Origin of the sequence: Alloalcanivorax sp. C16-2, assembly GCF_046507615.1 — a bacterium.
In the GTDB taxonomy this organism is placed as follows: Bacteria; Pseudomonadota; Gammaproteobacteria; order Pseudomonadales; family Alcanivoracaceae; genus Alloalcanivorax; species Alloalcanivorax marinus_A.
Genome location: NZ_JBKFTL010000003.1, coordinates 286,714 through 343,641, shown reverse-complemented (window position 1 = coordinate 343,641; position 56,928 = coordinate 286,714). Strand labels below are relative to the sequence as shown.

At 64.9% G+C, this 56,928-nt stretch carries 50 protein-coding genes and 4 tRNA genes (2 of these 54 cut by a window edge); 28 read left to right on the top strand and 26 right to left on the bottom strand.

Annotated features, from left to right (window positions below):
- On the top strand, positions 1-294 hold the 3' portion of the coding sequence (locus tag ACLD02_RS15185) for an MBL fold metallo-hydrolase (protein ID WP_410299086.1). It extends 540 nt beyond the left edge of the window; only the last 294 of its 834 coding nucleotides appear in the window; its start codon lies beyond the left edge, outside the window; the stop codon is at positions 292-294.
- A 27-nt stretch (positions 295-321) separates the two neighbouring features.
- Here the strand turns inward: ACLD02_RS15185 and corA are convergent, their stop codons facing one another.
- On the bottom strand, positions 322-1,272 hold the full coding sequence (corA, locus tag ACLD02_RS15180) for a magnesium/cobalt transporter CorA (protein ID WP_203099732.1): 951 nt from the start codon (positions 1,270-1,272) through the stop codon (positions 322-324).
- Positions 1,273-1,329: 57 nt separating this feature from the next.
- On the opposite strand from corA, the gene ACLD02_RS15175 reads away from it, so the two are divergent.
- Positions 1,330-1,953: an alpha-ketoglutarate-dependent dioxygenase AlkB family protein gene (locus tag ACLD02_RS15175; RefSeq protein WP_203099734.1), complete on the top strand. Its 624-nt coding sequence runs from the start codon at positions 1,330-1,332 to the stop codon at positions 1,951-1,953.
- A gap of 89 nt (positions 1,954-2,042) precedes the next feature.
- Here the strand turns inward: ACLD02_RS15175 and ACLD02_RS15170 are convergent, their stop codons facing one another.
- A complete protein-coding gene (locus ACLD02_RS15170) occupies positions 2,043-3,266 on the bottom strand; it encodes a nucleoside recognition domain-containing protein (protein ID WP_410299085.1) in 1,224 nt (407 codons plus the stop codon).
- 141 nt (positions 3,267-3,407) lie between these two features.
- On the opposite strand from ACLD02_RS15170, the gene ACLD02_RS15165 reads away from it, so the two are divergent.
- A complete protein-coding gene (locus ACLD02_RS15165) occupies positions 3,408-5,522 on the top strand; it encodes a carboxy terminal-processing peptidase (protein WP_410299084.1) in 2,115 nt (704 codons plus the stop codon).
- A gap of 35 nt (positions 5,523-5,557) precedes the next feature.
- Here ACLD02_RS15165 and ACLD02_RS15160 read toward each other — a convergent pair whose 3' ends face one another.
- Positions 5,558-6,700 carry an oxygenase MpaB family protein gene (locus tag ACLD02_RS15160; RefSeq protein WP_410299083.1) on the bottom strand — a complete coding sequence of 381 codons (1,143 nt, stop codon included), beginning with the start codon at positions 6,698-6,700 and terminating at the stop codon, positions 5,558-5,560.
- A gap of 73 nt (positions 6,701-6,773) precedes the next feature.
- A complete protein-coding gene (locus ACLD02_RS15155; protein WP_203099742.1) occupies positions 6,774-7,544 on the bottom strand; it encodes an alpha/beta fold hydrolase in 771 nt (256 codons plus the stop codon).
- Between the two features lie 97 nt (positions 7,545-7,641).
- On the opposite strand from ACLD02_RS15155, the gene ACLD02_RS15150 reads away from it, so the two are divergent.
- The 4 genes from ACLD02_RS15150 to ACLD02_RS15135 all read left to right on the top strand — a co-directional run bounded on the left by ACLD02_RS15150 (position 7,642) and on the right by ACLD02_RS15135 (position 12,140).
- A complete protein-coding gene (locus ACLD02_RS15150; RefSeq protein ID WP_203099744.1) occupies positions 7,642-9,072 on the top strand; it encodes an AarF/UbiB family protein in 1,431 nt (476 codons plus the stop codon).
- A gap of 183 nt (positions 9,073-9,255) precedes the next feature.
- Entirely contained in the window at positions 9,256-10,479 is a 1,224-nt protein-coding gene (locus ACLD02_RS15145; RefSeq protein ID WP_203100382.1) for a Re/Si-specific NAD(P)(+) transhydrogenase subunit alpha, read from the top strand.
- Complete coding sequence (locus ACLD02_RS15140; RefSeq protein ID WP_161385650.1) at positions 10,479-10,754, top strand: NAD(P) transhydrogenase subunit alpha; 276 nt, start codon at positions 10,479-10,481, stop codon at positions 10,752-10,754. Before ACLD02_RS15145 ends, ACLD02_RS15140 begins: the two co-directional genes overlap by 1 nt.
- 3 nt (positions 10,755-10,757) lie before the next feature.
- Positions 10,758-12,140, top strand: coding sequence for an NAD(P)(+) transhydrogenase (Re/Si-specific) subunit beta (locus ACLD02_RS15135; protein WP_238400751.1), 1,383 nt, complete (start codon positions 10,758-10,760; stop codon positions 12,138-12,140).
- 171 nt (positions 12,141-12,311) lie between these two features.
- Here the strand turns inward: ACLD02_RS15135 and thpR are convergent, their stop codons facing one another.
- Positions 12,312-12,821 (bottom strand): RNA 2',3'-cyclic phosphodiesterase, encoded by a 510-nt coding sequence (gene thpR / locus ACLD02_RS15130; protein ID WP_410299082.1) that lies wholly within the window; start codon positions 12,819-12,821, stop codon positions 12,312-12,314.
- Between the two features lie 125 nt (positions 12,822-12,946).
- Between thpR and ACLD02_RS15125 the strand changes: the two genes are divergently transcribed.
- The 5 genes from ACLD02_RS15125 (at position 12,947) to ACLD02_RS15105 (ending at position 18,862) form a co-directional block, all read left to right on the top strand.
- Complete coding sequence (locus tag ACLD02_RS15125) at positions 12,947-13,804, top strand: DMT family transporter (protein WP_338015147.1); 858 nt, start codon at positions 12,947-12,949, stop codon at positions 13,802-13,804.
- Positions 13,805-13,928: 124 nt separating this feature from the next.
- Positions 13,929-14,873 carry an alpha/beta fold hydrolase gene (locus ACLD02_RS15120; RefSeq protein ID WP_203099750.1) on the top strand — a complete coding sequence of 315 codons (945 nt, stop codon included), beginning with the start codon at positions 13,929-13,931 and terminating at the stop codon, positions 14,871-14,873.
- Positions 14,874-14,925: 52 nt separating this feature from the next.
- On the top strand, positions 14,926-15,591 hold the full coding sequence (locus ACLD02_RS15115) for a class I SAM-dependent methyltransferase (RefSeq protein ID WP_203099752.1): 666 nt from the start codon (positions 14,926-14,928) through the stop codon (positions 15,589-15,591).
- 183 nt (positions 15,592-15,774) lie between these two features.
- A complete protein-coding gene (gene lon, locus ACLD02_RS15110; RefSeq protein WP_203099754.1) occupies positions 15,775-18,156 on the top strand; it encodes an endopeptidase La in 2,382 nt (793 codons plus the stop codon).
- Positions 18,140-18,862, top strand: a complete 723-nt coding sequence (locus tag ACLD02_RS15105; RefSeq protein ID WP_410299081.1) for an RluA family pseudouridine synthase — start codon at positions 18,140-18,142, stop codon at positions 18,860-18,862. Before lon (ACLD02_RS15110) ends, ACLD02_RS15105 begins: the two co-directional genes overlap by 17 nt.
- 46 nt (positions 18,863-18,908) lie before the next feature.
- On the opposite strand, the gene ACLD02_RS15100 is transcribed toward ACLD02_RS15105, so the two are convergent.
- Positions 18,909-19,256, bottom strand: a complete 348-nt coding sequence (locus tag ACLD02_RS15100) for an SET domain-containing protein (RefSeq protein ID WP_338015148.1) — start codon at positions 19,254-19,256, stop codon at positions 18,909-18,911.
- A gap of 44 nt (positions 19,257-19,300) precedes the next feature.
- Here ACLD02_RS15100 and ACLD02_RS15095 point away from each other — a divergent pair, with 44 nt between their 5' ends.
- The 3 genes from ACLD02_RS15095 to ACLD02_RS15085 are packed head-to-tail and all read left to right on the top strand — an operon-like array spanning position 19,301 to position 23,176.
- The gene (locus ACLD02_RS15095) at positions 19,301-20,704 is read left to right on the top strand and encodes a haloalkane dehalogenase (RefSeq protein ID WP_410299080.1); all 1,404 of its coding nucleotides are present in this window, start codon (positions 19,301-19,303) and stop codon (positions 20,702-20,704) included.
- A gap of 4 nt (positions 20,705-20,708) precedes the next feature.
- Positions 20,709-22,373, top strand: a complete 1,665-nt coding sequence (locus ACLD02_RS15090; protein ID WP_410299079.1) for an ABC1 kinase family protein — start codon at positions 20,709-20,711, stop codon at positions 22,371-22,373.
- A 20-nt stretch (positions 22,374-22,393) separates the two neighbouring features.
- Positions 22,394-23,176: a M48 family metallopeptidase gene (locus tag ACLD02_RS15085; protein ID WP_203099760.1), complete on the top strand. Its 783-nt coding sequence runs from the start codon at positions 22,394-22,396 to the stop codon at positions 23,174-23,176.
- Positions 23,177-23,191: 15 nt separating this feature from the next.
- Here the strand turns inward: ACLD02_RS15085 and nfuA are convergent, their stop codons facing one another.
- The gene (gene nfuA / locus ACLD02_RS15080; RefSeq protein ID WP_410299078.1) at positions 23,192-23,785 is read right to left on the bottom strand and encodes a Fe-S biogenesis protein NfuA; all 594 of its coding nucleotides are present in this window, start codon (positions 23,783-23,785) and stop codon (positions 23,192-23,194) included.
- A 135-nt stretch (positions 23,786-23,920) separates the two neighbouring features.
- On the opposite strand from nfuA, the gene ACLD02_RS15075 reads away from it, so the two are divergent.
- From ACLD02_RS15075 to ACLD02_RS15060, 4 genes are all read left to right on the top strand, one after another.
- The gene (locus tag ACLD02_RS15075; RefSeq protein ID WP_410299077.1) at positions 23,921-25,240 is read left to right on the top strand and encodes an MATE family efflux transporter; all 1,320 of its coding nucleotides are present in this window, start codon (positions 23,921-23,923) and stop codon (positions 25,238-25,240) included.
- Positions 25,241-25,268: 28 nt separating this feature from the next.
- Entirely contained in the window at positions 25,269-25,499 is a 231-nt protein-coding gene (locus tag ACLD02_RS15070) for a DUF2970 domain-containing protein (RefSeq protein WP_203099764.1), read from the top strand.
- 164 nt (positions 25,500-25,663) lie between these two features.
- Positions 25,664-27,313, top strand: a complete 1,650-nt coding sequence (locus ACLD02_RS15065) for a nitrite/sulfite reductase (RefSeq protein WP_410299076.1) — start codon at positions 25,664-25,666, stop codon at positions 27,311-27,313.
- Positions 27,306-27,827: a DUF934 domain-containing protein gene (locus tag ACLD02_RS15060; protein WP_410299075.1), complete on the top strand. Its 522-nt coding sequence runs from the start codon at positions 27,306-27,308 to the stop codon at positions 27,825-27,827. Before ACLD02_RS15065 ends, ACLD02_RS15060 begins: the two co-directional genes overlap by 8 nt.
- Positions 27,828-27,950: 123 nt before the next feature.
- Here ACLD02_RS15060 and ACLD02_RS15055 read toward each other — a convergent pair whose 3' ends face one another.
- From ACLD02_RS15055 to ACLD02_RS15030, 6 genes are read right to left on the bottom strand one after another with little or no spacing between them, the layout of a single operon-like run.
- The gene (locus tag ACLD02_RS15055) at positions 27,951-28,994 is read right to left on the bottom strand and encodes a zinc transporter ZntB (RefSeq protein ID WP_410299074.1); all 1,044 of its coding nucleotides are present in this window, start codon (positions 28,992-28,994) and stop codon (positions 27,951-27,953) included.
- A gap of 15 nt (positions 28,995-29,009) precedes the next feature.
- Positions 29,010-30,002 carry a YhdH/YhfP family quinone oxidoreductase gene (locus tag ACLD02_RS15050; protein ID WP_203099772.1) on the bottom strand — a complete coding sequence of 331 codons (993 nt, stop codon included), beginning with the start codon at positions 30,000-30,002 and terminating at the stop codon, positions 29,010-29,012.
- 23 nt (positions 30,003-30,025) lie between these two features.
- Complete coding sequence (gene sohB, locus ACLD02_RS15045) at positions 30,026-31,078, bottom strand: protease SohB (RefSeq protein ID WP_203099774.1); 1,053 nt, start codon at positions 31,076-31,078, stop codon at positions 30,026-30,028.
- Positions 31,079-31,099: 21 nt separating this feature from the next.
- Entirely contained in the window at positions 31,100-31,750 is a 651-nt protein-coding gene (locus ACLD02_RS15040) for a hypothetical protein (protein WP_203099776.1), read from the bottom strand.
- The gene (nudC, locus tag ACLD02_RS15035) at positions 31,747-32,568 is read right to left on the bottom strand and encodes an NAD(+) diphosphatase (RefSeq protein ID WP_238400752.1); all 822 of its coding nucleotides are present in this window, start codon (positions 32,566-32,568) and stop codon (positions 31,747-31,749) included. Before nudC ends, ACLD02_RS15040 begins: the two co-directional genes overlap by 4 nt.
- Positions 32,561-34,240, bottom strand: a complete 1,680-nt coding sequence (locus ACLD02_RS15030) for a hypothetical protein (protein WP_203099778.1) — start codon at positions 34,238-34,240, stop codon at positions 32,561-32,563. Before ACLD02_RS15030 ends, nudC begins: the two co-directional genes overlap by 8 nt.
- 306 nt (positions 34,241-34,546) lie before the next feature.
- Here ACLD02_RS15030 and nhaB point away from each other — a divergent pair, with 306 nt between their 5' ends.
- Positions 34,547-36,142: a sodium/proton antiporter NhaB gene (nhaB, locus tag ACLD02_RS15025; RefSeq protein WP_410299073.1), complete on the top strand. Its 1,596-nt coding sequence runs from the start codon at positions 34,547-34,549 to the stop codon at positions 36,140-36,142.
- Between the two features lie 94 nt (positions 36,143-36,236).
- On the opposite strand, the gene dnaQ is transcribed toward nhaB, so the two are convergent.
- The 3 genes from dnaQ to ACLD02_RS15010 are packed head-to-tail and all read right to left on the bottom strand — an operon-like array spanning position 36,237 to position 38,251.
- A complete protein-coding gene (dnaQ, locus tag ACLD02_RS15020) occupies positions 36,237-36,953 on the bottom strand; it encodes a DNA polymerase III subunit epsilon (RefSeq protein WP_203099782.1) in 717 nt (238 codons plus the stop codon).
- Positions 36,950-37,393 carry a ribonuclease HI gene (gene rnhA, locus ACLD02_RS15015; RefSeq protein ID WP_203099784.1) on the bottom strand — a complete coding sequence of 148 codons (444 nt, stop codon included), beginning with the start codon at positions 37,391-37,393 and terminating at the stop codon, positions 36,950-36,952. The genes dnaQ and rnhA overlap by 4 nt, the downstream gene beginning before the upstream one ends.
- A 3-nt stretch (positions 37,394-37,396) precedes the next feature.
- Positions 37,397-38,251 (bottom strand): methyltransferase domain-containing protein, encoded by an 855-nt coding sequence (locus ACLD02_RS15010; RefSeq protein WP_203099786.1) that lies wholly within the window; start codon positions 38,249-38,251, stop codon positions 37,397-37,399.
- 61 nt (positions 38,252-38,312) lie between these two features.
- Between ACLD02_RS15010 and gloB the strand changes: the two genes are divergently transcribed.
- The 7 genes from gloB (at position 38,313) to ACLD02_RS14975 (ending at position 47,378) form a co-directional block, all read left to right on the top strand.
- A complete protein-coding gene (gene gloB, locus ACLD02_RS15005) occupies positions 38,313-39,086 on the top strand; it encodes a hydroxyacylglutathione hydrolase (RefSeq protein ID WP_203099788.1) in 774 nt (257 codons plus the stop codon).
- A 216-nt stretch (positions 39,087-39,302) separates the two neighbouring features.
- The gene (locus tag ACLD02_RS15000; RefSeq protein WP_410299072.1) at positions 39,303-40,868 is read left to right on the top strand and encodes a LysM peptidoglycan-binding domain-containing protein; all 1,566 of its coding nucleotides are present in this window, start codon (positions 39,303-39,305) and stop codon (positions 40,866-40,868) included.
- 105 nt (positions 40,869-40,973) lie between these two features.
- On the top strand, positions 40,974-42,770 hold the full coding sequence (locus tag ACLD02_RS14995; RefSeq protein ID WP_410299071.1) for an extracellular solute-binding protein: 1,797 nt from the start codon (positions 40,974-40,976) through the stop codon (positions 42,768-42,770).
- Positions 42,770-43,852, top strand: a complete 1,083-nt coding sequence (locus ACLD02_RS14990) for a microcin C ABC transporter permease YejB (protein ID WP_203099794.1) — start codon at positions 42,770-42,772, stop codon at positions 43,850-43,852. The genes ACLD02_RS14995 and ACLD02_RS14990 overlap by 1 nt, the downstream gene beginning before the upstream one ends.
- Positions 43,852-44,898 carry an ABC transporter permease gene (locus tag ACLD02_RS14985; protein ID WP_410299070.1) on the top strand — a complete coding sequence of 349 codons (1,047 nt, stop codon included), beginning with the start codon at positions 43,852-43,854 and terminating at the stop codon, positions 44,896-44,898. The genes ACLD02_RS14990 and ACLD02_RS14985 overlap by 1 nt, the downstream gene beginning before the upstream one ends.
- Complete coding sequence (locus ACLD02_RS14980) at positions 44,895-46,502, top strand: ABC transporter ATP-binding protein (RefSeq protein WP_203099797.1); 1,608 nt, start codon at positions 44,895-44,897, stop codon at positions 46,500-46,502. The genes ACLD02_RS14985 and ACLD02_RS14980 overlap by 4 nt, the downstream gene beginning before the upstream one ends.
- 72 nt (positions 46,503-46,574) lie before the next feature.
- Positions 46,575-47,378 carry an enoyl-ACP reductase gene (locus ACLD02_RS14975; RefSeq protein WP_203099800.1) on the top strand — a complete coding sequence of 268 codons (804 nt, stop codon included), beginning with the start codon at positions 46,575-46,577 and terminating at the stop codon, positions 47,376-47,378.
- Between the two features lie 75 nt (positions 47,379-47,453).
- Here ACLD02_RS14975 and ACLD02_RS14970 read toward each other — a convergent pair whose 3' ends face one another.
- From ACLD02_RS14970 to ACLD02_RS14925, 10 genes are all read right to left on the bottom strand, one after another.
- Positions 47,454-49,397, bottom strand: coding sequence for a SurA N-terminal domain-containing protein (locus ACLD02_RS14970; protein ID WP_203099802.1), 1,944 nt, complete (start codon positions 49,395-49,397; stop codon positions 47,454-47,456).
- A 151-nt stretch (positions 49,398-49,548) separates the two neighbouring features.
- Positions 49,549-49,625, bottom strand: a tRNA-Asp gene (locus tag ACLD02_RS14965).
- A 10-nt stretch (positions 49,626-49,635) separates the two neighbouring features.
- Positions 49,636-49,908, bottom strand: coding sequence for an HU family DNA-binding protein (locus ACLD02_RS14960; RefSeq protein WP_161384330.1), 273 nt, complete (start codon positions 49,906-49,908; stop codon positions 49,636-49,638).
- Positions 49,909-50,135: 227 nt separating this feature from the next.
- Positions 50,136-52,478 (bottom strand): endopeptidase La, encoded by a 2,343-nt coding sequence (gene lon / locus ACLD02_RS14955; protein ID WP_238400774.1) that lies wholly within the window; start codon positions 52,476-52,478, stop codon positions 50,136-50,138.
- Positions 52,479-52,567: 89 nt separating this feature from the next.
- Positions 52,568-53,848 (bottom strand): ATP-dependent Clp protease ATP-binding subunit ClpX, encoded by a 1,281-nt coding sequence (gene clpX / locus ACLD02_RS14950; RefSeq protein WP_203099806.1) that lies wholly within the window; start codon positions 53,846-53,848, stop codon positions 52,568-52,570.
- A 96-nt stretch (positions 53,849-53,944) separates the two neighbouring features.
- The gene (gene clpP / locus ACLD02_RS14945; protein WP_203099808.1) at positions 53,945-54,595 is read right to left on the bottom strand and encodes an ATP-dependent Clp endopeptidase proteolytic subunit ClpP; all 651 of its coding nucleotides are present in this window, start codon (positions 54,593-54,595) and stop codon (positions 53,945-53,947) included.
- A gap of 284 nt (positions 54,596-54,879) precedes the next feature.
- The gene (tig, locus tag ACLD02_RS14940; protein WP_410299069.1) at positions 54,880-56,190 is read right to left on the bottom strand and encodes a trigger factor; all 1,311 of its coding nucleotides are present in this window, start codon (positions 56,188-56,190) and stop codon (positions 54,880-54,882) included.
- A gap of 160 nt (positions 56,191-56,350) precedes the next feature.
- Positions 56,351-56,426: transfer RNA gene (locus ACLD02_RS14935), tRNA-His, on the bottom strand.
- 37 nt (positions 56,427-56,463) lie between these two features.
- Positions 56,464-56,540: transfer RNA gene (locus ACLD02_RS14930), tRNA-Arg, on the bottom strand.
- Positions 56,541-56,569: 29 nt separating this feature from the next.
- Positions 56,570-56,646 (bottom strand) — tRNA-Pro (locus ACLD02_RS14925).
- A gap of 176 nt (positions 56,647-56,822) precedes the next feature.
- Here ACLD02_RS14925 and folD point away from each other — a divergent pair.
- A protein-coding gene (gene folD / locus ACLD02_RS14920) for a bifunctional methylenetetrahydrofolate dehydrogenase/methenyltetrahydrofolate cyclohydrolase FolD (RefSeq protein ID WP_203099811.1) crosses the window boundary here: on the top strand, positions 56,823-56,928 show its start. 740 nt of this gene lie beyond the right edge of the window; the window shows 106 of its 846 coding nt (coding positions 1-106); the start codon lies at positions 56,823-56,825; the stop codon falls past the right edge of the window.

Sequence of the window (56,928 nt, the reverse complement as noted above, 5' to 3'; positions counted from 1 at the left end):
CTGGCGCTGCTGCGCGACTATCGCATCGATACCATGGCACCGGGCCACGGCGAACTGATTACCGAACCGATGACCACCGTGGACAAGACCCTGGCCCATCGCCGGGAGCGGGAACGAAAAGTGTTCGAAGCGCTGGATGCCACCCCGGTAACGGTGCAGGAGCTGGTCACCCGGGTCTACGCCGACGTGCCTGACTTTCTGCACGGCGTTGCCTGCCTGTCCCTGGAAGCCCATCTGATCAAGTTGCGCGACGAGGATCGCGTCAGCCACGAACAAGGCAAATGGTCGGTCTGAAAGGCGGTTGCAGCTTTCAACCTGCCCCTATAACCAACCCTTACGCTTGAAATACCAATAGGGCGCGATGCCGGACAGAATCATCAATCCGATCACCATCGGATAGCCGAACTTGAACTGCAGCTCCGGCATCACCTGGAAGTTCATACCGTAGATGCTGGCGATCATGGTCGGCGGCAGGAACACCACGGCGGCGATCGAGAAAATCTTGATGATCTGGTTCTGCTCGATGTTGATGAAGCCCTGGGTGGAATCCATCAGGAAGTTGATCTTCTCGAACAGGAAGGTGGCGTGGGACATCAGGGTATCCAGGTCGTGCTGGATTTCCGAACAGGTGCGGCGGCGGTCCTTGTCGGCGCGCACGTAACGCTGAATGAATGAAATCGAACGCTGGGTGTCCATCAAACACAGGCGCACCTTGCCATTGCTGTCCTCCAGGTGGGCCAGCTTCTCGATGCCGTCCTCCAGCTCCGCCTCCTCATCTTCCAGCACCAGGTAGCTGACGTCCTCCAGGTCCCGGTGAATGTCCTCCAGGGTGTCCGCCAGGTTCTCCGTTTTCTGCTCAAGGATATTGAGCAGGATATCCAGCGGCTCCTGGACCCGAACCCAGCCACGCCGCACGCGCAGACGCATCAGGCGGAAATCCGGCAGCCGTGAGTCGCGGAAGGTGAGCAGGCGCCCGGGTTGCAACACGAACGCCACGGTAGCGGTGCGGTGGCGACCCTCGGCCTGGTAGACGAACAGGGAGTGGACGTGCAGGCCGTGCTCATCGTGGAAGAAGCGCGCCGAGGATTCGATCTCCTCCACATCGTCGGAGGCCGGCAGCGCCTGGCGGAACAAATGCTGCACCTGCTCGCGTTCCTCGTCGGTGGCATCGACCATGTCGATCCAACTCGCCGCGTCGGAAGTCGTGGGCGTCAAATCGGCCACGTCGCGCTCGCGCAGAACGCCATTCTCGATATCGTAGACGTGCAGCATGTTAGACTCCCGAAACGGTCAGAGAACATCGACAGCGGTTAGATAGAGCAGCGCGTCATGAGTGTCAACTCCACCCTATCACGCCCGCCCTCCTGGCCCGCTCCCACGGAGCTGGGCCATGGCGCGCGGTTGTGGCTTTTCTCCGGGGTTCTCGGCGAACAGGCCACGCCGTTGTTCCACACGCTTTGTAACGAATTGCCCTGGGAGTCTCCCACGGTGCGTGTATTCGGCCGTGAACACCCGGTACCGCGCCGCACCTGCTGGCTGGCCGACGCCGGCGTGCGCTACCGCTACTCCGGCCTGGTGCACGAAGGCCACGGCTGGCCGCACCACCTCGCCGCCCTGCGTCACCGCCTCACCGAGCTTACCGGTCGCGCCCCCAACGGCGTGCTCGCCAACCTCTACCGCGACGGCGACGACACCATGGGCTGGCATCGCGATAACGAACCGGAACTGGGCCCCACGCCCTGGGTGCTCTCCTACAATCTCGGCGCCAGCCGCGACTTCGCCTTCCGCCGCCACGGCGAGCACCGCCAAGCCCACATCCTGACCCTGCACCACGACGACCTGCTGGTGATGTCGCCGCAAACCCAGCACCACTTCGAACACGCCCTGCCCCGCCGCCGCCGCGTCAACGCCCCCCGCCTCAACCTCACCTTCCGAGAAATCATTCCCCGCTAACCCCACAAAACCGAGTCAACGAAGCCACGCGGCCCCGATCGAGAACCAGCCCGTCTCGTGGCAGCCCCCTCTGGAGAACATCGACAAGATCAACCAAAAAACAGATAACTCAACCCGATCGCCGCCACCAACCCGGCCAGATCCGCCCCCAACCCACACCAAAGCGCGTACCGCATATCCCGAATTCCCACGCTTCCGAAGTACACCGCCAGCACGTAGAAGGTGGTCTCCGTGGAGCCCTGCATCACCGCCGCCATCTTGCCGGCCAGGGAATCCACCCCCTGGCTCTGCATCACGTCCAGCATCGCCGCCCGCGCACCGGAGCCACTCAACGGCTTAAGCAGAGCCACCGGCAAGGCATCCACGAACCGGGTGTCCCAGCCCAGCGCCGCCACGCCGTGGCGGATACCGTCCAGAAACAATTCCAGGGCACCGCTGGCACGCAGCATGGCGATGGCGGCAAGCATCGCCACCAGATACGGAATCAATTTCACCGCCAGGTGAAAGCCTTCCTTCGCCCCCTCCACGAAGCAATCGTAGCTGTCCACCCGGGCCCGCCAGGCGGCCCAGAAAAAGGCCGCGATCACCGCCAGCAGAATGCCGTTGCCAAGCAGACCGGACAGCGTCGAGCCCAGCGCCGGCGGCGCCAGCCAGATGCCCAGGGCCAACAACCCGAGCAGAGCCAGCCAGCCCCCCGTCACCGCCAGTAGCAACGGATCGCGCAGCGGTATCCGCTGCACCCGGGCGGTGAGCGCCACGCCCACGAAGGTGGATACGGTGGTCGCCATGAGCATGGGCAGGTACACCGCCGCCGGGTCGGCGGCGCCCTGCTGGGCGCGGTAGAGCAGTACCGTTACCGGCACCAGTGTCACTGACGAGGTGTTCAGCACCAGAAACATGATCTGGCTGTCGGTGGCTCGGCGCGGTCGCGGATTGTCGGCCTGCAACGCCTCCATGGCCTTCAGCCCCAGGGGCGTGGCCGCGTTGTCCAGGCCCAGCATGTTGGCGGCCAGGTTCATGGACACCGCCGCGCCGGCGGCCGGGTCCCGGCGCAGCGACGGCATCAGCCGCGCCAGCAGCGGGCGTACCGCGCCGGCCAGGCGATCGGCCAGGCGGCTTTCCTCGGCGAGCCGGAACAGGCCGCTCCACAGAGCCAGCACGCCGATCAGGCCCAGGCTTACCTCCACCGCCAGGTCGGCGGCGCGCCACAACGCCGCCACCACCCGCGCCGGCGCCTCCAGGTCGCCGCTCAAAAGCTGCCCCAGCGCGCCGAGGATGCCGATCAGAAAAAACCCGGTGAATAAACGATGCACGGCCGTCGTGGTCCCATGGCTGGCAAAGGCCACAGTATGTCGCGGGCGCCGCCGCTTGCCTATGGGCGGCCCCCTGTGCGTGGCCGCCGATTCCCTTATACTGGGGCAAAACCTTTGATCCAAACACAACCGAGTTCGCCCATGTCCGTATTCCGAAAGCTGTTAGGCGTGTTTCTCGCGGCCCTGTTGCTGGGCGGCGCCCTCAAGGTGGGCGGCGACCTCAAAGCCGGCCCCGAGGTCCAGGGGGCGCTCAAGCCCGAGGCCGTGCACCGCGAGGCCACCGAGGAAATCGTCGACCGGCTCGACCTGCACTACCGCCGGCTCAAATTCGACGATGCGCTGTCCGCCCGGGTGCTGGAGCAATACCTGAAGGACCTGGACCCCAATCGGCTGTACTTCACCCGCCAGGACATCGACGACTTCCAGGTTTATCGCGACAAGCTGGATGACCAGCTCGAGGACGGCGAACTGGAAGCGGGCTACACCATTTTCAATCGCTTCCAGACACGCCTGGAGGCCCGCCTGACGGAAATCCTCGACGACATCAAGGCCGGTTTCGACGACTGGTCCTTCGACGGCGACGAGGAAGTGCTGGTGGACCGCAGCGAGGCGGAGTGGGCCGCCAATGACACGGCCCTGGACCAGATCTGGCGCCGCCAGTTGAAGAACGCGGTGCTCTCCATGCGCCTCAACGGCACCGAGGACGAGGCCATCCAGGAGCGTCTCACCAACCGCTACGAAAGCCAGCTCAACCGGGTGCGCCAGAACACTTCCGAGGATGTGTTCCAGACCTATATGAACGCGCTGGCGCAGTCCTTCGACCCGCACACCAACTACTTCACCCCGCACAATTCCGAGAACTTCGACATCAGCATGAGCCGTTCCCTGGAAGGCATCGGCGCGGTGCTGCAGTACGAGGACGGCTACACCAAGGTGGTGCGCCTGGTGCCCGGCGGCCCGGCCGCCAAGCACGGTCAGATCAAGCCCGCCGACCGCATCGTCGCGGTGGGCCAGGAAGATGGCGACATGATCAACGTGATCGGCATGCGCCTGGACGAGGTGGTGGACATGATCCGCGGGCCCAAGGGCTCCGAGGTACGCCTGGAAGTGATCCCCGCCGGCAGCGCCAGCGAGCACGACACCCGCACCATCGCCATCACCCGCAACAAGGTGGTACTGGAGGAACAGGCCGCCAAGAAGGAAGTGATCAAATTCCAGCATGACGGCGACACCGTCAAGCTGGGCGTGATCGAGATTCCCGCCTTCTACATGGACTTCAATGCCTTCCATCGCGGCGACCCCAACTACACCAGCACCACCCGGGACGTGGCCGAGCTGCTGGTGGAGCTGCGCAAGGAAAACGTGGACGGCCTGGTGATCGATCTGCGCAACAACGGCGGCGGTTCGTTGCTGGAGGTGAATAAGCTGGTCAGCCTGTTCATCAATCGTGGCCCCACCGTGCAGGTGCGCGAGGCCGGTGGCCGCGTCAGCGTCGAGAACGATCAGTATCCGGGCATGCTCTACGCCGGCCCCATGGCGGTTCTCGTGAACCGCTACAGCGCCTCGGCCTCGGAGATCTTCGCCGGCGCCATGCAGGACTACGGTCGCGCCTTGATTGTCGGCGATCAGACCTACGGCAAGGGCACCGTGCAGACCCTGCTGGATCTGAACCACGGCAAGCTGAAAATGACCAATGCCAAGTTCTACCGGGTATCCGGCTCCAGCAACCAGAATCTGGGCATCGTGCCGGATGTGAACATGCCCTCTCTGATCGACAAGCAGGAGGTGGGTGAAAGCAGCCTGCCCAACGCGATGCCATGGGACGAGATCAAACCGGCGGATTATCAGCGCTACCAGGACCTGGTACCGCTGCTGCCGGCGTTGCGGGAGCGCCACGACAAGCGCATCCAGGACAACCCGGAATTCGTGTACGTGGAAAAACTGCGCGACCTGCTGCGCCAGGCCAACGAGCGCCATGAGCTATCGCTCAACGCCGAGCAGCGCCAGGCCTGGCAGCGGGACTTCGACGGCAAGCGCCTGGCCATCGAGAACCGCCTGCGCGAATACCGGGGCGAGGACACGATCGACAAGATGGAAGACCTGCGCAAACTGGAGGAACAGCGTGCTCTCGACCCGGAAGCCAACGAGGAGCCCATGGACGAGGACCCCTATCTGCGCGAAACCGGCCATATTCTGGCCGACATGATGGGCCTGCTCCATGAACAGCGGGTCGCCGACAAGGGAGCCGGCCTGTAAACCGGTGTAAGGACTCCTGAAGAACCGGCCCTGGATCAGGCCAGGGCCTTGAACCCCCAGCGGGCCGGATCGCCCCCCAATCCCACCTTGAGGGTGCGCCGGCCCAGACCGTGATTGAAATCCTCCAGGCGCCGCTTGGCCGCGTCCGGCAGCAGCCGCTGCCCAAGGCTGGCGGCGCCCAGCGCGGCGCGCGTCAGACGCACCGCCGCCGCCGAGGACACCCGGCTGTGCAGGTTTAGATCATCGGCCATGGCGTCGCCGATCAGATACCGGCTTACCGCCACCAGCACGTCATAGGGAAGATGAAACGGTGGCTTGTTGCTCATGTCGCGCAGCAACGCCTTGGCCAGCGCCTCGCTGTCCCCGGTGGGATCATAAAGGTGAGAGGTAAGCTGCAGCGCCAGCACTTCCTGCTCCTCCAGACTGGTGGTGAGCAGCGCTTCGTCCACGCCCAGCAGGTAGCCCGCGTAGCGCCAGAAGTAATGCATCGCCTCGTGCTCTTCACGGCTGATGTACAGCCCCATGCGCTTGAGCCCACGCACCACCATGTAGTCGAATTCCAGCACCGTGCCGGCCATGTCCTCCTGGTTGATGGGCAGATCGTAGCGGTCTTCGTCCCAGTCACCGCGTTCGGCCAGGAAACGGCGTACCGCGGCATGCAGGAGCCGCACTTCCATCACCGTGCGGTGGCCAAGCCCTCCCGGGCGCAAGCCGTCCGGAGCCGCGATGTTGTGCAGCATCTGACCGGTTTCGTAGATGCGCCGGGAGACATCCTTTTGTAAACGACCGGTGGCCACCAGTACCTGGGAGGGTTTGTTGTGGGCATAGCCCTCCACCAGGCTGGAACACATCAACACCAGCCCCTGCAGGGCGCCGTGACGGCGATACATGCGCCGGCCCAGTTCCATGGCCTCGAAGTCCACCCAGCCCGGCACCGTGAAACAATGCTCCAGGAAGTCCCGGTAGACGCCGCCCTCCTCCCCGGCACGTCGCTCGACCTCCTCCAGCAAACCGGAAGGACGACGGAACGGGACCGATTCCAGACAACGGTCCGCCAGCGGGTCCTGGACCCGGCGCCAGCTCTGCAACCGGGAATGGGAATAGCGATCGAACCAGATATGCTCCCGGGGCGTGCTCGGGCCCGCCCGCAGGCGGGCCAGTTCGGTGGGCGTGGCCATGATTGTGCTCCTGATACCGGGCCGGCTCAGAACCGGCGGGTTCTGTACACGCTAGAGCGCCACCCGGGCGCGGTCAAGACAGCGGATTCGCCCAGCGGACCAGGGTATCGGTCAACCAGGCCGGTGCGTCCAGGGACAGGTCATGGCCGGCGTCCGGATGCACCGCCAGAGGCCGCTCCCAGGCCCGCGCCAGGGCCCGGGAACAGTCCGGGTGCACCAGTCGGTCGCCGGCGCCGTTGATCACCAGCACCGAAGGCCCCTCGGGCAGCCTCGCCGGCGCCCGGAAACGGGCCGCCGCCCACAGCTGGCGCACGGTATTGGCGGCGGACACCGGTCGTGCCCGATCCACCGCCAGGAATCGCCGGGCCACCGCGTCCCGCTCCAGCGGCGACAGGTGGTTGGTGGTGATATCCAGAATCATGCGCTCCCGGGCCAGCCGGTCGCGGCTCAGCAATCCCTGGCACAGAATCCGTCCATAATTGCCAGGGCGCAGGCGCCGCCAGAACGGGCTGAACGGCGCCGCGCTGGAATTGATCAGCGCCGCGGCGGCCACCTGCCGTGGATACCGTTTCAGCCATTCCACCGCCACCATGCCGCCCAGCGACAACGCCACCAGACGCACCGGCCCTTCCACGCCAAGGCCGGCCAGTTGATCCCGGGCGGCGTCCACCATGGCCGCCACCCGCGCCGGGCTGCGTTTCCGGTGCAGCACGCCGTTACCCGGCAGATCCAGGGGCAGCACCCGGTGGCCGCTGCCCAGCGCCGAGGCCAGGCGCTCGGCGAACCCCTCCCAGTGGGCCTGCTCGCGCACCAGCCCACGCAGCAGAATCCAGGTGGTCTGCATATCCATCCCCATGTAGGTATTCGAGGCATCCCACGATAGAATGCGGGGGCGTTCGGGACCCCGCCGTCCCCTCTGTTCATCGTTGGCGCGAGGCACTATGGCACGAAAAACCGTGAAACGGGTAAAGACCGGCTCCCTGGAACGCCGCTTCTCACTGGCCCGGGCCGGTTTCCTGGCCGGCGCGCGCTACGCCACCACCAGCGCCGGCGGCCTGTTCAGCAGTGCCGACAAGCGCGAGGCGCGGCGCCGGGAAAATTTGTCCGAGCGAGCCCGGGAACTGGTCGACGAACTCGGTCGGCTGAAAGGCTCGGTGGTCAAGATCGGCCAGATGATGGCGCTGTTCGGCGAGCACTTCCTGCCCGAGGAGGTCACCGCCGCCCTGCATACCCTGGAGAACAGCACCACCGCCCTGGAATGGCCGGCGGTTGAGAAGCATCTCAAGCAGCAACTGGGCACCGTCAAACTCAGCGAGCTGGACGTGGACCCGGAGCCCCTGGGGGCCGCCAGCCTGGGCCAGGTACACCGGGCCCGGCGCAAAAGCGACGGTCGCCAACTGGTGCTCAAGATCCAGTACCCCGGCGTCGCCGACGCCATAGACTCGGATATGCGTGCCCTGGTGCGTCTGTTGAAACTGAGCCGGCTGGTGCCGATCACCGAGCAATTCAACCAGTGGCTCGATGAAGTGCGCGCCATGCTTGGCCGCGAGGTGGATTACGACCTTGAGGCACACACCACCCGACACTTCCGCCAGGCGCTGCTCGACGATCCGCGCTTCGTGGTGCCGGAGGTGTTCGGCGACTACTCCACTCACAACATTCTCTGCCTGTCCTACGAAGAAGGCGTGCACATCAGCGACCCGTCGGTGACCGAGCTTGGCCAGGAACGGCGCAATTTCCTGGGCCGCGCGATCATGGAGCTGTGCTGTCGGGAGGTGTTCGAGTGGGACAAAATGCAGACCGACCCCAACTTCGGCAACTACCTGATGCGGGTCGGCGAGGATGGCCGCGACCAGATCGTGCTGCTCGATTTCGGCGCCATTCGTGATTTCGATGACGATGTGCTGGGGCCCGGCCGGGAAATGATCCGCGCCGCCTGGTATCACGATACCGACCGCCTGGTGGATGCGATGCGCGCCCTGGGCTTTTTGTCCGGCGATGTGCCCCGGCGCCTGCTGGATGATTTCGCGGCGCTGTGTTTCGAGGCCATCGAAGCCCTGCAGGACCCGGACCGCTTCCCGCCACCGCCCTCGGTGGTCAATGAAAAGGGTGAATATCTGTGGGGCGAAAGCGACCTGCCGAACCGGGTGATGAACCGCGCCAGCCGCACCGCCCTGTCGGTGCATTTCGACGTGCCGCCCAAGGAATTCATCTTTTTGTTCCGGAAATTGCTGGGGGCTTACACCTTTTTACATGTGATCAAGGCACAGGTGCGCGGAAACACCATTCTGGAGCCGTTCGTGCATATGCGGGAAGCGTCGGACCGGGCCATTGTTGATCAAAAACTGAACAAAACTGAGAAAAAACGGTGATCTTTCCGCTCAATTATTGACCGTTCGTCCAGTGGACAGACATTTCTTGTTTGCCAAGCTGGTCACTCCACAATAAGGTTAGCAGCCTGCTCGGCGGCCGGTTTGAATAAACCGGCCGTTTTTCGAGGTCCCGGAAAAAAATCCGGGACCGGTTTGACGAACCATAAGATGGGGGTAACGCAGGTGATTATCGGTGTACCCAAGGAAATCTGCCCCGGCGAGGAACGGGTGGCTCTTACGCCCGCCAACGTCGGCGCACTTTTGAAGAAGCAAGGCGTCGAGATTCTGATCGAACACGGCGCCGGCGAGGCGGCTGGCTTTACCGACGGCGAGTACGAGAGCGCCGGCGCGAAGCTCGTCGACAGGGACAACGTCTTTTCCAACGCTCAGGCTATCCTGCAAGTCCAGACTCCGGGTAGCAATACGACCAATGGCGATAAGGATCTGGACAACCTGAAAGCCGATCAGTTCCTGATTGGCATGACGGATCCACTCGCCAATCCTCAATTCGCCCAAACCCTGGCCGACCATAAGGTCACCGGCATCGCCCTGGAACTGATTCCGCGCATCACGCGCGCCCAGTCCATGGACGTGCTGTCTTCCATGGCCATGATCGCCGGCTACAAGTGCGTGCTGCTGGCGGCCAACGCCTCGCACCGCATGTTCCCGATGAACATGACCGCCGCGGGCACCCTGAACGCCTCCCGGGTGTTCGTGATGGGCGCCGGCGTGGCCGGCTTGCAGGCCTGCGCCACCGCCAAGCGTCTCGGCGCCATCGTGGAAGCCTACGACGTGCGTCCGGCGGCCCGTGAACAGATCCTTTCAGTGGGCGCCAAGCCCGTGGAACTGGACCTGGATACCGGCGAGGCGGAAGGCTCCGGCGGCTACGCCAAGGCCCAGGGCGAGGACTTCCTCAAGCGTCAGCGCGAACTGATGACCGAGGTGATCAAGGAAATGGACGTGGTGGTCACCACCGCCGCCGTTCCCGGCGCCAAGAGCCCGATCCTGGTCACCGCCGACATGGTCAAGGCGATGAAGCCCGGTTCCGTGATCGTCGATCTGGCGGCGGAGCGCGGTGGCAACTGTGAGCTCACTCAGGCCGGCGAGACCGTGGTGGAGAACGGCGTGCTGATCATCGGCCCCACCAACGTGCCCTCCTCCGTGCCGTTCCATGCCAGCCAGATGTTCGGCAAGAACATGGAAAACCTGCTCAACCTGCTGCTCGACGACAACGGCGACCTGCAACTCGATTTCGAGGACCAGATCGTGGCCGACACCGTGATCAGCCACGCCGGCGACGTGCCCCAGGCACGGCTGCGCGAGATGCTGGGCCTGCCGGAACTCAAGAAAGCCGAACCGGAAGCGTCCGACGACGCCGAAGGCGACCACGGCGAGGAGGACAAGTAATGGACTTCGTGGCACAGCTTACCCTCTTTGTACTGGCGATCTTCCTGGGTGTGGAACTGATCACCAAGGTACCGCCGACCCTGCACACTCCCTTGATGTCCGGCTCCAACGCGATCTCCGGCATTACCCTGGTGGGCGCCCTGATCGCCGCCGGCTCCGACGCGGGTCTTCTGATCAACGTGCTCGGCTTCATTGCCGTGGTGCTGGCGACCATCAACGTGATTGGCGGCTTCATGGTCACCAATCGCATGCTCGCGATGTTCAAGAGGAAGTAACCCATGCAGATTTCCGATAACTGGATTGATATCGCCTATCTGATCTCGGCCATTCTCTTCGTTCTTGGCATCAAGGGCCTGACCAAGCCGAAGACCGCCGTTCGCGGCAACATGCTGGCGGCCGCCGGCATGGGCGTGGCCTGTGTGGTCACCCTGCTGCACCGCGACATCGTCACCTATGAAATCATCATCGCCGGCGTCATCGTCGGCGGCGTGATCGGCGCCATCCTGGCCAAGAAAGTGCAGATGACCGCCATGCCACAGTTGGTGGCCCTGCTTAACGGCTTCGGCGGCGGCGCGTCCTTCGCGGTGGCGGCGGCGGAGTTCTTCCGCGGCGGGCACCCGGACGTGGTGGGCATCATCGCCACCGGCGCGGCGGTGCTGATCGGCGCCGTCACCCTGACCGGCTCCTTCGTGGCGTTCGCCAAGCTGCAGGAACTGATCGGCGGCAAACCGATGGGTTTCCCCGGCATGAAGCTGGTCAACGCGCTGCTCCTGATCGGCTCCCTGGTGGCGATCGGTTACCTGGTGATGAACCCGGGCACGCCGCTCGTGTTCTGGGCGCTGGCCATCGCCGCCGCCGTCCTCGGCGTGCTGCTGGTGCTGCCGATTGGCGGCGCCGACATGCCGGTGGTGATCGCGCTGCTCAACTCTTACTCCGGTATCGCCGCGTCCGCCGCCGGTTTCGTGATGGGCAACAGCGCTCTGATCGTCACTGGTTCCCTGGTGGGCGCCTCCGGTCTGATCCTCACGCAGATCATGTGCAAGGCCATGAACCGCTCGCTCACCAACGTGCTGTTCGGCGTGATGGCCGAGGCCGGCGAAGCGATGGATCAGGACGAGGTGTACGAGGGTAAGATCAAGTCCACCTCCGCCGAGGAAGTGGCCATGGTGCTGGAAACCGCTCAGCGCGTGGTGATCGTGCCCGGCTTTGGTCTGGCCATGGCGCAGGCCCAGCACGCGGTGCGCGAGCTGGCCGATACCATCGAGGCCCATGGTGGCGAGGTGGAGTACGCGATTCACCCGGTGGCGGGCCGTATGCCCGGCCATATGAACGTGCTGCTGGCGGAAGCGGAAGTGCCCTACGACAAGCTCAAGGACATGGACGCGATCAACCCGACCTTCGAGCAGACCGACGTGGCCATCGTGCTCGGCGCCAACGACGTGACCAACCCGCTGGCCCGCGAGGACAAAGGCAGCCCGATTTACGGCATGCCGATCCTCAACGTGGACAAGGCCAAGACCGTGGTGGTGGTGAAGCGCTCCTTGAGCCCGGGCTTTGCCGGCCTGCCCAACCCGCTGTTCGCCAAGGACAACACCCTGATGTTGTTCGGCGATGGCAAGGGTGCCGTGGTGGACATCACCACCGCCCTCAAGGAAGGCTGATCGCCGCGATCATCCGACCCCAGGAAGCCCGGCCTCGCGCCGGGCTTTTTTGTGGCTGACCGTTTGGCTTGGCCGCGCGTTCGTGGGCCGGTCTCTCCATCAGGGCCGCGTCTCGTCGTGGTCCCCCTTCCGGGAACGCCGCCCCGCCGCGCCTGGCGCGGTCGTGCCCCTTCAATCCGTGCCGGTGGGCCAGCGCGCCAGAGCGCGATAGCCGTCCTGTTCCGGCGGGCTTTGGTAGAACATCACTTCGCGCACTGGCAGGGTCCAGGGGCCCGGCACCGGGTTGGACTCGGTCGGCGCGGGCAGCCGCGCCAGGGTCACGTGGGGCAGGAAGCGCCGTGTCTCTGCCGCCACGCCCGCGTCTCGCAGCACTCGCCAAACCGCTCCGTGCAGGGCCAGCAGGCGTGGGTCCCGTTCCGCCAGGGCCGCCAGGACGCGACCACCGGCGCGGGGGAACACGTCCACCGCCGGCAGCGTCAGGTCGAAGGCCGGCGTGGCGGCGGCGATGCCGGCCAGGGCCGGCCACAGCGCCCGGGCCCAGCCGCCGGACCGTTCGCCAAGAAAGGCCAGAGTCAGGTGCAGGTCCGTGGCGGCTACCGACCGAGCCCGGGCCGGCAAGGGCAGGCGCCCCAGCGCGGCGCCCGGCTCGGCGGGGACCGGCAGGCCGATGAAACAGCGCATGTCGGGTGTTCTCCATGGTCAGGGCGGCGTGCCGGCGTTAGAATGCCGCCCCCTATCGCGAGATGGCGCATGAGCACTCAAGCACGCATCCTCCCTCAGTTGCCCGGCAAAGGCCAGCCGGCCCGGTGAACCACGAGGGCACCGATCAGCCGATCAAGGGCGCTTTGCTGCTGGTACTGGGTGAAGGTCTGCTGGCGGTGATGGCGGCGATGATCAAGCATCTGTCCGACACCATGCCGGTGGAGGTCATCGTGTTCGGTCGCAACCTGTTGGGCCTGGCGGTGCTGATGCCGGTCCTGGTGGCCAGTGGCGGCATCCGCGATCTGCGTACCGGACACCTGGGGCTGCACTTCATTCGCGGTTTCACCGGCGTGTCCGCCATGTTCTGCTTCTTCTATACCATCGCCCATATTCCGCTGGCCGAGGCGGTGCTGGTGAAGATGACGGTACCTTTCTTCCTGCCGCTGGTGGCCTGGCTGTGGCTGGGTGACCGCATCAGCGGCCATACCTGGCTGGCGATTCTGATTGGTTTCGTGGGGGTGGGCGTGATCCTGCAGGCCGGTCATGGCGCCGTCGACCCGGTGATGCTGGTGGCCCTGGCCGGCGCCATGATCATGAGCATCGCCAAGGTCAGCATTCGTCGCATGGCGGCCAGCGAGCCGCCGCACCGGGTGGTGTTCTACTTCTCCCTGTTCGCCACCCTGTTCTCCGCCCTGCTGCTGCTGCGCGTGCGTCAGTGGCCCAACGCCGAGGAGGCACTGTGGATGCTCGGCATCGGCGCGGTAGCGATCGGCGGCCAGTTCGCGATGACCAATGCCTACCAGATCGCCCGACCGGGCCAGGTGGGGGTCTACAATTATTCCGCCGTGGTGTGGGCGGCGCTGCTGGGCTGGGTGTTCTGGGGCGAAACCCTGGTGCTGTCCACGGTACTTGGCACTCTGCTGATCATCGGCGCCGGTATCTGGAATCTGAAAACCCGCTGAGCCCCTCCCCGACCGCTTCTTCACGCTTTACCGTTTTTGACCTTTCCGGCGCTGCCAACCGGGGGGCGGATCAACTACGCTGACCTTTCCTGGGGGACAATCACGGATAATAAAGGAGCGCCCCATGGTATTACGCACCATCTTTCTGGTCGCCACGCTGACCCTTCTGGCCGGCTGCGACACCACCCGCCACTGGGCCTACGACCAGGGCATGGCGTTCGAGAAATGGCGTGCCGGCCTGGACGATCGCCATGTGGAAACCAAGGATGGCCTGAACTGGCATGTACTGACCAGCAACGGCGACCGGGACGCGCCCGTGGTGGTGCTGATCCACGGCTTCGGCGCCGACGCCCGCAACTGGATCCATTTCGCCAACCAGGTGGAAGGTGATTACTATCTGGTGATCCCGGATCTGCCCGGCCACGGGCAGACCACGCCGCGCACCACCGACATGGATTACGACATCAGCACCCAGGCGGAGCGCCTGTTCACCCTGCTCGACACCCTCGACGTGGACCGCTTCCATGTGGCCGGCAACTCCATGGGCGGCGCCATCGCCATCGAGATGGCGCGCCGCCAGCCGGATCGCCTGCTGTCACTGGGTCTGGTGGACTCCGCCGGCCTCACCCTGCAAACCGCCGAGTTCCTCAACGCCCAGGAACAGGCCGACCGCAACCCGCTGATCCCGCACAGCGCCGAGGAATTCCATACCACCCTGGACTGGGCCTCGGAACGCTCCGTGGGCATCCCCGATTTCGCCATCACCCTGATGGGCGAGGAAAAGGCCGCCAATGCCGATGTCGCCGAGAAGGTGTGGCGGGACATCAACCTGGACCCCGCCATGCGCCTCAAGGGGCGCGGCGTGCTGCCGCGGGTCAAGACACCGACACTGATTCTGTGGGGCCGCGAGGACCGTTTGCTGAGCCTGGATAACGTCCGTGTGTTCGAGCAGGAGCTGCCCGACGCCCGAGCGGTGGTACTCGACGGTGTCGGCCATGTACCCATGGCGGAAGCCCCGGAGGAGAGCGCCGAGGCGTTCCGCCAGTTCTGGAACAACGTCCAGCCTTGATCCCCGACGCCGGCGCCCTTAATGTCGTTGCTTTTCCAAGGCGCCGGCTTCCATGACCCAAGACCTTCCCGAATTCGAGATTCCGCGCATTCAGCGCGGCGAGCCCCACACCGTCCAGACCCGTGGCCTGACCCTGCTGCGCAGCGGCCACCGGGCAGTGCGCCGTCTCAAGCGCGAGCATGAGCCATCGATCCACGGCAACAAGGTGTGGAACTCCAGCTTTCTGATCATGGACGAGCTGACCCGCCTGCAGCGGCGCGGTGAAGTGGGCCCTCAAACGCACCTCATGGACATCGGCTGCGGCTGGGGCCCGCTGTCGATTTTCGCCGCCAAGCGGCTGGGCTGCCGGGTCACCGCCGTGGACGCGGACGCCGATGTCTTCCCCTACCTGGCGCTGCACGCCGCCATCAACAAGGTTGAGGTGGAGACCCTGCGCTGCCGCTTCGAGCGCCTCACCAAGCAGCGCCTGGCCGGCGTGGACGTGATCACCGGCGCCGACATCTGCTTCTGGGACGAACTCACGCCGGTGCTGTTCAACCTGATCCGCCGGGCCCTGGGTCAAGGCGTGAAGCGGATCATCATCGCCGACCCGGGCCGCTCCCCCTTCTATGCCCTGGCCGAGCGTTGCGAAGCGCGCTTCAACGCCCGGGTGGTGGAACGCCGCACGCAAACGCCCCGCTCACTGAGCGCCGACCTGCTGATCGTCGAAGGCGACTGACGTTCGCGGGGCCGCAGGGTTGTAGGAGCGACTTCAGTCGCGATCATGCCCGTGCCGTCGGCATCGCGACTGAAGTCGCTCCTACATGCCCACGACAAGCACGATGAGCCATTGAAAACGTGATAGCCGGCGCCATCTTTTAATGCATTCGTTTTCCGTGATGCTTGTCAGCGAGTCGAGTCAATGAGTCAGGACGATAATCAGACCACCATCGAACAAGGTACCCCGCAAGGCGCTCTGGCGCTGCCCGATAAAACCCTGCCGCAACGGGTTTATCTGATCCCGGTACGCGAGCGCCCCTTCATGCCCGGCCTGGTGCAGCCACTGCTGCTCGACGCCGAGCAATGGCGCGCCACCCTGGAACGGGTCGGCCAGACGCCCCACCATGCGCTCGGCCTGGTCTACGTAGGCGACCGCGACCCGGACGACGTTGACCCGGAGCAGTTCCCCCAATATGGCTGCCTGGTGAAGATCCACGCCGTCAACGGCGAGGACAACCAGCTCCAGGTGGTGGCCCAGGGTCTGGCCCGCTTCCGCGTGGAGGGTTTCCTTAGTCGCAAACGCCCGTTCATGGCCGAGGTCAGTTACCCGGAATCCCGCGACGAGCTGGATGAGGGCCTGCGCGCCTACGCCATGGCGATCATCAACACCATCAAGGAGCTGCTGCCCCTCAATCCGCTCTATAACGAGGGACTCAAGCACTACCTGCAGAACTTCTCCCCCCGGGACCCGTCGCCGCTTACCGACTTCGCCGCTTCCCTGACCAGCGCCAGTGGCGATGAACTGCAGGAAATCCTGGAAACCGTGCCACTGCGCGCGCGCATGGAGCGGGTGCTCACCCTGGTGAAAAAAGAAGTGGAAGTAGCTCGGTTGCAGAACCAGCTGCGTGAGGAGGTCAACGAAAAGATCACCAAGCATCAGCGCGAGTTCTTCCTCAAGGAGCAGCTCAAGGTAATCCAGCGGGAGCTGGGCCTGGAGAAAGACGACCGCACCGCCGACGCGGACGAGTTCCGCGAGCGCATGGAAGCCCTGAAGCCGCCGGAGGCGGTGAAGAAACGCTTCGAGGAAGAGCTGCGCAAATTCAGCGTGCTGGAATCCGGCTCGCCGGAATACGCGGTCACCCGCAACTATCTGGACTGGCTGACCAGCGTGCCCTGGGGCGTCTACTCCGAGGACAACCTGGACCTGGGCCACGCCCGCGCCACCCTGGAAGAACACCACAGTGGCCTCACCGACGTGAAGGACCGCATCATCGAATTTCTTGCCGTGGGCGCCATGCGCGGCGAAGTAAAAGGCTCGATCCTGCTGTTGGTGGGCCCGCCCGGTGTCGGCAAGACCAGTATTGGCCGCTCCATCGCCGAGGCTCTGGACCGCCGCTTCTACCGCCTGAGTCTCGGCGGCATGCGTGACGAGGCCGAGATCAAGGGTCACCGCCGCACCTATATCGGCGCCCTGCCCGGCAAGCTCACCCAGGCGCTCAAGGACGCCGGCACCGGCAACCCGGTGATCATGCTCGACGAGATCGACAAGCTCGGACAATCGTTCCAGGGCGACCCGGCCTCCGCGCTGCTGGAGGTGCTCGACCCGGAACAGAACCAGGACTTCCTGGACCACTATCTGGATCAGCGCCTGGACTTGAGCCACTGCCTGTTCGTGTGCACCGCCAACACTCTGGACTCGATCCCCGGCCCGCTGCTGGATCGCATGGAAGTGATCCGTCTGAGCGGCTACATCACCGAGGAAAAGGTGGCCATCGCCCGCAACCACCTGTGGCCCCGGGCGCTGGAACGGGCCGGCGTGAAACCGGCCCAGCTGAAGATCAGCGACAGCGCGCTCAAGGAAATCGCCGAGGGCTACGCCCGGGAAGCCGGCGTGCGCAACCTGGAGAAGCAGCTCAACAAGATCATCCGCAAGGCGGCGGTGCGGCTGCTGTCCGGCGAGAAGAAGCTGAGCGTTACCGGCAAGAACCTGGAGGAGTTTCTCGGGCAGCCCTATTTCCAGAAAGAGAAGACCCAGCGTGGAGTCGGCGTGGTCACCGGCCTGGCCTGGACCGCCATGGGCGGCGCCACCCTGTCCATCGAGGCTACCCAGGTGCACGCCCATCAGCGCGGCTTCAAGCAGACCGGCCAGCTTGGCGATGTGATGAGAGAATCGGCGGAAATCGCTTACAGCTATGTGGCCAGCCACCTGCCCAGGTTCGGCGGCAGTGCCGACTGGTTCGATGAATCCTTCGTGCACCTGCACGTGCCGGAGGGGGCCACGCCCAAGGACGGCCCCAGCGCCGGCATCACCATGGCCACCGCCCTGGTGTCCCTGGCCACCGGCAAGCGGCTGCCGCGCAAGCTGGCGATGACCGGCGAGCTGACCCTCACCGGCCAGGTGCTGGCGGTGGGCGGCATCCGCGAAAAAGTGATCGCCGCGCGCCGGGTCGGCATCCGCGAGCTGATCCTGCCCAAGGCCTGCGAGCGGGACTACAAGGAATTGCCGGACTATCTCAAGAAGGGCATGACCGTGCACTTCGCGGAACGCTACCAGGACGTCCACGACATTGTCTGGGGACGGTGACCGGGACTCGGGCGGCGGGCCGCGCCGCCCTACCCGCGCCGAGCAGCCGGCGCGCTACATCGTGCCCGAATGCCGGGAACCGGTCACCGAGCTGTACCGGGACGACCATATTCTGGTGGTGAATAAACCGCCGTTCCTGCTCAGCGTGCCGGGCCGCGCTCCGGAAAACCGGGATTGCGTTACCACCCGTCTCAAGCAGCGCGATCCGAAGCTGCGTCTGGTGCACCGCCTGGACCTGGACACCTCGGGAGTGATGGTATTTGCCCTGACCCGGGCGGCGCAGAGTGGCCTGAGCCGCGCTTTCCAGCAACGCCGGATCGCCAAGGCCTATCAGGCGGTGGTGCAAGGGCTGGTGGGCGAGGAGCAAGGTGAGATCGACCTGCCGCTGTGCCCCGACTGGCCCAACCGGCCACTGCAGAAGGTGTGTTTCGAAACCGGCAAGCCGGCGCTTACCCGCTGGCGGGTGCTGGAGCGCGCCCCAAACCTGCAACACACCCGCCTGCGGCTGATGCCGGTCACCGGCCGCAGCCACCAACTGCGCATTCATTGCCGGGAAATCGGCCACCCGATTCTGGGCTGCGACCTGTACGCGCCGGCGGAGGTGCTGGGACGCAGCGATCGCTTGCTGCTGCACGCCGAGACGCTGGCGTTCAACCATCCGATCACCGGTTTATGGAGCGAATTCCATTCACCGGTGCCGTTCTGAAGGCGATCGCGACTGAAATCGCTCCTACGGCAATTCCGGATCGCGATCAGCTCCAGTCCTCGCCGTAATCGTGCAGCAATTCCTGCCCCGTCTTGATGTTCTTCAGGGCCACCACGGTGAGGTCGTCGTAATAAGCCACGTTCGGCTTCTTGGCGTGGTTGATGTAGCGCAGGTCGCAGAGCACCCGGTAGCGCTCCTCGCCCTCGTCGTCCAGCCACAGCACATAGGGACCGTCACCCCTGGCCGGCTTGGTCTTGAGCACGCCCAGCACGGTATCGCGGGGGATGGCTGCCCGGGCGAACAGCCCACGGCCATGGATCGGGCTTTCCTTTACTTCCACCAGGTCCTTGCGCACGAAGGGTTTCGCCATGGTCATCACGCTTGCAGTCGTCATCGGGGCCGTGGCATCTTGCCAGAAAAGCCGCCGGGACGCATGGCATGGGATTCGCCGACTACCCGTTCACCTCGCGCTACCAGACCATAGACGGTCATCGCCTGCATTACATCGACGACGGACAGGGCCCCACCCTGCTGTTCCTGCACGGCAACCCCACCAGCAGCTACCTGTGGCGCAACGTGATCAAGCCGCTGCGCGACCGTTACCGCTGCGTGGCGCCGGATCTGATCGGCTTTGGCCGCAGCGACAAGCCGGAGCTGGATTACCGCTTCCTGACCCATTACCACTACATCCGCGAATTCGTCGCCGCCCTGGACCTCAACGACGTGACCCTGGTGCTGCACGACTGGGGCGGGCCCATCGGCTTCCGGCTGGCGCAGCAGGAACCGCGCCGGGTGGCGCGGCTGTGCTTCATGGAAACCTTCCCGTTCACCTTCGATTGGGAAGAATTCCCGCTGGCGGCACGGCCGTTGTTCTTCGCGTTTCGCCGCCAGCGCCTGTCCTACTGGTTGCTGCAGCGGCACAACCTGTTTGTCGATCTGGTACTGCGCCTGAGCACCTTCCGGCCACTGCCCCGCAGTGTCATGGCCGCCTATCGCGCCCCCTTCCCGGATGCGCGCAGCCGCTATCCGATCCGCGTGTTTCCTGGCGAACTGCCGATCAATGACCGCGACACCGAGGCCCACCGCGCCATCGAGGAGATCGAGCGGGGCCTGGCCGGCATGCCGCAGCCCATGTTGCTGCTGCATTTTCACCCCGGCGCGGTGCTTGGCCGCAGCCGGGTCGCCTGGCTGGCCCAGCGCCTGCCCGATCTGGAAGTGGTGGACGGCGGCCGGGGCCTTCATTACGTGCCGGAGGATCGCCCGGAACGCATTGCCGAAGCGCTGGAGGACTGGCTGCGCCGGCGCCTGCCGGAACCGGTCCGGGGCGCCTTGCCGGCAGCCCGGGTTGCCGCCGAGGACGACCGCTTCGGCGGTGTCCTGACCTGGACCTTCGCCGACACCGAGCACGGCGGCATGGTGGCGGCATGGTCATCCCATGGGCTGGTAATGCTGAGTTTCGCCGAGGACGTCGATGACGGCCGCGCGCAACTGGCGCGGCGCTTCCCCAAGGCTTCCCTGGAGGCCGCCGACCAAGGCGCCATCGCCAACCTGTTGGCGGCGCCAGCGGCCACCCCGCTGCACCTGGTGGGTACGCCGTTCCAGCGGGCGGTCTGGCGTGCCCTGCTGGAGATTCCCCCGGGCCAGACCCGCCACTACGGTGAGCTGGCCCATGCTCTCCGTAGCCAGGCCCGGGCAGTGGGCAGCGCCGTGGGCAGCAACCGCATCGCCTTGCTGGTACCCTGCCACCGGGTGGTGCCCCGGGCCGGTGGCCTGGGCGGCTACCACTGGGGCGTGGCGCGTAAGAAGGCGCTGCTGGCCGCGGAAGGCGTCAAGGAACCCTGACACCATGAATTTGCTGCACACCGGCCGCGATCTGCGCCGTATCAACCAACTGGCGGCGGTACTTCTCAAGTATGGTTTCGCCGATATGCTGCGCCGGCTGGGGCTGGCGACGCCGGTGGAGCAGGCCGGCCGCCTGGTGCGCGCCGGCGGCGACCACCGCATGCTGCGCATGGGCACCGCCGAGCGCCTGCGTCATGCCCTGGAGGAAATGGGGCCTACCTACGTGAAGCTGGGCCAGGTGCTGGCGACCCGGGTGGATCTGTTCCCACCGGACTGGATCGACCAGTTCGAGCGCCTTCAGGACCGCGCCCGTCCGCTGCCCTTCGACAGCCTGCGCCCGGCGGTGGAAGCGGCCCTGGGCCAACCTCTCGAGCGCCTGTTCGCCGCCGTCGACGAACAGCCCCTGGGGGTGGCCTCCATCGCCCAGGTGCACGGCGCCGTCACCCGACGCGGCGACCGGGTGGTCATCAAGGTGCGCAAGCCCGGTATCGAGGCCATGATCCATTCCGATCTGCGGCTGCTGGATCAACTCGCCAAGCTGGCCTCGGATAACTCCGAGGAACTACGCCGCTACCGCCCCGTGGAACTGGTGCGCGAGTTTCGCCGATCCCTGACCCGGGAACTGGATTTCACCATCGAAGCGCGCAACGCGGAGCGCATCCGTCGCAACCTGCGCGCCTTCAAGTGGCTCACCGTGCCACGGGTGTACGGCACCCTGAGCGGGCCCTCCTTGCAGGTACAGCAGCGCATCGACGGCATCCCGGCCCGAGCCCTGGATCAACTCGATGCCGCCGGCCTGGACCGGCCCCTGATCGCCCGGCGCGGTGCCCTGGTGGCCTGGAAAATGGCCCTGGAGGACGGCTTCTTCCACGCCGACCCCCACCCCGGCAATTTCCTGATCCTGCCCGACAACCGCATCGCCATGCTCGACTTTGGCATGGTTGGCAAGCTCAGCGACGGGCGCCGTGACCAGGTGGTACGTCTGGTGCGCGCCGTGATCACCCGGGAATCGGAACACGCGGCGGCGGTGCTGGCCGGCTGGTCCGACGGTCAGCCGGTGCAGTTCGAGGCTCTGGTGGCGGACGTGGAGGACGTGGTCTCGCTGTATTACGGCCTGCCCCTGGCGCAGCTGGATCTGGGCGCCCTGCTGACCGACATCACCGCGTTGATCCGCAACCATGGTCTGGTGCTGCCCGCCGACATCGCGCTGCTGCTCAAGGCGCTGCTGACCCTGGAGGGGTTCGGCCGGCTACTCAACCCGGATTTCGACCTGATCGAGGAAGCCCGGCCACTGCTGCAACGGCTGGTGCGCCAGCGCTACTCCCCGCGCCGCCTGGCCCGCAGCCTGAGCCTGCGCGCCCTGGAGATGGTCGACCGCGCCTACGCGCCGCCCACCGCGCCGGGCGCGCCGCGCCCGGGCCAGGAGAACGGCCTGGACCCGCGCCATCTGGAGGCGCTGGTGGCTCGGCTGGAACGCGGTCAGTACCGCCAGGTACAAACCTTGCTGGCCGCCGCCGCCCTGATCGGTGGCAGCCTGATGCTGGCCGGTCGGGTGCCACCGGCCCCTTGGGGCATCTCCGTGCTCGGCGTGCTGCTATTATTGGCTGGCGGGCTGTGGTCCACATGGCTACTCTGGGTCGCCCGCCGCCACCTGCGCGAATGGAAATGAACAAAAGGAGTATCAATACGATGAAACGTCTCGCCCTGCCCGCCCTGACGGTACTGTTGCTGGCCGCCTGCGCCACTTCGCCGCTGGGCCGCCAGCAGTTCCTGTTGCTGCCGGCTTCGGAGATGGACCAGATGGGGATTCAGGCCTATTCCGAGATGAAGCAGGAGCAACCGACGGTCAGCGGTACCGCCGAAGCACGCTACGTGCAGTGCGTGGCCGACGCCATTACCTCGGTGGTGGACTCCGATCAGGAGTGGGAAGTCACCGTATTCAAGGACGATTCCGCCAATGCCTTCGCCCTGCCCGGCGGCAAGATCGGCGTGCATACCGGCCTGCTCAAGGTGGCCAAGAACCAGGACCAGTTGGCGGCGGTGATCGGCCACGAAGTGGGTCACGTGATCGCCCAGCATTCCAATGAACGCATGTCGATTCAGTACGCCACCCAGACCGGCACCCAGCTGGTGGCCGCTCTCGCCGGCGGCGACAGCGCCGAGAAACAAACGCTGATGGGCCTGCTCGGCGTGGGCGCGCAGTATGGCGTGCAGTTGCCGTTCAGCCGCAAGCACGAGGCGGAGGCGGACGTCGTCGGTCTGCAACTGATGGCCGAAGCCGGCTTCAATCCGGAACAGAGCGTCGATCTGTGGCGGAACATGGCCGCCGCCGGCGGCTCGGCGCCTCCGGAATTGCTGTCCACCCACCCCAGCAACGAGACCCGCATCCAAGGGCTGCAGGCACGGTTGCCGGAAGTACGGCCGATCTACCAGCAGGCCCGGGCCGCCGGGCGTCGGCCGAACTGCGGGTAGGGTTCAAGGCGGGGCTTACTGGTAGTAGGCGTTCTCGGTCACGGTGTGGTCGGTCTTGTCGCGCACGCCGGTAAGCTCCGGGAGCTGCTCCATCAGGGTCCGTTCCACGCCATCCTTGAGGGTCACGTCCACCACCGAGCACCCCTGGCAGCCACCGCCGAATTCGAGAATCGCCACGTTTTCGTCGGTGAGCTCCAGCAACTGCACGTTGCCGCCGTGAGCCGCCAGATTCGGATTGATCTCGGCGTACAGAATGTAATTGATGCGCTCTTCCAGGGTGGCGTCCGGGCTGATGTCCGGTACCCGCGACTTCGGCGCGCGGAAGGTAAGCTGGCCACCCATGGAGTCCTTCTTGAAGTCGATCACGGCGTCTTCCAGGTAACGCACGCTCTTGCCCTCGATGAAGGCGTGGAAGCCTTCGTATTCATAGCGCACGTCTTCGTCTTCCTGCTCGCCGTCCGGGCAGTAGGCCATGCAGCACTCCGCGTGCGGGGTGCCAGGGCGTTCCACGAAGATGCGCACGCCGATGCCGTCCTGGTCCTGGCGGGACAGCAGGTCGCGCAGGTACTCCTGAGCGGAGTCTGTGATGCGGATAAGAGGTTCGGTCATGCCGTTTCCCGGTTGCCACTTTCCTGACTATTTTAGTCAGGTACTGGCCGGTTGCAATGGGCCCACGCTATCGCTGGGGTAGAACCGGCCTTTCTGCTAAGGTGCCCGCTTCCTTGGACCGGGACCCTTCGATCCGTGCTACTCCGCAGCCGACGCATTCTTGCTCTGGCATTGCCGATCATGGCCGCCATGGCCAGCCAGAGCCTGCTCAACCTGGTGGACGCCGCCATGGTCGGCAGCCTGGGCGGCCAGGCTCTGGCGGGCGTGGGACTGGGCGGTTACGCCGCTTTCATGTCGATCAGCGTGGTGATTGGCCTGGGCGCCGGCGTTCAGGCCATGGTGGCACGCCGCAAGGGCGAGCGCGCCGAGGCCCACTACGCGGTGCCGCTGAACGCCGGGCTGGCGCTGGGCTTCGCCCTGGCGGTGCCGATTTCCTTACTGTTCTGGGTGGCCAGCCGGCCCGCCATGGGGCTGCTGGCGCCAGACCCGGAGGTGGCGCGGATCGGTAGCGCCTACCTGGACATGCGCCTGCTCAGCGTCTGGGCGGTGGCCATGAACTTCAGCTATCGCGGTTACTGGAACGGCATCAACCGCCCCCTGGTGTACATGCGCACCCTGGTGATTACCCATGTGATCAACGTGGCGCTGAGCTATTGCCTGATCTTCGGTCATCTCGGCCTGCCCGCCCTGGGCGCCGCCGGCGCCGGGCTGGGCACCAGCCTGGCGCTGTACATCGGCAGCGGCCTGTATCTGTTGCAGACCTGGCGCCACAGTCGCGAGCACGGTTTCCTGCGCGAATGGCCACCGGCGCTGACCTTCCGCCACATTCTGCGCGTCAGCCTGCCCAACGGCGTCCAGCAGTTCTTCTTCGCCGGCGGCCTGACTCTGCTGTTCTGGGTGATCGGCCGGGTCGGCACCGAGGAAGTGGCGGTGGCGCACATTCTCATCACCCTGATCCTGTTTCTGATTCTGCCGGCCATCGGGCTGGGGCTGGCGGCGGCGTCCCTGGTCGGCCAGGCCCTGGGGCGCGGCGATCCGGACGACGCCTATCGCTGGGGCTGGGACGTCACCCGGGTGGCGATCGTGCTGCTGTTCCTGCTGGCCTTGCCGATGTGGCTGATCCCCGACCAGGTACTGGGGTTGTTCCTGAAACAACCGGAACTGGTGGAACTGGGCCGCCTGCCACTGATGATCACCGGCCTGGCGATCTGCCTGGACGGCGTCGCCATCGTCTTCACCCAGGCGCTGCTGGGGGCCGGCGCGGCGCGCTCGGTGATGGTCGTCACCCTGGCGGTCCAATGGTTTTTCTTTTTGCCCCTGGCCTATATCATCGGGCCGGTGCTGGGTTACGGGTTGCTCGGCATCTGGCTGGCCCAGGCGGCGCAGCGTCTGATTACGTCTTCCCTGCTGTGCGGCCTGTGGCTCAAGCGCGGCTGGGCCGGCATTGAATTGTGACCCGTGCGGATCGCCTGTCGAGGTAACCATGAGCAGCAACGAACAAAAAGAGCCGGATCAACGTCCCCGTTTCATCCAGGTGGTGCACAGCGTGCTGGCCGCCGTTTTCGGCGTGCAGAGCGGCGCCAACCGGGAACGGGACTTCGAGAAGGGCAAGGCCGGCGATTACATCGGCGTCTACGTGGTGGTGGTGATCGCCATCGTCATCGGCATGTTCATCGTCGTGAACATGGTGCTCAGCGCCGCCCAGGGCGGCTGACGCCCGCCGCCCTGCCCCGCCCGCTTATGCAAGGTACGCCTAGAGATATAGCAATATATTTCTTTTAAGTATAAGCGGGCTTTGCTACATTCCCGCCCAAATCCGATGGGTAAAGAGATTACTCTTTACGAATCAATGCATTAAACAGTGCGCAACGGTATCTCATGTACGTTTATCAGGACTACGATCAACGGCTTCTGGAAGAGCGGGTAGCCCAGTACCGCGACCAGACCCGGCGCTACCTGGCCGGCCAGTTGAGCGAGGACGAGTTCCTTGCCCTGCGTTTGCAGAACGGCCTCTACATTCAGCGCTACGCACCCATGCTGCGCATCTCGGTGCCCTATGGGATGCTTTCCAGCGCCCAGTTGCGTACCCTGGGCGCGATCACCCGTGAGTACGACAAGGGCTTTGCCCACGTCAGCACCCGCCAGAACATCCAGCTCAACTGGCCCCAGGTGGAGGAAGTCCCGGACATCCTCGCCGAACTGGCCAAGGTGCAGATGCACGCGATCCAGACCAGCGGCAACTGCATTCGCAATATCACCACCGACGAATACGCCGGCGTCAATCCCGGTGAGGTGGAAGACCCCCGCCCCTGGTGCGAGATCATTCGTCAGTGGTCGACCTTCAACCCGGAATTCGCCTACCTCCCGCGCAAGTTCAAAATCGCCGTGAACGCGGTGCCCGACGCGGACCCGGCGGTGATTGGCGTGCATGACATCGGCGTGCAGGTGGTGCACGGCGCCGACGGCGAGACCGCCTTCCAGGTGTGGGCCGGCGGCGGCCTGGGCCGCACCCCGATGACCGGTGCCCTGATCGGCGAATTGGTGCCCTGGCGCGATCTGCTTGCCTACCTGGAAGCGACCCTTCGGGTGTACAACAAATACGGTAACCGGGACAACAAGTACAAGGCGCGCATCAAGATTCTGGTCAAGGCCCTGGGGCCGGACCGTTTCCGCGAGCTGGTGGAGGCGGAATTCGCCGAGCTCAAGGGCGGCTCCATGACCCTCACCGAGGAAGAAGTAGCGCGTATTCGTGAGTGCTTCACCCGCCCCGACTACCGCGACGGCCAGGACAGCGGCGTCCTGGACAAGGCACTGGAGGAACACCGTGCCTTCAACCGCTGGTACCACACCAATACCCGGCCCCATAAGCAAGACGGCTACCGGGCGGTGACCGTGAGCCTGAAGAAAACCGGGCGTATTCCCGGTGACATCAGCGACGAGCAGTTCGAGAAACTGGCCGATCTGGCGGACCAATACAGCTTCGGCGAGGTGCGCAATACCCACCAGCAGAACATGGTGCTCGCCGACGTCGCCAAGGATGATCTGTTCGTGGTCTGGGAAGAGCTGGACGCACTCGGCTTCGCCACCCCCAACCTGGGGCTGCTCACCGACATCGTCGCCTGCCCGGGCGGTGACCTGTGCGCGCTGGCCAACGCCAAGTCCGTGCCCATCGCCGAGGGCATTCAGCGCCGCTTCGACGACATCGACTACGTGCACGATCTGGGCCCGCTGGACATCAACATCTCCGGCTGCATGAACGCCTGCGGTCATCACCACATCGGCCATATCGGCATTCTCGGCGTGGACAAGAAAGGCAAGGAGTTCTACCAGATCACCCTGGGTGGTCGCGGCGACAAGATATCGCGCATCGGCGAGAAGATGGGCCCCTCCTTCGAGTCCCACGAGGTCACCGACGTGATCGAGAAGATCATCAATACCTACGTGGACCGTCGCCTGGAAAACGAGCCCTTCATCGACACCTACGAGCGCATCGGCATGGACCCGTTCAAGGAGAGCGTCTATGGCTAACGCCAACCCCGAGCGGGTCATCGTCGACGGCGAGATCGTCGCCAACATCTGGACCCGTTTCGACGCGGAGCAACTGGAGGCCGCCGGCCTGCCGGACAAAGGCGCGGTGATCGTACCGCTGGCCTACTGGAAAGCCCACCGGGACGCCCTGCTGGAGCGCGCCGATCCGGTGGGGGTGTGCCTCGAGCCCGGCGAGGAGCCGGCGGATCTGGCCGACGATCTGCCCCGCCTGCCGCTGGTGGCGGTGCATTTCCCGGCGTTCAAGGACGGTCGCGGCTACTCCTACGCCCGCGAGCTGCGCACCCGCTACCGCTTCGAAGGCGAAGTGCGCGCGGTGGGAGACGTACTGCAGGATCAGTTGTTCTATCTGCACCGGGTGGGCTTCAATGCCTTCGAGGTGCGCGCCGACCGGGACATCGAGGAAGCACTGGAAAACGGTCTGCGACCGTTCACCATCACCTATCAGGGCGACGTGCACGACCCACGCCCGATTTACCAGCGCAGGCCGGCCTAGCCACCGCCCATCGCGGCTAACGCGGTACGCCGCCCGCTCCTACGGCAGTAGAATGCGGTAGGAGCGAGCGGCGTACCGTTTCAGCCGCAATGCGGCCGAGCCGGAATCCGAGCCTCTTCTGATTCACTTCTTGCGCAGTAACCACGAGGTGCGCGTCAGCACCCCCAGCCGCCCAAGGCGCACCGCCTTGCTGGCGCGGTCGCCGAACCAGCGCTGGCGCACCATCCAGAGCAGCAAGAACACCGAAATCACCCCCAGAAAGCCCAGGAACCACCAGAAGGCGTTCGGGTCCTCGACGCCGGGCATGCCGCCGATGTTGATGCCGAACAGGCCGGTGAGAAAACCCAGCGGCAGAAAGATCGCGCTGATGATCGCCAGCAGGTACATGCGATCATTGATCGCCTCGTTCTGCACCGAAAACACTTCTTCCTGGAGCAGCGTGGCCTGATCCCGGGCGGCGTCCAGATCCTCCACCAGGCGTGTCAGACGGTCTCCCGCTTCACGGACCATTTCCGCGTCATCACGGTCCAGGCGTGCGTCGCCCTGCAGCCGGCTGATCGCCTCTCGCTGAGGCGCCAGATAGCGACGCAGGGCAATGGCGCGCCGGCGTACGCCGCTGATGGCATGGGTCAGTGCCCGGTCCGGCGAATGTTCCAGCGCATCGGAGCACTGCCCCACCAGATCCTCCAGCCGCTCGATCACGTCCTCCATGCGCCAGGTCAGCCCATCCACCAGCCAGGCCAGCAATTCGGAACCGGACGCCGGTCCCTCGCCCTTGAGCAGGTTGTCACTGATCTCGTTGACGGTGAAAAGCTGGCGCTTCTGGGTGCTGATGATCAGGTTGTCCTTCAGCCACAGACGGATGGCGATCATGTCCTCGGGGCGGGCGTCCGGGTACAGATTCACGCCGCGTAGATAGACCAGCAACCCGCCGCCCACCTCCGCCGCCCGGGGCCGGGTATCCGGGGTGACCAGAGCCTCGGCCACGGCATCGGGGATCGACGGCTGCGCCAGCAGCCACTGGTAGGCGTCGTCGGCGGTGTAGTCCAGATGCACCCAGACCGGCTCGCGCCGCTCGGGCAGCCGCTCGCCAAGCGTGAAGGGCTCGGCGCCGCCGGCGCCGTCCAGTTGCAGGGCCAGCCTGGCCCAGGGGGGATTCTCGGCCACCGGATGCCTCCTGGTTCAGTCCGCGATCTTGACGACCACGCGCCCGCGCACTCCGCCTTTGAGAATGCGCTCGAACCAGTCCGGCAACTGGTCGCGGGTGACTTCCGCGGCTTCCAGCTTGGCCAGGTCGGGGCGCCAGTCGCTGGCCAGCAGCTGCCACATCTGCTGCTTGACCTCGCAGGGCAACTCAACGCTGTCCACGCCGAGCAGGTTGACGCCGCGCAGGATGAACGGGAACACGGTGGCATTCTCCAGCTTCGGCGAGCCGGCCAGGCCGCAGCAGGCCGCGCTGCAACCGTACTTAAGGCCCTTCAACGCGCTCACCAGGGCGTCGCCGCCGACGCAGTCCACCACCCCGGCCCAGCGGGGCTTGAGCAGCGGCTTCTCGAGCCCCTCCAGAAGCGCGTCCCGGCCCAGGATCTCGGCGGCGCCGAGTTCGCGCAGCCAGTCGTGGGCGTCCGTCTTGCCGGTAACCGCCACCACGGTGAAGCCCAACCGCGACAGAATCGACACCGCCGTGCAGCCCACGCCGCCGGTGGCACCGGTGACCAGCACTTCGCCCTGCTCCGGCTGCAGGCCGGTGTCCAGCAGCGCCTCCACGCACAGCGCGGCGGTGAGGCCGGCGGTGCCCAGCAGCATGGCGTCCCGGGGGCTCAGATCCGCCGGCAGCGGCGCCAGCCATTCGGCGGGCACGCGGATGTAATCCCCGTAGCCGCCGGCGGTGTTCATGCCCAGGTCGTAGCCGGTGCAGATGACCACGTCGCCGGGGCTGAACGGTCCGGCGGCGGCCTCTTCCACCACGCCCACGGCGTCGATGCCGGGGGTGTGAGGAAACGAGCGGGTGACGCCCTTATTGCCGCTGGCGGACAGGGCGTCCTTGAAGTTGAGCGATGACCAGGCGACCCGTACCAGCACCTCGCCCTCGGGCAGGTCGGTGAGTTCCCGTTCGCCCACGTGGCTGCGGTAGCCATCGTCGGTCTTTTCGGTGATCAGTGCCTTGAAACCCATGGGTCAGCTCCTTTGGTCGGGCATCAATGGAGCTGGCGCTGGCTACCCCGGTGCCAGAAACGGTCGATCAGGCGCTGCGCCGCGCCCTCCAGGGAAAAGCCCAGTTTTTCCGCCAGCTTGCGCTTGTATTCCCAGTTGAGCTCGTAGATGTCCACGTGCTCCTTGCGCCCTTGCAAGTATTCATCACTGGTCATGATATCGTCCACTAGGCCCAGGTCCCGGGCGCGGGTGCCGAACCAGTGCTCGCCGGTGGCCACGGTGTCGATGTCCAGGCCGCGACGGTGTTCGCGCACGAAGCTCTTGAACAGCTGGTGGGTCTCCTCCAGTTCTTCCTGGAATTTCTCACGCCCCTTGGCGGTGTTCTCGCCAAGCATGGTCAGGGTGCGCTTGTATTCGCCGGCGGTCATCAGCTCCACGTCCACGTCGTTCTTCTTGAGCAGACGATGGAAGTTGGGGATCTGGGCGACCACGCCAATGGAGCCGATCACCGCGAAGGGCGCCGCCAGAATGCGGTCGCCAATACAGGCCATCATATAGCCGCCACTGGCGGCGACCCGGTCCACCGCCACGGTGAGCTTGAGCCCCCGGCCACGCAGACGGCGCAGCTGCGACGCCGCCAGGCCATAGCTGTGCACCAGGCCGCCGGGGCTTTCCAGGCGCAACAACACTTCGTCGTCCTTATTGGCGACTTCCAGCACCGCGGTGATCTCGCGGCGCAGCCGCTCCACGTCGCTGGCCTGGATATCACCGTCGAAATCGAGCACGAACAGACGCGCCTTGCTCTTGGCCTCGGCCCCGGCCTTTTTGCGCTGCTTGGCCTTGGCCTTTTCTTCCTTGCGCTTTTTCTTGGCGTCGGCCTTACGCTCATCCGCCGGCAATACCTGATAACTGATGCTGTCGCGCAGATCCTCGAAATCCTCGTTGAGGCTGCGTACCCGCAGCTCCCCCTCCCGGGGGGTACGCTGGCGGTTGCGCATGGCGGTGGCGGCGATACCCGCCACCACAATCAAAATCGCCACCACGAGGGTGGCGACCTTGGCGAGAAACATGCCGTACTGATAAAGAAAATCGATCACCGTGTCCGTTACCCGTCCTGTTTATTGCCAGCCCGCCACGGCGCGCTGGGCGCTGCCGTTGAGCGGTCGTCCGATCAACCCGCCCGCCGGTGGCACCGTCACCTCGAAAATGGCGCCGTCCGCCATGGGCAGGTAAGCCGCGCTACCATAGCGCGCATCGACCAGGAAACTCCAGCCCTCGCGGGCATGGCTCCAAACGTCCATGCCCAGGGGCGTCTTGCTCAGGCTGTACACGGTGCGTTCCTTGGAGCGCTCGTCCTCCAGAGCGAAATAACGGCCCTGAATGCGGTCGAGCTGATAGCCGGGTTTGAGGCCCAGCAACGTGAAGGGCATCTTCCATTTGACGATGCGGGCATCCAATTGCCACTGATCACCGTTGAGGCGGAAGTCCTCGCTGCTGCCGTCGTCACGGGTGACGGTGGCGATGTAACTCTGATCACCGGTGGCGCGAAAGCTCACCGTGGCCACCGGAACTTCCTCGTTGAGCTCGTGGAAGCTGTAAAGGTTGAGCGCCACCAGCACCAGGTAAACCGCCAGCGCCACCAGAGCCAGGCCGGCGGTGCCCTTGATCCACTGCCACACCCACTTATGGCGCAGCAGTACCCAGGCACCCACCAGGATCAGCACCAGGCTCACCGCCAGGATCAGAAAAGGCGCCACACTGAAACTCATCGGTTGTCCCGCCAATCATCAATCAGGGACCGGGCAATGCTGCCCGGCGGTGGAATTTGCGGCAGCTCGCTGTAGTGGAACCAGCGCGCATCGGTGATCTCGTCGTCGTCGATGCGGATCTCGCCGCCGGCGTAGGCGGCGTGGAACCCCAGCATCAGCGAATGAGGAAACGGCCAGGACTGGCTGGCGAAGTAACGCAACTCACCCAGGCTCACCCCACTCTCCTCCATCACTTCCCGGCGCACCGCCTGCTCGGCGGTTTCACCGGCTTCCATGAAGCCGGCCAGGCAGGAATAGAAACCTTCCGGAAAGCGCGCGGAATGGCCCAGCAGGGCATGGTCGCCGTCAGTGACCAGGGCGATCACGCAGGGGGTGATGCGCGGGTACTGACGATAATCGCAGGCCGGGCAAATCATCGTCAGCTCGGTGGCATGGGGCTCGGTGGCGGTGCCACAGCGGCTGCAGAAGCGATGGTTGTAACGCCAGCTGATCACTTGCAGGGCGCGGGCGGCCATGGTGAACAGCGCCTCGTCCATCTGGCCCAGCAACTGGCGCAGGGACATCGGGTACAGCGGCCGGTCGGCGAGTTCGTGATCGGCCTGCAGGCACACATAGCAGGGCTCGTCGTGCAACAGGCCCAGGAAACGATAATCGGGATGCCCCCGGAGCAAAAAGGCGGGCAGCCTGGGGATGCCCGCTCCGGGGTGTTGTTCCGTGTCCACGCAGATTTGCTGCTCGTGGATCACGAACACCCAGGCCTCTTCCGCCCGGGAAGGTTCCGGGGCGGACAGGTCCATGGGGTTCGGCGTGTCAGCCATTCGGGTTCTCCGTCGCCGGGTAGCCCAGTTCCGCCACCGCCTGTTCGGCCACGTCGAGCACCCCTTCGCCAATCGGTTTCTGTTCTTCCATGCTCTCCAGATAATAATCAATCCCCGTGAGAGCGTCGGCAAGGGTTTCCATGGCCGGCTGGCCCGGTGGCTCATCGCCGTTGAGCAGTTGTTCCTCGATATAGCGGCGGCAGGCGGCGATCACCCGACAGGCCCTCTCCAACTCCAGGAACATGAGCCCCCCGCAGATCGTGGCGAAGGTGCCCGGCAGGTTGGTGATGTGCATCGGGTCCCAGTGATTTTCCATGAAACTGGCCAGCGATCGCTTGGCCAGCGCCAGCCCGGCCCGGCACTCTCCCACCACCGTCATGCGGGCATCGTCCAACTGGTACAGGGAGATACTGCTATTAGTCGCGTCACGGCGCACGTCGTCGCTGGGCGCCAGGCTGCGCTCCAGGCTGGCAACGGTGTTCTCGGCGGCCAGCAGATCGTCCACCAGGGCGTGGAACTCCACGCTGTCCACCTCGGTGTCCGCCGGCCAGTCGGCGATCGCGGCGGCGCGCTCGCGAAGCGCCGTGGCTTCCTGTTCCTTGCCAACCATCTCGAGGGTGCTGGCGATGCGGCGCAGGCCGCCGGCCACGGCGGCGTAATCGGTGTCGGCGACGCCCTGGGCGGCCAGGTCCAGGGTATCCTTGATCTGGTTGATCTCGTCTTTCAGAGCACCGGCCACGGAGCGGATCACCGAGCCCCGGGAGCCGGTCATCAGCGCCAGTTCACGCTGCAGGTCCGCGTCGCTGATGCGCCCGCCGACGCCGAACACCCGGCGAACCTCCTGCGCCGCCGGCGTGGCGCCGGAGCCCAGACTGGCAAGAAACAGGCTTTCCTTGATCAGCATCAGCGGCGCTTCCTTGCCCAGTGCGTGCTCGCCGTCGTACACCAGCTTCTTGAGCTGGCGGTCGTATTGGGCCAGCAGCGCCTTGCGCGCCGGCGTGATCACCATGCCATCGGCGGCCAGGCTCTCGGTGGCGGCTCGCGCCACCCACCAGAAACGGCCCAGCGCGCAGTCGCCGCACAGCGCATCGACCCGTTGCAGGGCGCGGGCCATGAGCTTGAGATGGGCATCCCGATTCTGCCCGCGCAGCAGACCGAGCAGGCCCACCTGATACATGTGACGCAGGCGCCGGCCCTGGGACGCCAGCGCCGAGGGATCGCCGGCCGCCGGTACCGGGTCGCGGGCCCGGGACAGATCGACACTGAAGAAATGACTTTCCTGAATCAGGGACTTGCCGCCCGCACGGCGTAATTCGTTGATGCCGCCGATCAGCAGTTCGGGCTGGGCGCGATCCTTGAGCTGGACGTATTCATAGTAGCGCCCGAGCAGCACGATGGCGTTGCCCAGAGCCTGAACCAGGCCACGATCGTGCTGGCGCTTGAGGGCTTCGGTGGCCAGTTCCATCTCTTCGCTCATCAGCGTGGCGGCACTCAGCTCCAGCACCTGGGAGATGCCGCGAAGCTGGTGGAAGGCGCTGGCGCAGTGGTCCAGGACGGCGGCGTCGCCGCGATCCTCGGCGAACGCCTCGAGGCTGGCCTCGGCTTCGCTGAGCGTGGTGTCGATGGCCTCCTTCAGGAAGGTCAAGGAGGTGGTATTGGTTATGGCGACCATGCGTGACGAAACCCCTGGTGAAAATTATCCCCGACCGGTCGGAACGCGCTCGGGAGCGGCGCGCACAACGCGGCAAAACCCCGTCAAAGCGATGTTTTCACTTTCTCACGGGCTTCAACAATGCGTCAACTTTCAACTCTAAGCAACTGATTCCTCGGCATATTGTTAACCTCTGCACAGCCTCGAAACCGCCCCGAGCCTTGATCCGGAGCAAAGCCCGGGCACCCTGCCCTGTACCCGGGCAAAGGAAGTGCTTATTATTGCGCCGCCCATCCGATGCCAACTCATAAATAAGCAGGAAGAGCCATGTCCGCCCATCTCGGCCGTGCCTTCGGTCAGAATTTCCTGGGGCAAGCCCCCGCCTGGTACAAATACACCATTGTCGCCTTTCTGATCGCCAACCCGATCGTGGCCTGGACTCTGGGGGAGGCCACCGCCGGCTGGCTGCTGCTGGCGGAGTTCATTTTCACCCTGGCCATGGCGCTTAAATGCTACCCGCTGCAGCCCGGTGGCCTGCTGGCCATCGAGGCGCTGCTGATCGGCCTGACCTCGCCGACCACGGTACTGCACAAGGTGGAAGGCAACCTTGAGGTGCTGCTGCTGCTGATCTTCATGGTGGCCGGCATCTTCTTCCTCAAGGACCTGCTGCTGTACGTGTTCACCCGGCTGCTGCTTGGGGTGCGCTCCAAGATGATGCTCAGCCTGCTGTTCTCCATCGCCGCCGCGGTGCTGTCCGCGTTCCTCGACGCACTTACCGTCACCGCGGTGGTGATCGCGGTGTGCACCGGGTTTTACGGCATCTACCACAAGGTGGCGTCGGGAAAGAATTTCCAGCAAAAACACGACCACGGCGACGACACCTCCGTGGAGGATCTGCACCGCGAGGATCTGCGCCGCTTCCGCGCTTTCCTGCGCAGCCTGCTGATGCATGCCGCCGTGGGTACCGCCCTGGGCGGCGTGTGCACCCTGGTGGGCGAACCACAGAACCTGCTGATCGCCACCAAGGCGCAGTGGGAGTTCGGTGAATTTTTCCTGCGCATGGCGCCGATCAGCCTGCCGGTACTGGTCTCCGGCCTGCTCACCTGTCTGTTCCTGGAATGGAGCGGTAGTTTCGGCTACGGCGAGGAGATCCCGGAAAAGGTCCAGGCGATCATGCGTCAGTCCGCCCTGGAGCAGGAAAGCCGCCGCACCACTCGCGACAAGGTGAACCTGGTGGTACAGGGCCTGATCGCCGTCTGGCTGGTGGTGGGCCTGGCCACCCACGCGGCGCCGGTGGGTCTGGTGGGTCTGAGCGTGATCATCCTGGCCACCGCCTTCTGCGGCATTATCGAGGAACATCGCCTGGGCGCCGCCTTCGAAGAAGCACTGCCCTTCACTGCCCTGCTCACGGTTTTCTTCGCGGTGGTGGCGGTAATCGCCGACCAACAACTGTTCGCGCCGGTGATCGAGTACGTGCTGTCCCTGGAGCGGGATGCCCAGGGCTCCGCCTTCTACCTGGCCAACGGCGTGCTCTCGGCGGTGTCCGATAACGTTTTCGTCGCTTCCGTGTACATCGATGAAGTAGCCCTGGCGCTGGTTAACAACGAGATCAACCGCGACACCTTCGACCTGCTGGCCGTGGCCATCAACACCGGCACCAACATTCCGTCGGTGGCGACCCCCAACGGTCAGGCGGCGTTTTTGTTCCTGCTCACCTCGGCCCTGGCGCCGCTGGTGAGGCTGTCCTACGGTCGCATGGTGGTGATGGCGCTGCCCTACACCATCGTCATGAGCCTCACCGGTCTGGCGATGACCGCCATTGCCCTGGAGCCGGCCACCGAGTACATGTACGAGCAAGGCTGGATTGAGCACCACCAGCCCAGCGAGCTGAACCTGGACGCGGATACGACGCCGCACCATTGAACCTCTAAGCAATCGCGACTGAAGTCGCTCCTACAGGTGGTTCGGTGCGGGTAGGAGCGACTTCAGTCGCAATTCCAGCCCCTCCGGCTAAACCTCAGCCTTCCAATTCTTCCCACAGCGTGCGCTGACCGTTCTTGCCGGCAATGGCGGACAGCTTGGCGCGATGACGCTCGGCGTCGCCATCGCTGGCGCGAACCACCGTCAGGCGGGGCCGGTCCACGGCCAGACGGCGGATCGCCTCGGCCACCCCGGCGCCCTCGTCGGCGCCCTCGGCGCCCAGGGAAAGCCGCGTCTGGCCACCGGTCATGGCCAGGTAAACGTCCGCCAGGATCTCCGCATCCAGCAAAGCACCGTGCAGTTCCCGGTGGCCGTTGTCCACGTCGTAGCGGCGGCACAACGCGTCGAGGCTGTTCTTCTGGCCCGGGTGCAGATCGCGGGCCAATTTCAGGGTATCAAGTACCCCGCAGGCCTCGGCGATGGTGCCCCACTCCCGGCCCAGGCGACGCAGTTCGTGATCCAGGAAGCCCACATCGAAGGGCGCGTTGTGGATCACCAGCTCGGCGCCACGCACGAAATCCATGAACTCCCGGGCAATCTGATCGAAAGTCGGCTTGTCGGCCAGGAACTCGGTGGTGATGCCGTGCACCTCCAAGGCGCCCTCGTCGATGTCACGCTCGGGATTGATGTACAGGTGCAGGTTGTTGCCGGTCAGGCGGCGGTTTTCCACCTCCACGCAGCCGATCTCGATGATGCGGTGCCCGGACTGCGGGTCCAGGCCGGTGGTCTCGGTATCCAGTACGATCTGTCTCATGCCCGTGCCTTCATTTCATCAATGCCGCGGTTGGCGAGCTGGTCGGCGCGCTCGTTCTCCGGGTGGCCGCTGTGTCCCTTGACCCAGTGCCAGCGCACCCGGTGGCGGGCCGCCGCCTGGTCCAGGCGCACCCACAGGTCCTGGTTGACCACCGGCTTTTTGGCGGCGGTCTTCCAGCCGCGCTTCTTCCAGTTGGCAAGCCATTCGGTGATGCCCTTGCGCACGTACTGGGAATCCGTGGTCAGACGCACCTCGCACTCCTCGCGCAGCGCCTCCAGCGCCTGGATCGCCGCCATCAGTTCCATGCGGTTATTGGTGGTGTGCGGCTCGCCGCCGTACAGTTCCTTCTCATTGTTGCCGTGGCGCAATACCGCGCCCCAGCCACCGGGCCCCGGGTTTCCCCGGCAAGCGCCGTCGGTGAATATTTCGACCTGCTTCAACGATTACTCCGTATTCCGTTCCTGCCGCCAACGGGCCACCGGCACCGAGACCACCGTGGGGCGCTGCCTGCTGAACGCCCGGGATGGGGCCAGCGGGCGCATCATCGCCGCCCGCTTGCGCGCCACCAGCAGATAGACCCCGCCGAAGCGCCACCACAGGCGCCGCCCCAGCCATTCCAGCCAGCGCAGACGAGCCCGGCCGCGGTCAGCCAGCGGCAGATTATAGAAGCCACCGGCCAGGCCTTCGACCTCGAAGCCCAGCACATGCAGCCAGTCACTGACCCGATAGGGTCGGAAGTAGCGCCCGTTCCAGCCCGGGCGGCCATCGCCGCCCCGCAACCAGCGGGCCAGCCCCAGGGGGCTGATGGGATGAAAGCCCAACACCGCGATCACGCCGCCCGGCGCCACGCAGCGGGCCGCCTCGCGCAACGCCTGGTGGGGGTTGTCCTGGAATTCCAGACCATGGTGCAGCAGCACCACGTCGACGCTGTTCTTGGCCACCGGCAGCGCCAGGGGGCAGGCTTCCATGCGCACCGGCTGCGCGGTCGCGCCGTCGGCGTCACGCTCGGGGTAACAACCGAGGTACCGGTCGAGATCCGGGGCGCCGCCGCCCAGGTGAATCGGGTTCACCGCGCAGCGCCACGGCAGGCGGATGCCGGCCAGCATGTCGCGGCCGCGACCGCCGCTGATTTCCATCGCGCGCTGGCCCACCAGCTTGGGCAGCCAGTCGGCCAGCATGGCCCGTTCGGCACCGAGCACCGCCTGGCCGGCTTCACTCTCCAGCCAGACATCGAAGCGCCGTGTCATGTCCGCGGGCTGGCGGCGGAACGGGGAACGGGAAAGCGGAGGCAGCTGCATTTCTGACATTCTCCCTGCCGGCTGTTAGCATCTGAACACCCCAAGCACAGAGTAACACGTCATGCTGCAAGCCCCTACGGCGATCCCCGCCTTCTCCGACAACTACATCTGGGCGATCCACGACGGCACCCACTGCGTGGTGGTGGACCCGGGCGACGCGCGCCCGGTGGAAGCCTGGCTGGCCCGGGAGGGCCTCACCCTGAGCGCGCTGCTGATCACCCATCACCACCCGGACCATGTGGGTGGCGTCAGCGCCCTGTGCGAAAACCGCGACATTCCGGTGTACGGCCCGGCCCGGGAAACGATCCCGGAAATGGACCACCCGCTGCGCGACGGCGACCGGGTTCGGCTGGCCACCCCGGACCTGGAACTGGAAGTCCTGGACGTGCCCGGCCATACCCTGGGGCACATCGCCTTCCATGCCCCGGAACAGGGCTGGCTGTTCTGCGGCGATACCCTGTTTGCCGGCGGTTGCGGCCGCCTGTTCGAGGGCACCCCGGAGCAAATGCACCACTCCCTGACCCGTCTGGCCGGGTTGCCGGAACAGACCCTGGTGTTCTGCGCCCATGAGTACACCCAGGCCAATCTGTCGTTCGCGGCCACCGTGTCACCGGAGGACCCGGCCGTGGCCGAGCGCCTGGCGCGGGTTCGCGAGTTGCGCGGGGAGGACCGCATCACCCTGCCCTCCACGGTCGGCGAGGAGAAGCGCACCAACCCCTTCCTGCGCGCCGCCGAGCCGTCCCTGCGCCAGGCCTGCGAACGCCATTTCGGTGAGCGCCCGGACACCCCGGTGGCCTCCTTCGCCGCCCTGCGACGCTGGAAGGATTCCGCCTGAGCAAAGCACGAAACAGGAAAATCCGGCACGAATATGGCATTGTGATGTCCATCGAATTTCCGGGGGAACGCATCGCGGCGGTGGCCTTTTTGCTTGCCCCGCCCTGGGGCGATGCCTAGAATCCACTTAAGCTTTCATTCGTATATTGTTGTTATGAATAAACTTCTGGGTTGCGTGACCTTGGGGGTCGCGCTTATGGGGAGTGGCTGTGCCCTGATGCCTTCAGGCTCGGCCCCATCGGATCAACCGTCGTCGCGGCACGTGGACGAGCTGCCGCCCATGCCGGCCGCCGAGCCATCTCTGGACAATCCGGATCTGGCCAATGGCATGGCCGAGCCGGAACCACGCAATCCGGATCGCGCCTCCAACGCCGACCGGGATTTGTGGGATCGTATCCGCGCCGGCTACCGCCTGAATCTGGATATGGACAATGACCGGGTGCGCGCCCAGCGCGAATGGTATGCCCGCCATCCGTCCTATTTCACCCGCGTCACCACCCGCTCGGAACGCTACCTCCATTTCATCGTCGAGGAAGCGGAAGCCCGCGACATGCCTCTCGAGCTGGTGATGCTGCCGGTGGTGGAAAGCGCCTTCGACCCCTTCGCTTACTCCCACGGTCGCGCCGCCGGCCCCTGGCAGTTCATCCCCTCCACCGGCAAGTACTTCGGGCTGGATCAGACCTGGTGGTACGACGGACGGCGGGACATCAAGCGCTCCACCCGTGCCGCGCTCGACTATCTGCAGAAGCTGTCGGCCCGGTTCGACGGCGACTGGTTACTGGCCCTGGCCGCCTATAACGCCGGTGGCGGCACCGTTTCCCGGGCCCGCCGCCATAATGAGGAGGCCGGCAAGCCGCTGGATTTCTGGAGCCTGGATCTACCCCGGGAAACCACCGCCTATGTGCCCAAACTGCTGGCGGTGGCGCAAATCGTTCGCGACCCGGAGCGCTACGGCGTGACCCTGCACCCGATCGATGACGAGCCCTATTTCGCCTCCGTGGACGTGGGCGGCCAGATCGATCTGGCCCAGGCCGCCAGCATGGCCGGCATCTCCACCGAGGAGCTCTATCTGCTCAACCCGGCCTTCAACCGCTGGGCGACGGCCCCGGACGGCCCCACCGACCTGCTGGTGCCGGTGGATCAGGCCGACGAGTTCCGCGAGCGGCTTGCCGCCCTGCCCGTCGATCAGCGCATGCGCTGGTTGCGCTACACCATCCGGCGTGGCGACTCGCTGAGCGGTATCGCCCGGCAGCATCGCACCACCGCGGCGGTGCTGCGTGACATCAACGATCTTCACGGCAGTACCATCATCGCCGGGCGCACCCTGCTGATCCCGGAACCGGCGGCGGACCAGTACGAACTCAGCGCCGACGCCCGGCTGGCCAAGCAGCAGGGTCGCGACCGCGCCGGGCGCCAGCGCGTCGATCACCGTGTCTCCAGCGGCGATACCCTCTGGGACCTGGCGCGCAGCTACGATGTCAGCGTGCGCGCCCTGGCGCGCTGGAACAACATGGCGCCGGGTGATCCGCTGCGCGTCGGCCAGACCCTGGCGGTGTGGACCGAGAACGGCGCGGCGGCCCCGGTGAGCGGCGCCGACCGCCAGGAGATGATCCGCAAGGTGCGCTACTCGGTGCGCCGCGGCGACTCCCTGTACGCCATCGCCGACCGATTCAACGTGTCGGTAAGCCAGATCCGCGACTGGAACAACGGCGTGCAGGGCAACCGCTATCTGCAACCCGGTGATCGCCTGACCCTGTACGTGGACGTGCGCAGCGCCCCCTGAACTTCCGGCGGCGCGCGCAGTCCGGGTATTGGTGAATAACACGGCCTGGGCTATGGTGACGCCACCGGTCCTTTTCAGGAGTGCACAATAACGATGACAGGCGCCATGCGGTCTTTTCTTACCCTTCTTTTTCTGGTGCCGGCCATGTTCGCCGGCGCCGCCCGGGCGGACGTGATCACCGCCCACGCCATCGCCATGCACGGCACGCCCAAATACGGGCCCGGGTTCCAGCACTTCGACTACGTCAATCCGAACGCCCCCAAGGGCGGCACCCTGCGCCTGCACGAACTGGGTGGCTTCGACAATTTCATGCCCTGGTTGCCCAAGGGCACCGCCGCCAGCGGCGTGGAGGGCTACCTGTACGACAGCCTGCTGGCCCCCAGCCTGGACGAACCGTTCAGCGAGTACGGCCTGCTGGCGGAAAAGATCGAGTACCCCGAGGACCGCTCCTGGGTGATCTTCACGTTGCGCGCACAGGCGCGCTTCGCCGACGGCGAGCCGGTACGCGCCGAGGACGTGGCCTGGACCTTCCGCCAGCTGCGCGAGGAAGGCGCGCCCTTCTACGCCTATTACTATGGCGATGTGGAAAAGGTCGAGGCGCTGTCCGAACGCAGGGTCAAATTCACCTTCAAGCCCGGCGATAACCGGGAATTGTTGATGATCGTCGGCCAGTTACCGGTGATGCCCAAGCATTACTGGGACGACAAGACCTTCGCCGATGCCACCCTGGTGCCGCCGATCGGCTCCGGCCCCTACCGGATCAAGAGTTTCAAACCCGGCAAGCGGGTGGTCTACGAACGCCGCGACGATTACTGGGCCAGGGACCTGCCGGTAATGCGCGGTCGCTTCAACTTCGATCGGGTGATCTACGAATACTACCTGGATGAAACCGTGGCGTTGGAAGCGTTCAAGCGCGGCGACTATGGCTGGCGCACGGAAACCAATTCCAAGCTCTGGGCCACCGCCTACACCGGCGATGCCTTCGACAGCGGTCGCCTGGTCACCGAGGAGGTGTCACACAGCAATCCCGCCGGCATGCAGGGCTTCATCTTCAATACCCGCCGCCCGCTGTTCCAGGACCCGGTACTGCGCGAGGCGATCGGCTACGCCTTCGATTTCGAGTGGTCCAACAAGAACCTGTTCTACGGTCAGTACCAACGAACCCGCAGCTACTTCCAGAATTCCGACCTGGCCGCCACCGGCCTGCCCGACGAGCAGGAGCTGGCGCTGCTGGAGCCGCTGCGCGACGACCTGCCGCCCCGGGTCTTCACCGAGGCCTACCAGCCACCGGTGTCCGACGGTTCCGGTCGGCCCCGGGAGAACCTTCGCCATGCCCAGCAATTGCTGATGAAGGCCGGCTACAAGGTGCGCGACGGTAAACTGCATACCGCGGACGGCAAACCGGTGAAGTTCGAGTTCCTGCTGTTCCGCCCCGCCTTCGAACGGGTGGTGCTGCCGTTCGCCCGCAATCTGAAGACCCTCGGCATCGACGTGGACGTGGTGCGGGTGGACCAGTCCCAGTACGTTCAGCGGCTGCGCCAGTACAACTTCGACATGCTGATCCAGGGCTGGGGTCAATCCACCTCGCCGGGTAACGAGCAGCGCGGTTTCTGGAGTTCCGAAGCCGCCGAGCGGGAAAGCAGCCGCAATTTCGCCGGCGTCAGCAACCCGGCGGTGGACGCCCTGGTCGACAAGGTGATCCGGGCCAAGACCCGCGAGGAACTGGTGACCCGAACCCGCGCGCTGGACCGGGCCTTGCAGTGGGGCTTCTACGTGGTGCCCAACTGGTACGCCCCCAAGCACCGCTTCGCCTACCGTTCCGGGTTGGCGCACGCGCCGCTGCCACCCTATGTGCCCATCCTGGGCGCCCTGGACCTCTGGTGGGATAAAAGCGCCGACTGATGCTGGTCTATATCCTCAAGCGCCTGGCGCTGATCGTCCCTACCCTGTTCGGCATTCTGCTGCTGAATTTCGTGATCGTGCAGGCGGCCCCGGGCGGCCCGGTGGAGAAAGCCCTGGCGCAACTCCAGGGCCTGGGTGGCGGTGGCACCGGCGGTGGCTTCGCCGGCACCACCGCGGATTTCACCGGCGGCGGTGATGGAGGCTATCGGGGCTCGCGGGGGCTGCCACCGGAGCTGGTGGCCCGCATCGAGAAGCTGTATGGCTTCGACAAGCCGGCTCCGGAGCGCTTCTGGCTGATGGTCAAGCGCTACCTGACGTTCGACTTCGGCGAGTCCTACTACCGCGACAGGCCGGTCAGTACCCTGATCGCGGAACGGTTGCCGGTGTCGATTTCCCTGGGGCTGTGGAGCACGCTGATCACCTATCTGGTGGCGATACCGCTGGGCATCCGCAAGGCGGTGCGCGACGGCAGCCGCTTCGATGTCTGGACCAGTACCGCCATCGTGGTCGGCTACGCCATCCCCAGCTTTCTGATCGCCATCCTGTTGGTGGTGTTGTTCGCCGGCGGCTCCTACCTGGAGTGGTTCCCGTTGCGCGGGCTCACCTCCGACGACTTCGACCAGCTTTCCACCTTCGGCAAGGTGCTGGACTACTTCCATCACATCACCCTGCCCACCCTGGCCATCGTGATCGGCAACTTCGCCACCCTGACCATGCTCACCAAGAACTCCTTCCTGGACGAGATCGGCAAGCAGTACGTGCAGACCGCCCGGGCCAAGGGGCTCACTGAGAAAGGGGTGCTCTACGGCCACGTGTTCCGCAACGCCATGCTGATCATCATCGCCGGCTTCCCGGCCGCGTTCGTGGGCATGTTCTTCACCGGTGTGCTGCTGATCGAGTACATTTTTTCCCTGGACGGCCTCGGCCTGCTGGGCTTCGAATCGGTGATCAACCGGGATTACCCGGTGGTATTCGGCACCCTGTTCATCTTCACCCTGCTGGGCATGCTGCTGAAGCTGGTGTCGGACCTCACCTACATGTGGGTGGACCCGCGCATTGATTTCGAGCGGAGGGCTCGCTGATGGAGCTGAGTCCAATCTGGCGGCGCCAGTGGCACGCCTTCCGCCGCAACCGTCGCGGGCTGTGGTCGCTGTACCTGTTCCTGGTGCTGTTCGTGCTCAGTCTGGGCGCCGAGTTCGTCGCCAACGACAAGCCGATCCTGGTGCGTTACCAGGGCGAACTGTACATGCCGGTGTTCAATGTCTACCCGGAAACCACCTTCGGCGGCCTGTTCGAAACCGAGGCCAATTACCGTGACCCCTACGTGGCGGAGCTGATCAACGACGACGGCTGGATGCTGTGGCCGCCAATCCACTACAGCTACGACACCATCAACTACGATCTGCAGGTGCCGGCGCCGGCGCCCCCCTCGGCGGAGAATTGGCTGGGCACCGACGACCAGGGCCGTGATGTGCTGGCGCGGCTGATCCACGGCTTCCGGCTGTCCGTGCTGTTCGGGCTGATTCTGACGGTCGCCGCCAGTGCCATCGGCATCGTGGTGGGCGCGGTGCAGGGCTACTACGGCGGCTGGCTGGATCTGGCCGGCCAACGCTTCGTGGAAGTGTGGTCGAGCATGCCGATCCTGTATCTGATCATCGTTATTTCGAGTTTCGTGGTGCCCGGCTTCTGGACCCTGCTGTTGATCCTGCTGCTGTTTTCGTGGATGACGCTGGTGGATCTGGTGCGCGCGGAATTCCTGCGTGCCCGCAACCTGGATTATGTACGCGCCGCCCAGGCCCTGGGCGTGCGCACGCCGGTGATTCTATTCCGGCATATGCTGCCCAATGCCATGGTCGCCACCCTCACCTACCTGCCGTTCGTGCTCAATGCCTCGGTGATCATGCTCACTTCCCTGGACTTCATCGGCTTCGGGCTGCCGCCGGGCTCGCCGTCGCTGGGCGAACTGCTCGGCCAGGGCAAGGCCAACCTGCATGCTCCCTGGCTGGGACTGAGCGCCTTCGTCACCCTGGCGCTGATGCTGTCGCTGCTGGTGTTCGTGGGCGAGGCGGTGCGTGATGCCTTCGATCCACGCAAGTACCTGGCCGCCGAGCGTGGAGAAACACCATGAGCCTGCTGAGCGTTCGCGATCTGAGCATCTGGTTCGATGACCCGTCGAAGCCGGCGGTGGACGGCGTGGATCTGGATATCGAGGCCGGCCGCATGCTCGCCCTGGTGGGAGAATCCGGCTCCGGCAAGTCGCTCACCGCCCTGTCGCTGATCGACCTGCTGCCCCCTGGCGCCAGCCGCCAGGTAGCGAGCCTGGCCCTGGAAGGCGAGGATGTATCGGGCTGGCCAGAGGCGCGCCGCCGGGCGCTGCGCGGCGGCCGCATCGGCACCATCTTCCAGGAGCCACTCACCGCCCTGAATCCACTGCACAAGGTCGAGAAACAGATCGGCGAGGCGATCCGCGTGCACCAGAGGCTGGGCCGCGAAGCGGTGCGCCGGCGTTGCCGGGAGCTGCTTGCCCAGGTGGACCTGCCCGCCAGCGAGGACATGCTGGCGCGCTACCCCCACCAGCTCAGCGGCGGGCAGCGGCAACGGGTGATGATCGCCATGGCCCTGGCCAACGACCCGCAACTGCTGATCGCCGACGAGCCGACCACGGCCCTTGATGTCACCATCCAGGAAACCATTCTGGATCTGCTCAAGCGGCTGCAGCGCGAGCGACATCTGAGCATTCTGCTGATCAGCCATGACCTCGGCCTGGTGGGCCGCTTCGCCGAGGAAGTGGCGGTGATGCACCGGGGCCGGATCGTGGAACGGGGCGCCACCGAACAGGTGCTTAACCATCCTCGCGACGCCTACACCCGCCATCTGCTGGACAGCGAGCCCGCCGGACGCCCGGACCCGCTGCCCGCCGATCCCCCGGTGCTGCTGCGCGCCGACGACCTGGCGGTGCACTTCCCGGGCCGCCGGCGGGGCTGGCTGGGCCGGCGAGACACCGTGGCCGCGGTGGACGGGGTGTCCTTTCAGGTCCATCGTGGCGAGACCCTGGGCGTGGTGGGCGAATCCGGTTCCGGCAAGTCCACCGTGGCGCTGGCCCTGCTACGCCTGATCCAGGCACGGGGCAAGGTGGTTCTGCTGGATCAGCCGCTGCACGAGCTGGGCGCCCGCGCCCTGCGCCCCTGGCGGCGCCATATGCAGGTGGTGTTCCAGGACCCCTACGGCAGCCTCAACCCACGCCTGACCGTGTCCCAGGCGGTGGAGGAAGGCCTGCGCGTGCACCACAAGGAACTGGATGCCGGCCAGCGCGCCACCCGGGTCCGCGATCTGCTCGCCGAGGTCGGCCTGCCGGCGGATAGCGGCGACCGCTATCCCCACGAATTCTCCGGCGGGCAGCGCCAGCGCATCGCCATCGCCCGCGCCCTGGTGCTGGAGCCGGACCTCCTGATTCTGGATGAACCGACCTCGGCTCTGGACCGCAGCGTCCAGGCCCAGGTGCTGGAGCTGCTCAAGACGCTGCAGCGCCGCCACGGGCTCAGCTATGTGTTCATCAGCCACGACCTCAAGGTGGTGCGCGCCATCAGCCATCGGCTGCTGGTGATGCGTCATGGCAAGGTGGTGGAGCATGGCGACACCGACCGGGTCTTCGCGAACCCGGAGGACGCCTACACCCGGCGTCTGATCGACGCCGCCTTCAGCCGCGACGGGAAACAAGCCGTTGCACAATAACCCCTCCAGCGCCTTTTAAGGTCCCCAGGATCGCCTATACTGGGCGCCGGAGTGACTTTTTGAGGACAAACCATGGGTTTTCTCGCAGGCAAGCGATTCCTGATCGTGGGCATCGCCAGCGACCGTTCCATCGCCACCGGCATCGCCGAGGCCATGCACCGGGAAGGCGCCGAACTGGCCTTCACCTACCAGAACGACAAGCTCAAAAGCCGGGTGGTGAAAGCCGCCGAGCGCTATGGCAGCAGCGAAGCACTGTGCTTCCCCTGTGACGTTACTTCCGACGAGCAGATCCAGCAGGTCTTCACCGATCTCGGCAAGCAGTGGGAAGGACTGGACGGCGTGGTGCACGCGGTCGGCTTCGCCCCCGCCAACGAACTGGACGGCAACTTCGCCGACGTGGCCACCCGGGAAGGCTTCCGCATGGCCCACGACATTTCCGCCTACAGTTTCGTGGCCCTGGCCCAGGCCGCGCGGCCGATGATGGCGGGCCGCAACGGCGCCCTGCTCACCCTCAGCTATCACGCTTCCCGCCAGACCGTGCCCAACTACAACGTCATGGGCCTGGCCAAGGCCAGCCTCGAGGCTTCCGTGCGCTATCTGGCCGCCAGCCTGGGCCCGGAAGGCATCCGCGTGAACGGCATCTCCGCCGGCCCGATCCGTACCCTGGCGGCGTCCGGCATCAAGAAGTTCCGCAGCATGCTGGACTACAATGCGGCCAAGGCGCCGCTGCGCCGTAACGTGACCATCGAGGAAGTGGGCAACACCGCCGCTTTCCTGTGCTCGGACCTGGCCTCCGGCATCAGCGCCGAGATCACCTACGTGGACGGGGGTGCCGCCACCGTGTCCATGCCTTTCGAGGAGCCCGGCGAGGAATAGCCCGTCACCCAGCGATGCCGCATGGAAAAAAGCCCGCCGTTTGGCGGGCTTTTTTTTGGTGCGGCGCGGCGCCGGTCAGGGCTGCGGCTGCCCGGCCGGTTGGGAATCGCCCTCGGCGAGCCGGTTGGGATGCAGCTCCACGTCCAGGTTATCACGCAGGAAACCCATCACCTGGCGGAAGGTACGTTCGCCTTCCACCCGGGCCAGTTCCTGCAAAGCCTGTTGTTGCTGCTCATCGGGCAACGCTTCCACGGCGCCATCTTCCACGCCGGTAACCTGGAAGGCCACCAGATCACCGTTGCGCAGATCCACGAAGCGAATGCCGCTGGTGTCACCGTCGGCGGGCCGGGGCGTGGCGAAGACCGCGTCGGTAACCGCCATGTCCGGTTCCGCCGCGCCACGCTGCAGGCCGCTTTCCTCTTCCACCGCCGCGTTGAGCAGCTCGGCCACCCGGTTCAGATCGGCACCGTCGTCTTCCGCCGCCGCGCGGGCCTGGTCGGCCAGACTGGCGGCCTGGTCGCGGGCCTTGCGAAGGCGCAGCTGGGCGACGATGTCGTCGCGTACCTGGTCCAGCGGCAACGGTTCCGCGGCCTGGGTATCCTGCAGACGCACCGCCACGAAACGGTCGCCGCCCAGGTCGAGCAGATCGCTGTTGTGGCCCTGTTCACGCACCGCGTCGCTGTTCAACGCCTGCCGCACCTGGTCATTATTGAGCGGCGCCGGCAGATTCTGCAGGGACACCCAGTCAGTGGTTTCCAGGGGCAGATTCAGTTGCTCGGCGGGCACTTCCAGGTTGGCGTGCTCATAGATCAGCTCTTCCAGGGTGACCAGATCCTCGGACAGCATGGACTGGGCCTGGGCACGTTGCAGATCGGCGACGATCTGATCGCGCATTTCCGCGAGCGGCGCCATCTCCGCTTTTTGCTCGCTCTCCACCTTCAGCAGGTGAACCCCGGCGTCGGACACCACCGGATCGGAGACCTCGCCCACGGACAAGTTTACCAGCGCCTCGTCCAGCGGCTTGGGCAGGTCACCGGGCTCCACGGTACCCAGCTCACCACCGCTGTTGGCGGTGGCGGCGTCGTCGGAGTACTCGGCGGCCACGTCGGCGAAGCTGTCGCCGGATTCCAGGGCCTGGCGGGCCTCCCGCGCGCGGGCCAGAGCGGCGTCCTCGTCACGATCGTCGTTCACCGCGATCATCACATGGGCCACCTGACGGCGGGTGGAGGCGTTTTCGCGCATCTGTTTACGCGCCTGATACTCGCCACGGACCTGCTCATCACTGATCTCGATGCGATCGCGGTAATGATCCGGGGCCAGCTCCAGATAACGAACGCGCAGTTGCTCGGGACGCATGAATTCGCCTTGGTGCTCCTCGTAGAAGGCATTTACCTCCTCATCGGACACCGACACGTCACGACGCAGCTGATCCAGGTCCAGACGCACATAGCGAATATCGCGGCGCTGCTCACCCAGCCGGCGTTGCTCCGCCAGTTCGTTGGGCAGCGCGAAGTCGGTACCGGCGAACGCGGCGCGGTATTGCTGGCTGATCCGCTCCTGGCGAATCCCGTCCAGGTAACCCTGGGGCGTCATACCCTGGGCACGGACCATCTGCTCGAAACGCGTTTCGGAAAAGGCGCCGTTGTCGACGAAGGCGGGGTTATCGCGGATCTCACGGGCCGCCTGGGTGTCGCTGTAGGCCATGTTGGCGTTACGCGCGGCACTGATCATCAACTGCTCGTTGACGATGCCCTGCAGCACCATCTGCGGCCGGATAAAGGAGTCCAGCATGGATTCATTGATGTTGGGGCTCTGCTGACGCAGCATCTGGCGCAACTGCTGGGTGCGCGAATTTACATACGCCCGGGTAATCTTGTTGCCTTCCACTTCCGCGACCGTGCTGTCGCTGCCTCCGCCGGTAAAATAGCCATAAAAACCGGAAATAACGAAGGGAAGTATGATGGCGGCGAGCAGAACCTTGCCCACGGGGCCGCGGACAAATCGCCTGAACTCCTGCATGGTTTACTCCAAGGGATCGTCTTTTTTTATCGATGAAAACCGGTGCCGTTGATGTCGGCCGTGGCGTTTTGACCCGCCGCGCTCCGTCCGGTTCCGGCCCCCGCATCCAGAAAGCAAAAAAGCGTACCCACTGCGGATACGCTTATTCGGCTGGCGGAGCGGACGGGACTCGAACCCGCGACCCCCGGCGTGACAGGCCGGTATTCTAACCAGCTGAACTACCGCTCCTGAAACCGGCTCAGTTCACGGCGTCCTTAAGTGCTTTACCGGCTTTGAAACCAGGTACCTTGGCCGCGGCGATCTTGATGGTCTCGCCGGTCTGCGGGTTACGACCTTCCCGCGCGGCACGCTCCTTCACGGAGAAAGTGCCAAAACCCACCAGGGACACGCTATCGCCTTTTTTCAGGGCACCGGTGACGGCGTCCAGAGTTGCATCAAGCGCGCGCCCTGCATCGGCCTTGGAGATGTCGGAGGCCGCGGCGATGGCATCGATCAGTTCGGATTTATTCACAAAATTCCCCTTTCTATTTCCCGGTTTTATGGTCGAGGCGCGATGCACTCTCCTTATGACGAAGCCGCCTTTATACCAACGGGCCCAGGGGGCGTCAAGAAAGGAAGAGGCCGTTCACACCAGCTTTAACAAAGGTAAAAAACCTTGTTGATCAACACGTTAAAAACGTAACGCAAGATCACGAATCGGTTGTGCAGCACGCATTAGAAACGCCGCGCGGGCGCGGGTCAATGGGTGCTCGGCCGTTCGGATTCTTTTTGCGCTTTTTCTTCCGCGAGAGCAAGATCCTCCTCCACTTCCGCATCGCTAAGCGGCGTCGGCGTGTGGGTCAGGGCCACTTCCAGCACCTGGTCGATCCACTTCACCGGCCGGATGTCGAGAGCTTGCTTGATGTTCTCGGGAATTTCCTTGAGGTCGCGCTCGTTTTCGTGCGGTATCAGAACCGTTTTGATACCGCCGCGATGCGCGGCCAGCAGTTTTTCCTTGAGTCCGCCGATCGCCAGGACCTGGCCGCGCAGCGTGATTTCGCCGGTCATGGCCACGTCGGCACGCACCGGGATACCGGTGAGCATGGAGACCATGGCGGTGCACATGCCAATACCGGCGCTGGGGCCATCCTTCGGCGTGGCGCCCTCGGGCACGTGGATGTGCAGGTCGTTCCGTTCCAGTTGACGGCGGCGAATGCCCAGATGGCGGGAACGGCTTTTCACCACCGTCCAGGCCGCCTGGATGGATTCCTGCATCACGTCGCCCAGGGAACCGGTGGTGGTCACCCTGCCCTTGCCCGGCGTGGACACGCCTTCGATGGTCAGCAGCTCGCCACCCACGGAGGTCCAGGCCAGCCCTGTGACCTGGCCGACCTGATCCGCTTCCTCGGCGAGGCCGTAGCTGTAACGACGCACGCCCAGGTAATGCTCGACCTTTTCCTCGTCCAGCGTCACCGGAGCGTCATCCTTGGCCAGCAGATGCTCCTTCACCACCTTACGGCAGATCTTGCTGATCTCGCGCTCCAGACCGCGCACGCCAGCCTCGCGGGTGTAGTGTCGGATTACATGGCGCAGGGTGTCGTCATTGAACACCACTTCGCCCTCTTTCAGGCCGTTGCTCTTGATCTGCTTGGGAATCAGATACTGGGAGGCGATATTGACCTTCTCGTCCTCGGTATAACCGGGCAGACGAATCACTTCCATTCGATCCAGCAGCGGCGCCGGAATGTTCATGGAGTTGGAGGTGCACACGAACAGGGTCTCGGACAGGTCGTAGTCCACTTCCAGGTAGTGATCGCTGAAGGTGTGGTTCTGTTCCGGATCAAGTACTTCCAGCAGGGCCGACGCCGGGTCGCCCCGCATGTCCATGCCCATCTTGTCGACTTCATCGAGCAAGAACAGCGGGTTGCGCACGCCTACCTTGGACAGTTTCTGGATCACCTTGCCCGGCAAGGAGCCGATGTAGGTGCGGCGATGGCCGCGGATTTCCGCTTCATCGCGCACGCCGCCCAGAGCCATGCGCACGAACTTGCGATTGGTGGCGCGGGCCACGGATTGCCCCAGGGACGTCTTACCGACACCGGGCGGACCCACCAGGCACAGCACCGGCCCCTTGACCTTGCCAACCCGGCTTTGCACGGCGAGGAATTCCAGGATGCGCTCCTTTACTTCCTCCAGCCCGTAATGATCCTGATCGAGAATCTTCTTGGCGTGGGCGATGTCGTGGCGAACCCGGCTGCGCTTCTTCCACGGCACCGAGGTCATCCAGTCCAGGTAACTGCGCACCACCGTGGCCTCGGCGGACATCGGTGACATCATGCGCAGCTTGTTGAGTTCGTTGCGGGTTTTTTCCTTGGCTTCCTTCGGCATGCCGACGCTTTCGATCTTCTTCTCAAGATCCTCCAGCTCGTTGCCGCTTTCGTCCAGGTCGCCGAGTTCCTTCTGAATCGCCTTCATCTGCTCATTCAGATAGTACTCGCGCTGGCTCTTCTCCATCTGTTTCTTGACCCGGCCACGGATGCGCTTCTCCACCTTGAGCACATCCATGTCGGATTCCATCAGCGCCACCAGATGCTCGACACGCTCACGCACGTCGACCATTTCCAGCACGTCCTGCTTCTCTTCCAGCTTCAGTTGCAGGTGCGCGGAAATGGTATCGGCCAGGCGGCTGATCTCGTCGATGGAGGACACCGAATTCATGATCTCCGGCGCCACCTTCTTGGACAGCTTGACGTATTCCTCGAATTTGGTGAGCAGGGAACGGGCCAGAGCCTCCTGCTCGCTTTCCGAGGGCATCGCCTCGTCCAGTTCACGCACGTCCGCCACCGCGCCGTCATCATCGAAACGGGCGTGGGCGACATGGCCGCGACCGCCCCCTTCCACCAGCACCTTCACGGTGCCGTCAGGGAGGCGCAGCATCTGCAGGATGGTGGACACCGTGCCCACCCGGTAAATGTCCCTTTCGCCCGGATCATCGTCGGACGCGTTGCGCTGGGCCACGAGCATGATCTGCTTGTCGCTGGCCATGGCCGTTTCCAGCGCGGCGATGGATTTTTCCCGGCCCACGAACAGCGGGATCACCATATGGGGGTAAACCACCACGTCACGCAGTGGCAGCAGAGGAATCTCTTTCAGCACGTATCGCCCCTATCGTTGGTTTGTGGGCGCCCGATTCAATCGGGCGCCACTCTGGACGTCTGCTCGCTGTTCTCGTAAATCAGCAACGGTTCCGATTCGCCGTCGATGGTGGCGCTATCGATCACCACCTTGACCACGCCTTCCAGGGACGGTACCTGATACATGGTATCCAGCAGCACCGCTTCCAGAATCGAGCGCAGCCCACGGGCGCCGGATTTGCGTTCCATGGCCTTGCGGGCCACGGCGCGCAAGGCGTCGTCGCGGAAGTCCAGTTCCACGCCTTCCATCTCGAACAGGCGTGTGTATTGTTTGGTGAGCGCGTTGCGCGGTTCGGTGAGAATCTGAACCAACGCGTCCTCGGAGAGTTCCTCCAGGGTGGCGATCACCGGCAGGCGGCCAATGAACTCCGGAATCAGGCCGTACTTGACCAGATCCTCGGGCTCCACGGTGGCCAGCATCTGCCCCACGGTGAGGGCGGTGTCCTTGCTCTTCACCTCGGCGGAGAAACCGATGCCGCCCTTCTCGGAACGGTCCCGGATCACCTTGTCGAGGCCGGCGAACGCGCCGCCGCAGATGAACAGAATGTTGGAAGTGTCCACCTGCAGGAATTCCTGCTGCGGATGCTTGCGGCCGCCCTGGGGCGGCACCGAGGCCACGGTGCCCTCGATCAGCTTCAGCAGCGCCTGTTGCACGCCCTCCCCGCTCACGTCGCGGGTGATGGAGGGGTTGTCTGACTTGCGCGAGATCTTGTCGATCTCGTCGATGTAGACGATGCCGCGCTGGGCCTTGTCCACGTCGTAATCACACTTCTGCAACAGTTTCTGGATAATGTTTTCCACATCCTCGCCCACGTAACCCGCCTCGGTGAGGGTGGTGGCGTCGGCGATGGTGAACGGCACATTGAGCAAACGCGCCAGGGTCTCGGCGAGCAACGTCTTGCCGCTGCCGGTGGGGCCGATCAACAGGATGTTGCTCTTGCCCAGCTCCACGTCCTCGCGGCTGCGCGATTTGGTGCCCAACCGCTTGTAGTGATTGTAGACCGCCACGGACAGTACCCGCTTGGCGCGTTCCTGGCCGATCACGTAGTCATCCAGGGTGGTCTTGATCTCCTGCGGCTTGGGCAGACGTTCGTCGCCGCTGTCGCCGGATTCTTCCTGCACCTCCTCACGGATGATGTCGTTGCACAGATCCACGCACTCGTCGCAGATAAAGACCGACGGGCCCGCGATCAGCTTGCGGACTTCATGCTGGCTTTTGCCGCAGAACGAGCAGTACAGCAGCTTGCCGTCGTCGCCCTTTCCGGTGGTATCGGTCATCGAATCGCCTCAGAACCTGATGTTTCAGTTTGAAGATGCAGGGTGACACCGGCTTTTTCAAGCCCGGCGCACCCCGAGCGCCCCATCGGCCGCGCCTCAGCGACGGCGCAGGACGTCGTCGACCAGACCGTATTCCTTGGCCTGGGTGGCATCCATGAAGTTATCGCGATCGGTATCCCGCTCGATCACCTCCAGGGGCTGGCCGGTGTGCTCGGCCAGCATGCGGTTGAGATCCCCCTTGATCTTGAGGATCTCCTTGGCGTGAATTTCGATATCGGACGCCTGGCCCTGAAAGCCGCCCAGGGGCTGGTGAATCATCACGCGGGCGTTGGGCAGCGCGTACCGCTTGCCCTTGGCGCCGGCGGACAGCAGGAAGGCGCCCATGCTGGCGGCTTGGCCAATACACATGGTGGACACATCCGGCTTGACGAACTGCAGGGTGTCATAGATCGACATGCCGGCGGTCACCGAGCCGCCCGGGCTGTTGATATACAGGTTGATGTCCTTATCCGGGTTCTCGGACTCCAGGAACAGCAATTGGGCAACGATCAGGTTGGCCATGTAGTCCTCGACCTGACCGACCAGGAAGATGACCCGCTCCTTGAGCAGTCGGGAATAAATGTCGAAGGAACGCTCGCCCCGGGAGGTCTGTTCGATCACCACGGGCACCAGGCCCACGTTGGTCGGATCCTGCATCAGGGTCTTCATTTCCGGAGTAACGGAAGTGATCCGGCTCAAATCAATCATCTAGCGCTTCCTTATATCTGGGTTCCCGTGGCGGCCATTCGCCGGCTCTACAGCGGGTATTGGGGCGAGGCGGTCTCGATACAAGGTATCGCCGCGCCTTTCTCCCCGATAGTAAGGGGGGCCCAGTAGGCCGTCCATAAAGGCCGCGCAATATCCGGTTCAACTGCGCAAAACTTGCGCAAATACACCCCATTTGAACGAAAAAACCTCCGAAACGCCGGCTTTTCGGCCTTTCGGAGGTTTGGCTGGGCGCCGCTTACCGGCGCCTGGCGATGGCGGGCGCTTCAGCCCTGCTGGTCGCGGGGCTTGACCGCTTCCTGGTAGGACTGGCTCTTCTCTTCCACCTTGGCGGACTCGAGCACCAGGTCCACGACCTGGTCTTCCAGCACCGCGCCCTCAATTTGTTGCAGTTGCTGCGGGTTGCTGTAGACGAAATTGACCACTTCCTCGGGCTGCTCGTACTGGGAGGCGATCTCTTCCACCCGGGTCTTGACCCGCTCGGCGTCCGCCTGCAGCTCATGCTTGTCGAGGATGGCGCGCATCACCAGGCCCAGGCGCACGGAACGCTCCGCCTGCTCCTTGAACAGCTCCGCGGGCAGCATGGAGGCATCGAACTGCTGGCCGCCACCAAACTGCTGCGCCATCTGCTGGCGCATGCGGTCCACTTCCTGCGCGATCAGCGGCTCCGGCAGGTCGAACTCGTGCTGGCCGGCCAGGCCGTCCATCACCTGCGCCTTGATCTTGCCGGAGACGGCGTTGTTGAGCTCGCGCTCCATGTTCTTGCGCACTTCCGCCTTGAACTTGTCCATGTCGCCGTCTTCGACACCGAACGCCTTCATGAACTCGGCGTCCACTTCCGGCAGTTGCTTGGCTTCCACCTTGTTGCACTTGATCTGGAATACCACCGCCTGGCCCTTCAGTTCCTCGGATTGATAGTCCTCGGGGAAGGTCACGTCGATGTCCTTCTCGTCGCCGGCCTTCATGCCGACGATGCCGTCCTCGAAACCGGGGATCATCTGGCCGGAACCCAGCTCCAGGTCATGGCCCTCGGCGCTGCCGCCCTCGAAGGCTTCACCGTCCTTGAGGCCCTTGAAGTCGATGTTGACGCGATCGCCACTCTCGGCGGCACGGTCCACTTCCTGGTACTCGCCGCGCTGCGCGCGCAGGGTCTCGATCATCTCATCGACATCGGCGTCGGTGACCTCGGCCACCGGCTTCTCCACCTCGATGGCGTCGAAGGGCGCCAGTTCCACTTCCGGGAACACCTCGAAGGTGGCGACGAATTCCAGGTCCTTGCCGGCTTCGTTCTTGGTGGCCTCGAAGCCCGGCATGCCGGCCGGCTGCAGTTTTTCCTGCTCCACCGCTTCCAGGAAGGACTCGCGCATCACGTCGGCGAGCACCTCGTTACGCACGGCGGCACCGAAGCGACGTTTCACTTCCCGCATCGGCACCTTGCCGGGGCGGAAGCCATCCAGACGCACGTTCTTCTGGGCCTCGCGGAGCTTGTTCTCCACGGCGGCATCCACTTTCTCCGCGGGCACACCCACGGTCACGCGCCGTTCCAGACCTGAAGTCGTTTCTACGGAAACCTGCATAACATCCTCTTTGTAAAGACTTTTGGGGCCAGCGGCCGACCCAGGCGGGTCGGGGCCATGCTTTAAAGGGCGGGAATTATAGACAATGCCGGCGCCCCTGCCTACGGGCCGGAACGGCGGCTACAAAAAAGCCTCCGGGGCGACCCGGAGGCTTCGATGTTGGGGTGGCTGATGGGATTTGAACCCACGACCACCGGAGTCACAATCCGGGGCTCTACCAACTGAGCTACAGCCACCACTGAAACCGTTTTTCCGCCTCCACCAGGTCGCCGATGGCACGCCTGGCAGGGCTCGAACCTGCAACCTACGGCTTAGAAGGCCGTTGCTCTATCCAATTGAGCTACAGGCGCTTAACCGATCCCACCGCGATTTCGCCGGCTGGTCGGGGTGGAGGGATTCGAACCCCCGACATCCTGCTCCCAAAGCAGGCGCGCTACCAGGCTGCGCTACACCCCGCGGAGCAGGTCGAGCGAGGCGGCATAATACCCGCGCCCCCCGGGACCGTCAACGACGCCCCGGCGCACGGTGAATCGTTCGCTGGAATATTCGCCAGCTCGGCCGCGCTTTGCCCCGACCCGGCGCCCATGCGAGAATCCGCCCCCTTCCTTGGACCCGACATACAGAGAGACCCCATGAGCGCGCAGATTCTGGACGGCAAGGCGTTGGCACAGCATTTCGAGGACGAGATGCGTGGCCGCGTGGAAGCGCTGAAAGCCAAGGCCGGGGGCCGCACCCCCA

Coding starts and splice junctions, on each gene's coding strand:
- corA (WP_203099732.1), bottom strand. CDS start 1,272: ATGCTGCACGTCTACGATATCGAGAATGGCGTTCTGCGCGAGCGCGAC.
- ACLD02_RS15175 (WP_203099734.1), top strand. CDS start 1,330: ATGAGTGTCAACTCCACCCTATCACGCCCGCCCTCCTGGCCCGCTCCC.
- ACLD02_RS15165 (WP_410299084.1), top strand. CDS start 3,408: ATGTCCGTATTCCGAAAGCTGTTAGGCGTGTTTCTCGCGGCCCTGTTG.
- ACLD02_RS15160 (WP_410299083.1), bottom strand. CDS start 6,700: ATGGCCACGCCCACCGAACTGGCCCGCCTGCGGGCGGGCCCGAGCACG.
- ACLD02_RS15155 (WP_203099742.1), bottom strand. CDS start 7,544: ATGCAGACCACCTGGATTCTGCTGCGTGGGCTGGTGCGCGAGCAGGCC.
- ACLD02_RS15150 (WP_203099744.1), top strand. CDS start 7,642: ATGGCACGAAAAACCGTGAAACGGGTAAAGACCGGCTCCCTGGAACGC.
- ACLD02_RS15140 (WP_161385650.1), top strand. CDS start 10,479: ATGGACTTCGTGGCACAGCTTACCCTCTTTGTACTGGCGATCTTCCTG.
- ACLD02_RS15135 (WP_238400751.1), top strand. CDS start 10,758: ATGCAGATTTCCGATAACTGGATTGATATCGCCTATCTGATCTCGGCC.
- thpR (WP_410299082.1), bottom strand. CDS start 12,821: ATGCGCTGTTTCATCGGCCTGCCGGTCCCCGCCGAGCCGGGCGCCGCG.
- ACLD02_RS15120 (WP_203099750.1), top strand. CDS start 13,929: ATGGTATTACGCACCATCTTTCTGGTCGCCACGCTGACCCTTCTGGCC.
- ACLD02_RS15115 (WP_203099752.1), top strand. CDS start 14,926: ATGACCCAAGACCTTCCCGAATTCGAGATTCCGCGCATTCAGCGCGGC.
- lon (WP_203099754.1), top strand. CDS start 15,775: ATGAGTCAGGACGATAATCAGACCACCATCGAACAAGGTACCCCGCAA.
- ACLD02_RS15100 (WP_338015148.1), bottom strand. CDS start 19,256: ATGACGACTGCAAGCGTGATGACCATGGCGAAACCCTTCGTGCGCAAG.
- ACLD02_RS15095 (WP_410299080.1), top strand. CDS start 19,301: ATGGGATTCGCCGACTACCCGTTCACCTCGCGCTACCAGACCATAGAC.
- ACLD02_RS15090 (WP_410299079.1), top strand. CDS start 20,709: ATGAATTTGCTGCACACCGGCCGCGATCTGCGCCGTATCAACCAACTG.
- ACLD02_RS15085 (WP_203099760.1), top strand. CDS start 22,394: ATGAAACGTCTCGCCCTGCCCGCCCTGACGGTACTGTTGCTGGCCGCC.
- nfuA (WP_410299078.1), bottom strand. CDS start 23,785: ATGACCGAACCTCTTATCCGCATCACAGACTCCGCTCAGGAGTACCTG.
- ACLD02_RS15070 (WP_203099764.1), top strand. CDS start 25,269: ATGAGCAGCAACGAACAAAAAGAGCCGGATCAACGTCCCCGTTTCATC.
- ACLD02_RS15065 (WP_410299076.1), top strand. CDS start 25,664: ATGTACGTTTATCAGGACTACGATCAACGGCTTCTGGAAGAGCGGGTA.
- ACLD02_RS15060 (WP_410299075.1), top strand. CDS start 27,306: ATGGCTAACGCCAACCCCGAGCGGGTCATCGTCGACGGCGAGATCGTC.
- ACLD02_RS15050 (WP_203099772.1), bottom strand. CDS start 30,002: ATGGGTTTCAAGGCACTGATCACCGAAAAGACCGACGATGGCTACCGC.
- ACLD02_RS15040 (WP_203099776.1), bottom strand. CDS start 31,750: ATGAGTTTCAGTGTGGCGCCTTTTCTGATCCTGGCGGTGAGCCTGGTG.
- nudC (WP_238400752.1), bottom strand. CDS start 32,568: ATGGCTGACACGCCGAACCCCATGGACCTGTCCGCCCCGGAACCTTCC.
- ACLD02_RS15030 (WP_203099778.1), bottom strand. CDS start 34,240: ATGGTCGCCATAACCAATACCACCTCCTTGACCTTCCTGAAGGAGGCC.
- nhaB (WP_410299073.1), top strand. CDS start 34,547: ATGTCCGCCCATCTCGGCCGTGCCTTCGGTCAGAATTTCCTGGGGCAA.
- dnaQ (WP_203099782.1), bottom strand. CDS start 36,953: ATGAGACAGATCGTACTGGATACCGAGACCACCGGCCTGGACCCGCAG.
- ACLD02_RS15010 (WP_203099786.1), bottom strand. CDS start 38,251: ATGCAGCTGCCTCCGCTTTCCCGTTCCCCGTTCCGCCGCCAGCCCGCG.
- gloB (WP_203099788.1), top strand. CDS start 38,313: ATGCTGCAAGCCCCTACGGCGATCCCCGCCTTCTCCGACAACTACATC.
- ACLD02_RS15000 (WP_410299072.1), top strand. CDS start 39,303: ATGCCTTCAGGCTCGGCCCCATCGGATCAACCGTCGTCGCGGCACGTG.
- ACLD02_RS14995 (WP_410299071.1), top strand. CDS start 40,974: ATGCGGTCTTTTCTTACCCTTCTTTTTCTGGTGCCGGCCATGTTCGCC.
- ACLD02_RS14990 (WP_203099794.1), top strand. CDS start 42,770: ATGCTGGTCTATATCCTCAAGCGCCTGGCGCTGATCGTCCCTACCCTG.
- ACLD02_RS14985 (WP_410299070.1), top strand. CDS start 43,852: ATGGAGCTGAGTCCAATCTGGCGGCGCCAGTGGCACGCCTTCCGCCGC.
- ACLD02_RS14980 (WP_203099797.1), top strand. CDS start 44,895: ATGAGCCTGCTGAGCGTTCGCGATCTGAGCATCTGGTTCGATGACCCG.
- ACLD02_RS14975 (WP_203099800.1), top strand. CDS start 46,575: ATGGGTTTTCTCGCAGGCAAGCGATTCCTGATCGTGGGCATCGCCAGC.
- ACLD02_RS14970 (WP_203099802.1), bottom strand. CDS start 49,397: ATGCAGGAGTTCAGGCGATTTGTCCGCGGCCCCGTGGGCAAGGTTCTG.
- lon (WP_238400774.1), bottom strand. CDS start 52,478: ATGGTGATCCCGCTGTTCGTGGGCCGGGAAAAATCCATCGCCGCGCTG.
- clpX (WP_203099806.1), bottom strand. CDS start 53,848: ATGACCGATACCACCGGAAAGGGCGACGACGGCAAGCTGCTGTACTGC.
- clpP (WP_203099808.1), bottom strand. CDS start 54,595: ATGATTGATTTGAGCCGGATCACTTCCGTTACTCCGGAAATGAAGACC.
- tig (WP_410299069.1), bottom strand. CDS start 56,190: ATGCAGGTTTCCGTAGAAACGACTTCAGGTCTGGAACGGCGCGTGACC.